The organism is Bacillus sp. PAMC28748 (assembly GCF_014250415.1).
GTDB classification, from domain to species: Bacteria; Bacillota; Bacilli; order Bacillales; family Bacillaceae; genus Bacillus; species Bacillus licheniformis.
The window spans coordinates 1,940,983-1,998,653 of the sequence record NZ_CP060192.1 but is presented as its reverse complement, the minus strand read 5'-3'; the positions used below and the strand labels follow the sequence as shown (position 1 = coordinate 1,998,653).

55 protein-coding genes, 1 pseudogene and 2 riboswitches (2 of these 58 only partly in view) are annotated in these 57,671 nt (G+C 46.4%); of the genes and pseudogenes, 9 read left to right on the top strand and 47 right to left on the bottom strand.

What is annotated here, in order from left to right; all coding sequences use genetic code 11:
* The 3 genes from H7F26_RS10165 to H7F26_RS10155 all read right to left on the bottom strand — a co-directional run.
* On the bottom strand, nucleotides 1–726 hold the 5' portion of the coding sequence (locus H7F26_RS10165; RefSeq protein ID WP_003179643.1) for an MrcB family domain-containing protein. The gene continues 390 nt to the left of window position 1, outside the view; 726 of the gene's 1,116 nt are visible here — the first part of the coding sequence; its start codon is at nucleotides 724–726; its stop codon lies beyond the left edge, outside the window.
* A gap of 146 nt (nucleotides 727–872) precedes the next feature.
* Nucleotides 873–2,255: a 23S rRNA (uracil(1939)-C(5))-methyltransferase RlmD gene (gene rlmD, locus H7F26_RS10160; RefSeq protein ID WP_017474067.1), complete on the bottom strand. Its 1,383-nt coding sequence runs from the start codon at nucleotides 2,253–2,255 to the stop codon at nucleotides 873–875.
* A gap of 48 nt (nucleotides 2,256–2,303) precedes the next feature.
* On the bottom strand, nucleotides 2,304–3,218 hold the full coding sequence (locus H7F26_RS10155; protein WP_011197624.1) for a diacylglycerol kinase: 915 nt from the start codon (nucleotides 3,216–3,218) through the stop codon (nucleotides 2,304–2,306).
* A gap of 199 nt (nucleotides 3,219–3,417) precedes the next feature.
* On the opposite strand from H7F26_RS10155, the gene H7F26_RS10150 reads away from it, so the two are divergent.
* Entirely contained in the window at nucleotides 3,418–4,371 is a 954-nt protein-coding gene (locus H7F26_RS10150) for a nucleoside hydrolase (protein WP_009329126.1), read from the top strand.
* 13 nt (nucleotides 4,372–4,384) lie between these two features.
* Nucleotides 4,385–4,927, top strand: a complete 543-nt coding sequence (locus tag H7F26_RS10145; protein WP_009329127.1) for a GNAT family N-acetyltransferase — start codon at nucleotides 4,385–4,387, stop codon at nucleotides 4,925–4,927.
* Nucleotides 4,928–5,016: 89 nt separating this feature from the next.
* On the opposite strand, the gene H7F26_RS10140 is transcribed toward H7F26_RS10145, so the two are convergent.
* Both H7F26_RS10140 and H7F26_RS10135 read right to left on the bottom strand, forming a co-directional pair.
* Nucleotides 5,017–5,217, bottom strand: coding sequence for a hypothetical protein (locus H7F26_RS10140; protein ID WP_009329128.1), 201 nt, complete (start codon nucleotides 5,215–5,217; stop codon nucleotides 5,017–5,019).
* Between the two features lie 146 nt (nucleotides 5,218–5,363).
* Complete coding sequence (locus H7F26_RS10135; protein WP_009329129.1) at nucleotides 5,364–8,522, bottom strand: efflux RND transporter permease subunit; 3,159 nt, start codon at nucleotides 8,520–8,522, stop codon at nucleotides 5,364–5,366.
* Nucleotides 8,523–8,666: 144 nt separating this feature from the next.
* On the opposite strand from H7F26_RS10135, the gene H7F26_RS10130 reads away from it, so the two are divergent.
* Complete coding sequence (locus H7F26_RS10130; RefSeq protein ID WP_011197622.1) at nucleotides 8,667–9,515, top strand: TetR/AcrR family transcriptional regulator; 849 nt, start codon at nucleotides 8,667–8,669, stop codon at nucleotides 9,513–9,515.
* Between the two features lie 124 nt (nucleotides 9,516–9,639).
* The gene (locus tag H7F26_RS10125) at nucleotides 9,640–10,722 is read left to right on the top strand and encodes a glycoside hydrolase family 26 protein (protein WP_017474254.1); all 1,083 of its coding nucleotides are present in this window, start codon (nucleotides 9,640–9,642) and stop codon (nucleotides 10,720–10,722) included.
* A gap of 74 nt (nucleotides 10,723–10,796) precedes the next feature.
* Here H7F26_RS10125 and H7F26_RS10120 read toward each other — a convergent pair whose 3' ends face one another.
* The 5 genes from H7F26_RS10120 to gatC all read right to left on the bottom strand — a co-directional run bounded on the left by H7F26_RS10120 (nucleotide 10,797) and on the right by gatC (nucleotide 14,774).
* Nucleotides 10,797–11,078 carry a hypothetical protein gene (locus H7F26_RS10120; RefSeq protein WP_003179603.1) on the bottom strand — a complete coding sequence of 94 codons (282 nt, stop codon included), beginning with the start codon at nucleotides 11,076–11,078 and terminating at the stop codon, nucleotides 10,797–10,799.
* A complete protein-coding gene (locus tag H7F26_RS10115; protein WP_003179601.1) occupies nucleotides 11,075–11,377 on the bottom strand; it encodes a DUF2089 family protein in 303 nt (100 codons plus the stop codon). Before H7F26_RS10115 ends, H7F26_RS10120 begins: the two co-directional genes overlap by 4 nt.
* 183 nt (nucleotides 11,378–11,560) lie before the next feature.
* Nucleotides 11,561–12,991: an Asp-tRNA(Asn)/Glu-tRNA(Gln) amidotransferase subunit GatB gene (gatB, locus tag H7F26_RS10110; RefSeq protein WP_003179599.1), complete on the bottom strand. Its 1,431-nt coding sequence runs from the start codon at nucleotides 12,989–12,991 to the stop codon at nucleotides 11,561–11,563.
* Nucleotides 12,992–13,004: 13 nt separating this feature from the next.
* Entirely contained in the window at nucleotides 13,005–14,462 is a 1,458-nt protein-coding gene (gene gatA / locus H7F26_RS10105; protein ID WP_003179591.1) for an Asp-tRNA(Asn)/Glu-tRNA(Gln) amidotransferase subunit GatA, read from the bottom strand.
* A 21-nt stretch (nucleotides 14,463–14,483) separates the two neighbouring features.
* Complete coding sequence (gene gatC / locus H7F26_RS10100) at nucleotides 14,484–14,774, bottom strand: Asp-tRNA(Asn)/Glu-tRNA(Gln) amidotransferase subunit GatC (RefSeq protein ID WP_003179590.1); 291 nt, start codon at nucleotides 14,772–14,774, stop codon at nucleotides 14,484–14,486.
* A gap of 441 nt (nucleotides 14,775–15,215) precedes the next feature.
* Between gatC and putP the strand changes: the two genes are divergently transcribed.
* Both putP and H7F26_RS10090 read left to right on the top strand, forming a co-directional pair.
* The gene (gene putP / locus H7F26_RS10095) at nucleotides 15,216–16,697 is read left to right on the top strand and encodes a sodium/proline symporter PutP (RefSeq protein ID WP_017474252.1); all 1,482 of its coding nucleotides are present in this window, start codon (nucleotides 15,216–15,218) and stop codon (nucleotides 16,695–16,697) included.
* 223 nt (nucleotides 16,698–16,920) lie between these two features.
* Nucleotides 16,921–17,613, top strand: coding sequence for an MgtC/SapB family protein (locus tag H7F26_RS10090; protein WP_003179588.1), 693 nt, complete (start codon nucleotides 16,921–16,923; stop codon nucleotides 17,611–17,613).
* A gap of 315 nt (nucleotides 17,614–17,928) precedes the next feature.
* On the opposite strand, the gene nagB is transcribed toward H7F26_RS10090, so the two are convergent.
* From nagB to H7F26_RS10010, 16 genes are all read right to left on the bottom strand, one after another.
* The gene (gene nagB / locus H7F26_RS10085) at nucleotides 17,929–18,657 is read right to left on the bottom strand and encodes a glucosamine-6-phosphate deaminase (protein WP_003179587.1); all 729 of its coding nucleotides are present in this window, start codon (nucleotides 18,655–18,657) and stop codon (nucleotides 17,929–17,931) included.
* Nucleotides 18,658–18,796: 139 nt separating this feature from the next.
* Entirely contained in the window at nucleotides 18,797–19,948 is a 1,152-nt protein-coding gene (locus H7F26_RS10080; protein ID WP_003179586.1) for a YhfX family PLP-dependent enzyme, read from the bottom strand.
* Nucleotides 19,948–21,174, bottom strand: a complete 1,227-nt coding sequence (locus H7F26_RS10075; protein ID WP_011197620.1) for a phosphopentomutase — start codon at nucleotides 21,172–21,174, stop codon at nucleotides 19,948–19,950. The genes H7F26_RS10080 and H7F26_RS10075 overlap by 1 nt, the downstream gene beginning before the upstream one ends.
* On the bottom strand, nucleotides 21,167–22,315 hold the full coding sequence (locus H7F26_RS10070) for an aminotransferase class V-fold PLP-dependent enzyme (protein ID WP_003179584.1): 1,149 nt from the start codon (nucleotides 22,313–22,315) through the stop codon (nucleotides 21,167–21,169). Before H7F26_RS10070 ends, H7F26_RS10075 begins: the two co-directional genes overlap by 8 nt.
* Nucleotides 22,312–23,196, bottom strand: coding sequence for a phosphotriesterase family protein (locus H7F26_RS10065; RefSeq protein WP_003179583.1), 885 nt, complete (start codon nucleotides 23,194–23,196; stop codon nucleotides 22,312–22,314). The genes H7F26_RS10070 and H7F26_RS10065 overlap by 4 nt, the downstream gene beginning before the upstream one ends.
* A gap of 26 nt (nucleotides 23,197–23,222) precedes the next feature.
* The gene (locus tag H7F26_RS10060) at nucleotides 23,223–24,524 is read right to left on the bottom strand and encodes a YhfT family protein (protein WP_003179582.1); all 1,302 of its coding nucleotides are present in this window, start codon (nucleotides 24,522–24,524) and stop codon (nucleotides 23,223–23,225) included.
* 144 nt (nucleotides 24,525–24,668) lie between these two features.
* Nucleotides 24,669–25,028 (bottom strand): DUF2620 domain-containing protein, encoded by a 360-nt coding sequence (locus tag H7F26_RS10055; protein WP_003179581.1) that lies wholly within the window; start codon nucleotides 25,026–25,028, stop codon nucleotides 24,669–24,671.
* Nucleotides 25,029–25,040: 12 nt separating this feature from the next.
* The gene (locus H7F26_RS10050; RefSeq protein WP_061565911.1) at nucleotides 25,041–25,406 is read right to left on the bottom strand and encodes a PRD domain-containing protein; all 366 of its coding nucleotides are present in this window, start codon (nucleotides 25,404–25,406) and stop codon (nucleotides 25,041–25,043) included.
* A 100-nt stretch (nucleotides 25,407–25,506) separates the two neighbouring features.
* On the bottom strand, nucleotides 25,507–26,433 hold the full coding sequence (gene yhfZ, locus H7F26_RS10045; RefSeq protein ID WP_017474250.1) for a GntR family transcriptional regulator YhfZ: 927 nt from the start codon (nucleotides 26,431–26,433) through the stop codon (nucleotides 25,507–25,509).
* Nucleotides 26,434–26,621: 188 nt separating this feature from the next.
* The gene (locus tag H7F26_RS10040) at nucleotides 26,622–27,812 is read right to left on the bottom strand and encodes a CamS family sex pheromone protein (RefSeq protein ID WP_009329137.1); all 1,191 of its coding nucleotides are present in this window, start codon (nucleotides 27,810–27,812) and stop codon (nucleotides 26,622–26,624) included.
* A 15-nt stretch (nucleotides 27,813–27,827) separates the two neighbouring features.
* A complete protein-coding gene (gene ligA / locus H7F26_RS10035; RefSeq protein ID WP_003179573.1) occupies nucleotides 27,828–29,831 on the bottom strand; it encodes an NAD-dependent DNA ligase LigA in 2,004 nt (667 codons plus the stop codon).
* Nucleotides 29,832–29,864: 33 nt separating this feature from the next.
* Entirely contained in the window at nucleotides 29,865–32,084 is a 2,220-nt protein-coding gene (pcrA, locus tag H7F26_RS10030) for a DNA helicase PcrA (protein WP_003179572.1), read from the bottom strand.
* 59 nt (nucleotides 32,085–32,143) lie between these two features.
* Nucleotides 32,144–32,830, bottom strand: a complete 687-nt coding sequence (locus H7F26_RS10025; RefSeq protein ID WP_003179570.1) for a heptaprenylglyceryl phosphate synthase — start codon at nucleotides 32,828–32,830, stop codon at nucleotides 32,144–32,146.
* 150 nt (nucleotides 32,831–32,980) lie between these two features.
* Nucleotides 32,981–33,292 carry a YerC/YecD family TrpR-related protein gene (locus tag H7F26_RS10020; protein ID WP_003179568.1) on the bottom strand — a complete coding sequence of 104 codons (312 nt, stop codon included), beginning with the start codon at nucleotides 33,290–33,292 and terminating at the stop codon, nucleotides 32,981–32,983.
* Between the two features lie 2 nt (nucleotides 33,293–33,294).
* Nucleotides 33,295–34,281, bottom strand: coding sequence for a DUF3048 domain-containing protein (locus H7F26_RS10015; protein WP_025806296.1), 987 nt, complete (start codon nucleotides 34,279–34,281; stop codon nucleotides 33,295–33,297).
* A 28-nt stretch (nucleotides 34,282–34,309) separates the two neighbouring features.
* Nucleotides 34,310–36,049: an adenine deaminase C-terminal domain-containing protein gene (locus H7F26_RS10010; RefSeq protein ID WP_016886481.1), complete on the bottom strand. Its 1,740-nt coding sequence runs from the start codon at nucleotides 36,047–36,049 to the stop codon at nucleotides 34,310–34,312.
* 125 nt (nucleotides 36,050–36,174) lie between these two features.
* Between H7F26_RS10010 and H7F26_RS10005 the strand changes: the two genes are divergently transcribed.
* A complete protein-coding gene (locus H7F26_RS10005; RefSeq protein WP_003179554.1) occupies nucleotides 36,175–36,405 on the top strand; it encodes a YgaP family membrane protein in 231 nt (76 codons plus the stop codon).
* Nucleotides 36,406–36,427: 22 nt separating this feature from the next.
* Here H7F26_RS10005 and H7F26_RS22225 read toward each other — a convergent pair.
* The 3 genes and pseudogenes from H7F26_RS22225 to H7F26_RS09990 form a co-directional block, all read right to left on the bottom strand.
* Nucleotides 36,428–36,672 (bottom strand): annotated as a pseudogene (locus H7F26_RS22225) (transposase); the annotation flags it as partial.
* A gap of 330 nt (nucleotides 36,673–37,002) precedes the next feature.
* The gene (locus H7F26_RS09995) at nucleotides 37,003–37,449 is read right to left on the bottom strand and encodes a DUF6376 family protein (protein ID WP_003179550.1); all 447 of its coding nucleotides are present in this window, start codon (nucleotides 37,447–37,449) and stop codon (nucleotides 37,003–37,005) included.
* Between the two features lie 695 nt (nucleotides 37,450–38,144).
* Nucleotides 38,145–39,368 carry a cytochrome P450 gene (locus H7F26_RS09990; RefSeq protein ID WP_003179546.1) on the bottom strand — a complete coding sequence of 408 codons (1,224 nt, stop codon included), beginning with the start codon at nucleotides 39,366–39,368 and terminating at the stop codon, nucleotides 38,145–38,147.
* 138 nt (nucleotides 39,369–39,506) lie between these two features.
* Between H7F26_RS09990 and H7F26_RS21945 the strand changes: the two genes are divergently transcribed.
* Together H7F26_RS21945 and H7F26_RS21940 are read left to right on the top strand one after the other, a co-directional pair.
* Nucleotides 39,507–39,815: a TetR/AcrR family transcriptional regulator gene (locus tag H7F26_RS21945; RefSeq protein ID WP_016886205.1), complete on the top strand. Its 309-nt coding sequence runs from the start codon at nucleotides 39,507–39,509 to the stop codon at nucleotides 39,813–39,815.
* Nucleotides 39,816–39,836: 21 nt separating this feature from the next.
* Complete coding sequence (locus H7F26_RS21940; protein WP_306453478.1) at nucleotides 39,837–40,085, top strand: TetR-like C-terminal domain-containing protein; 249 nt, start codon at nucleotides 39,837–39,839, stop codon at nucleotides 40,083–40,085.
* A gap of 49 nt (nucleotides 40,086–40,134) precedes the next feature.
* Here H7F26_RS21940 and purD read toward each other — a convergent pair whose 3' ends face one another.
* The 18 genes from purD to guaA form a co-directional block, all read right to left on the bottom strand.
* The gene (gene purD / locus H7F26_RS09980; RefSeq protein WP_003179540.1) at nucleotides 40,135–41,403 is read right to left on the bottom strand and encodes a phosphoribosylamine--glycine ligase; all 1,269 of its coding nucleotides are present in this window, start codon (nucleotides 41,401–41,403) and stop codon (nucleotides 40,135–40,137) included.
* Nucleotides 41,404–41,416: 13 nt separating this feature from the next.
* Nucleotides 41,417–42,955: a bifunctional phosphoribosylaminoimidazolecarboxamide formyltransferase/IMP cyclohydrolase gene (gene purH, locus H7F26_RS09975; protein WP_003179539.1), complete on the bottom strand. Its 1,539-nt coding sequence runs from the start codon at nucleotides 42,953–42,955 to the stop codon at nucleotides 41,417–41,419.
* Nucleotides 42,952–43,539, bottom strand: coding sequence for a phosphoribosylglycinamide formyltransferase (purN, locus tag H7F26_RS09970; RefSeq protein WP_003179538.1), 588 nt, complete (start codon nucleotides 43,537–43,539; stop codon nucleotides 42,952–42,954). The genes purH and purN overlap by 4 nt, the downstream gene beginning before the upstream one ends.
* The gene (gene purM, locus H7F26_RS09965) at nucleotides 43,536–44,576 is read right to left on the bottom strand and encodes a phosphoribosylformylglycinamidine cyclo-ligase (protein WP_011197613.1); all 1,041 of its coding nucleotides are present in this window, start codon (nucleotides 44,574–44,576) and stop codon (nucleotides 43,536–43,538) included. The genes purN and purM overlap by 4 nt, the downstream gene beginning before the upstream one ends.
* A 123-nt stretch (nucleotides 44,577–44,699) precedes the next feature.
* Entirely contained in the window at nucleotides 44,700–46,130 is a 1,431-nt protein-coding gene (gene purF / locus H7F26_RS09960) for an amidophosphoribosyltransferase (protein WP_003179536.1), read from the bottom strand.
* Nucleotides 46,106–48,334 (bottom strand): phosphoribosylformylglycinamidine synthase subunit PurL, encoded by a 2,229-nt coding sequence (purL, locus tag H7F26_RS09955; protein WP_009329142.1) that lies wholly within the window; start codon nucleotides 48,332–48,334, stop codon nucleotides 46,106–46,108. The genes purF and purL overlap by 25 nt, the downstream gene beginning before the upstream one ends.
* Nucleotides 48,318–49,001 (bottom strand): phosphoribosylformylglycinamidine synthase subunit PurQ, encoded by a 684-nt coding sequence (purQ, locus tag H7F26_RS09950; protein ID WP_003179533.1) that lies wholly within the window; start codon nucleotides 48,999–49,001, stop codon nucleotides 48,318–48,320. Before purQ ends, purL begins: the two co-directional genes overlap by 17 nt.
* Nucleotides 48,998–49,252, bottom strand: coding sequence for a phosphoribosylformylglycinamidine synthase subunit PurS (gene purS / locus H7F26_RS09945; RefSeq protein WP_073411792.1), 255 nt, complete (start codon nucleotides 49,250–49,252; stop codon nucleotides 48,998–49,000). The genes purQ and purS overlap by 4 nt, the downstream gene beginning before the upstream one ends.
* A gap of 1 nt (nucleotide 49,253) precedes the next feature.
* Complete coding sequence (gene purC / locus H7F26_RS09940; protein ID WP_044789762.1) at nucleotides 49,254–49,970, bottom strand: phosphoribosylaminoimidazolesuccinocarboxamide synthase; 717 nt, start codon at nucleotides 49,968–49,970, stop codon at nucleotides 49,254–49,256.
* A 74-nt stretch (nucleotides 49,971–50,044) separates the two neighbouring features.
* Nucleotides 50,045–51,340 carry an adenylosuccinate lyase gene (gene purB, locus H7F26_RS09935; protein WP_017474622.1) on the bottom strand — a complete coding sequence of 432 codons (1,296 nt, stop codon included), beginning with the start codon at nucleotides 51,338–51,340 and terminating at the stop codon, nucleotides 50,045–50,047.
* Complete coding sequence (gene purK, locus H7F26_RS09930; protein ID WP_069500291.1) at nucleotides 51,337–52,479, bottom strand: 5-(carboxyamino)imidazole ribonucleotide synthase; 1,143 nt, start codon at nucleotides 52,477–52,479, stop codon at nucleotides 51,337–51,339. The genes purB and purK overlap by 4 nt, the downstream gene beginning before the upstream one ends.
* Nucleotides 52,472–52,960, bottom strand: a complete 489-nt coding sequence (gene purE, locus H7F26_RS09925) for a 5-(carboxyamino)imidazole ribonucleotide mutase (RefSeq protein ID WP_017474620.1) — start codon at nucleotides 52,958–52,960, stop codon at nucleotides 52,472–52,474. Before purE ends, purK begins: the two co-directional genes overlap by 8 nt.
* Before the next feature lie 136 nt (nucleotides 52,961–53,096).
* A riboswitch (purine riboswitch) is annotated at nucleotides 53,097–53,199 on the bottom strand.
* Nucleotides 53,200–53,277: 78 nt separating this feature from the next.
* Nucleotides 53,278–53,475 carry an NETI motif-containing protein gene (locus H7F26_RS09920; RefSeq protein WP_003179527.1) on the bottom strand — a complete coding sequence of 66 codons (198 nt, stop codon included), beginning with the start codon at nucleotides 53,473–53,475 and terminating at the stop codon, nucleotides 53,278–53,280.
* Entirely contained in the window at nucleotides 53,475–54,062 is a 588-nt protein-coding gene (locus H7F26_RS09915; protein WP_392387324.1) for a DUF2179 domain-containing protein, read from the bottom strand. The genes H7F26_RS09920 and H7F26_RS09915 overlap by 1 nt, the downstream gene beginning before the upstream one ends.
* A 152-nt stretch (nucleotides 54,063–54,214) precedes the next feature.
* The gene (locus H7F26_RS09910) at nucleotides 54,215–54,403 is read right to left on the bottom strand and encodes a hypothetical protein (protein ID WP_016886475.1); all 189 of its coding nucleotides are present in this window, start codon (nucleotides 54,401–54,403) and stop codon (nucleotides 54,215–54,217) included.
* 121 nt (nucleotides 54,404–54,524) lie between these two features.
* Complete coding sequence (locus tag H7F26_RS09905) at nucleotides 54,525–55,283, bottom strand: hypothetical protein (RefSeq protein ID WP_003179521.1); 759 nt, start codon at nucleotides 55,281–55,283, stop codon at nucleotides 54,525–54,527.
* Between the two features lie 216 nt (nucleotides 55,284–55,499).
* Nucleotides 55,500–56,822, bottom strand: coding sequence for an NCS2 family permease (locus H7F26_RS09900; RefSeq protein WP_011197610.1), 1,323 nt, complete (start codon nucleotides 56,820–56,822; stop codon nucleotides 55,500–55,502).
* A gap of 132 nt (nucleotides 56,823–56,954) precedes the next feature.
* Nucleotides 56,955–57,056, bottom strand: a riboswitch (purine riboswitch).
* 389 nt (nucleotides 57,057–57,445) lie between these two features.
* Nucleotides 57,446–57,671, bottom strand: the 3' end of a protein-coding gene (gene guaA, locus H7F26_RS09895) for a glutamine-hydrolyzing GMP synthase (RefSeq protein ID WP_016886474.1). The gene runs 1,316 nt beyond the window's last position; the window shows 226 of its 1,542 coding nt (coding positions 1,317–1,542); its start codon lies beyond the right edge, outside the window; its stop codon occupies nucleotides 57,446–57,448.

Below are 57,671 nucleotides of genomic sequence, written 5' to 3'. Positions count from 1 at the left end.
ACGTTCTCTCTTTTGATTGATTTCATATCCGACATTCGAATTCTCGGATATGATGAAGGTTTGAGCCGCTATCTGATACTCCTCTTCGTTAACCCGGTCTTCTAAAAATTGGCCATCTTCCTGCAACAGAATAAAATCATTAAACTGTTCTATCGATCGATTTCCGATAAGACCTTCTACTTCTTTGTATGTAACTAATAGAGCTTGTAAATCGTTTATAATGTCTTCTGAACTCGGAAAATTGCTTACACCATAAAAACAACCACATACATGTCCTAACTCATAGCCCCTCGCAAGATCACCTTTACCCTTTAAATCGATATTTGAAAGGTTCATATTTTGAGGGATGGTATTTAGTTTTTCTCTAATAATAGAAGCTGTTTTTTGGATTTTCGCCCTACCTATCTTTGTACCATACTTTTCTTTAAAGTATGTCCATCCTTGATTCAAACTTACATAAACACCGCTTCCATCTGCACTAAATAAGTAAACAATATAGTAGCCTCTTGTCGCCGAAGTCGTTAAGTTCTTTAGAAAAATTGAAATCCAAGGAATCTCAGCCCAACGGCCTTTTCCAACCGAACCTGCTACATGATATATATTAGGATCTAAGTCAACAACTTTAAAAAGAGTATCCTTTATTTCACGACAAATAAGATCTAACAAAGGGTGCCCCTTAAACTCCTCATTTTTTGCTTGTTGATATGTTGATAAAACGCGCTTCATTTGTTCACTAATCGTTAGTTGATTCGAGATTTTCTGTTCTATTTTGATACACCTCTTTTATTCAGTAGGACTTTATGCAAGAAATGGAACCTTCATATAACATTATAAGCCTCTCCTGGGTTGGAGAGGCTTATGTTTTTAGATTTTTATTTATCTTTTTTGACGAGTACAGCCACACACTCCACATGCGCCGTATGCGGAAACATATCAACAGGCTGTACCTCACGCGTCACATACCCGCCATCCTCCAGCACCCGCAAATCGCGCGCCAGGGTTCCCGGGTTGCAAGACACATACACAACCCGCTTCGGCTTCATCTCAATAATCGTCCGCAGCAAAGCCTCATCGCAGCCTTTGCGCGGCGGGTCAACCACTAGCGTGTCAGCCGCAATGCCTTCCTCATACCACTTCGGAATCACGACCTCAGCTTCGCCAACTTCAAACTCAGCGTTCTCAATGCCATTCAACTCAGCATTCCGCTTCGCATCCTCAATCGCTTCCGGCACAATCTCAACGCCGTACACTTTCTTCGCCTGCTTCGCTAAAAACAGCGAAATCGTGCCGATGCCGCAGTAGGCGTCGATGACGGTCTCTTCGCCGTTCAATTCGGCGTATTCAAGCGCTTTGTCGTAGAGCACTTTCGTTTGCTCAGGGTTGACTTGGTAGAACGATCTGGCGGAGATGGCGAATTTGATGCCGCCGATTGTGTCGTAAATGTATTCTTCTCCCCAGATGACCGTTGTTTCGTCGCCGAAGATGACGTTTGTTTTTTTCGGGTTGATGTTTTGGACGATCGATTTGACGTGCGGGAATGCCGCGGTGATCTCTTCGACGATTTTCGCTTTGTGCGGGAAGTCGTTTGTCCTTGTGATGAAGACGACCATCATTTCGCCTGTGACGGCGCCGTATCTGACCATGATGTGTCTGAGCCAGCCTTTGTGGCGTTCTTCGTTGTACGCTTTGATGCCGTATTTGCCGCAGATCTCTTTAATCGCTTGAACGACGCGGTCGTTTTCCGATTGCTGGATCAGGCATTCGTTCATGTCGATGATCTCATGGCTGCGCTGCTGGTAGAAGCCTGCGATCAGACCGCCTTCTCTTTCGCCGACAGGGACCTGCGCTTTGTTTCGGTAGTTCCACGGGTCTTCCATGCCGAGGGTCGGGTGGACGGTGATCCGGCTTAAATCGAGCTTGCCGATTCGCTCGAGCACGTCTTTGACTTGCTTCTGCTTGTAGAGAAGCTGGCCTTCGTAATTGATGTGCTGCAGCTGGCAGCCGCCGCACTGCTTGTAGATCGGGCACGGCGCGTCCGTGCGAAAGCGGCTTTCTTCTTTCAAGTCGATGAGGCGGCCGAAGGCGAAGCCTTTTTTGACCCGGGTCACTTTAATCTGCGCCTTTTCGTCAGGCAGCGCGTTCGGCACGAAAATCGGGAAGCCGTCGACTTTGGCGACGCCGGCTCCTTCGTGTGTTAAATCTTCAAATACGACATTGTAATATTCATTTTTTTGAACGGGGGCTTTTTGTTTCATCTTTTTCACCTGCTATAAGAAAAACTTGGCCAGCTCTTTAGACCAAGTTCAATCATCCAATTTTCTCGCTTTTTCTTTTGACATGACGACGTCGATATGGCGGTAGAGGTTTTCGAATTCGCCCGGCAGTTCGCCGCCGTATTCGCCGTCAAGGTTTAGGAGCATTTTATCTTTGACCGTCACTTTGACGCGGTTCGCTTTCGTATAGATGATATGCTCGTCATTGATATGTTCGCCGCGGAGGGCAAGTCCGACAAGTCTGATGAATTCGGCGAGGTTTGCCCGCTTTAAAATGACGAGGTCAAACATGCCGTCATTCAAGCTTGAGTCGGGGGCGAGCTTCTCAAAGCCGCCGACGGAGTTCGTCAGCATGACGAGAAACAGCATCACTTCTCCTTCAAACAGCTTGCCGTCGTATTCGATTTCGACCTCGGTCGGCCGCAGTGAAGGAAGGAGCATTTCCATTCCTTTCAAATAATAGGCAAGATGGCCGAGCATCGTCTTCAATTTGCTTGGTACGTCATATGTCAGTTCTGTAAGGCGTCCGCCGCCGGCGATATTGATGAAATATTGGCCGTTGACGCGGCCGATGTCAATCGGACGGGCTTCTCCCTCTAGTATTGTGTCAACCGCCTTTAAAATATCCTCGCGCGGAATGCCGAGCGCTCTCGCAAAGTCATTCGTCGTTCCGACCGGAATGACTCCGAGCTTGGGGCGGTGTTCCAACGGCGCCAGTCCGTTGATGACTTCATTTAATGTGCCGTCTCCTCCGGCCGCAACAATTAAGTCAAATTCCCGCTCAGCGGCGTGTCTGGCGGCCTGTACGGCATCCCCTTCCCCTGTTGTCGCATGGCATGACGTTTCATAGCCTGCCTGCTCGAACTTCTGCAGAACTTGGGCAAGGTTTTTTTTGAAGATTTCTCGTCCGGAAGTCGGATTGTATATGATTCGTGCACGTTTCATGTTTTCATCATCCTATTAGAGTATCCGTATCATTTCTTTACCAACAACCTTTAATTATACTAGCTGTTGAAAAAATCGCAACAAAATGGGTATCATCATTTGTTTAATTTTAGATAAAATATCCTAATTAATGGTAAAAAAGACTTTAGGATCTAATTGATGTAAAATAATTAATATTAAGAAAAAAGGAGATGTTGCTGTGAAAAAGCCCGTTTATTTTAACCATGACGGAGGCGTCGATGATCTCGTCTCTTTATTTCTGCTATTGCAGATGGAAAATGTCAAATTGATCGGAACATCCGTCATACCGGCGGATTGCTATTTGGAGCCTGCTCTCAGTGCCAGTCGAAAAATCATTGACCGCTTCGGTTCGTACCAGGTCGAGACTGCGGCATCCGATTCGAGAGGGGTGCACCCGTTCCCGAAGGAGTGGCGCATGCACGCCTTTTATGTCGACGCTCTGCCGATTTTAAATGAAAAAGGCGAAGTCCGGACTCCGGTGTCAGACCCGCCCGCTCACCTTCATCTAATTGAATGCGTGAGGCAGAGCCCGGAACCGGTGACACTGCTGTTCACCGGCCCGCTGACAGACTTGGCGAGGGCGCTTGAGGAAGAGCCGGCGATCATAAAGCACATTGCAAAACTTGTCTGGATGGGCGGCACCTTCCTTGAGAAAGGAAATGTAGAAGAGCCTGAGCACGACGGGACGGCGGAATGGAACGCTTTTTGGGATCCTTACAGCGTGAAGACGGTATTCGAGAGCGACATTCAGATCGAAATGGTCGCGCTTGAAAGCACGAACCAGGTGCCTTTGACAAACGAAATCCGCTCACATTGGGCGAGCCTCAGAAAGCATATCGGGATCGACTTTATCGGCCAATGCTATGCGATGTGTCCGCCGCTTGTCCATAACGAAACGAATTCGACATACTACCTTTGGGATGTGCTGACGACGCTGACGCTCGGCACAGTCGATATGACACGCTCGCGCAGCATCAAGGCGGTTGTCCATACACAAAGCCCGCGCCAAGGAACGACAGAAGAGCATCCTGACGGCAGAATGGTCAAAGTCGTTGATCAAGTCGACAGGGATCAATTTTTTGCGTATTTTGAAGAGTTGATGAAAAGAGCCGACCGCATTCCATCTTTATAAAAGGAGACTTTCCATGATTAAAAAAGGGACAAACATTTACATCAGGCCGCTCACGGCTGAAGACGCCGAGGCATGCCTCGAATTGCAGAACGCAAACCGCCCGTTCTTTGAACAGTTTTCAATGGAGCGGAACGAGGAGTTTTATACAATCGAAGGACAAAAGAAGAGGCTTCAAAGATTATATGAAAATATGGAGAACGATGAAGATTATTATTTCGGCATCTTTGATCCGGCAAACGATGCGCTGATCGGAACGATCAACCTTTTCCAAGTGCTGCGCGGTTCCTTGCAAAGCGCCTTCATCGGCTATTTTTTGGATCAGAAGCACAACGGCAAAGGCTACACGACCGAAGCCGTCAAGCTGATGGTCGAGTTCGCCTTTCACGATCTCAAGCTCCATCGCATCGAAGCCGGCGTCATGCCCCGTAATATTGCCTCGATCCGGGTGCTGGAGAAGGCGGGTTTTCACAAAGAAGGCATCGCCCGGAAAAACGTCAAGATCAACGGAAAATGGGAAGATCATCAGCTGCTGGCTGTGATCAATCCGCATGATTAGCCGCTTCTTCGCCGGCTGGAGAACGCAGCATTAAAAAAGCTTGTCGATGAAGATCACTTCAACCTTTATCGACAAGTTCAAAACTTGCTTCATCTGCTTTTTGTCTCTTTTATGATGCGGAAAATCACTAAGATGATGACACCTGCACATACAATATAAAATAAAACATCAGTCACAGGATTTCTCATATTTTTTAAGAGAAAAATGACTCCTATCAACACGATCGGTATGATCCAGGTGAGCCGCTTTACGATTTTGGGGCTTGGTTCGCTGTTTCCTTTCGATTCCATTCAATGCCTCCTCATCAAGTTGCCTTTTCTAACAAAGCATAACACAGGATATTTTGTTAAACACCGACGATCGTCTCTTCAAAGAAAAAACCCCTTAGAATGGACCATTTCCTGTGTCCATTCCAAGGGGTTGATGTTATACCATCTTACTCTTCTTCCATACCCGGTTTTTTCCGGCGGAATTTCGCCAGTACTTCGTATACGATCGGTACGATCAGCAGGGTGAGGAGCGTTGAACTGATCAGACCGCCGATAACGGTGACGCCGAGCCCTTTTGAAATGACCTGGCTGCCGCCTTCAAATCCGAGCGCCAATGGAATCAGGGCGCCGATTGTGGCGATGGCCGTCATCAGGATCGGACGGAGCCTTGTAGAGCCGGCTTCCAGGAGTGCTTCTCTCGTTGAGAGCCCTTCCGCTTCCTTATGGATGACGCGGTCGATTAGGACAATCGCGTTTGTGACGACGATACCGATCAGCATCAGCATTCCGATCATTGCGTTCAAGCTGATTGTTTCTCCTGATACGTAAAGTCCCACCAAGGCGCCGATGACGGTAAACGGCAGCGAGAACAGGATCGCAAATGGCGCGAGTGCTCCGCCGAATGTAATCACAAGCACGAGGTAGACGATCGCAACCGCCGCAAGCATTGCGAGTCCGAGTTTTGTAAAGGAATCTTCGATATCAGCGGATACGCCGCCGGTATCGATTGTGACGTTGTCAGGCAGGTCGATCTTGTCGATGTTTTTCTGTACGTCGACTGATACGGCCGTGACGTTGTCTGATGTGACTTCCGCCGTGACATCGGCATAGATTTTGCCGTCCCGTTTCGAAATTGTGTCGGATGTCGTGCCTTCCTTCACTTTCGCGACATCGCCGATTTTCACTTCCTGGCCGGTCGGAGTTGTGATTTTTTTGTCTTCTAAATCTTTGACGCTTTTATATGTTTCTTCTTCTGTTTTAATCGTAACATCAAGATCTTTCCCGTCTTTTTTCACGGTTGTAAGCGGCGCCTGCGATGTTTCTTTCATGAGCGCCTGAGAAATCTGTGATGCCGTTAACCCGAGTTTGCTTAATTTCTCCTGGTCAGCGACAAATGTATATTCGTCATATGTGCTGGACAGGCCTGAGCTTACGTTTTTCAGGTCTTTTTGGTCTTTCATTATCTTTTCGATCTCTTTTACAGTGCCTTTAATCTCTTTTTCAGAATCCCCGTACACATAATACGTTAACTCATTGTTGTTGCCTGAGGAGCTGAAATCCTGAGTTTTCCATTCTCCGCGTTTGGATTGCTTCTGAATGTCTTTTAAGACGCTGTCCTTTTCTTGATCAAAATCAGGCGTGTCTTCCTCATATTTGATATAGAACAACGCGCCGTTTGAACTTCCGCCCATCAGCGGATTTCCCGCTCCTAACGTATACTGAACCGTATCGACGTGTTTGCGGTCCAATAGGATTTCTTCAGCTTTTTGCGCTTCCTTTTCCGCTTCTTTTTTCGTTTCTCCCGGTTCAGGGGTGTACGTGATCTGCACCATTTTTTCTTTTGTGGCAGGCAAGTAGCTCGCTCCGATCAGCGGCACGAGGAACAAGCTTCCGACCAGCATCAGAACCGCGATGATCGATGTGATCCATTTATGGCTGAGCGACCAATTCAACACTTTTTTGTAGAAGTTGGCCAGTACCCCAGGCTTGTGTTCTTTCGCCTTTACCGGCGCGCCTGTCAATGATTTTTTGAAGAGGGTGTGCGCAAGCATCGGCACGAGCGTGATCGCGATCAAGAGGGATGCAGCGAGCGCGAATACAATCGTTAAAGCAAACGGCATGAACAATTCGCCGATTTGACCGCCGACAAGTGCGAGCGGCAGGAATACCGCGATTGTCACGATCGTTGATGACATGATCGGCATGAACATTTCCTTCGTCGCTTCGCGCACGAGCGCTTTTCCGCGCAGCGGCTCATCTTTCAGCCTCATGCGGCGGTAAATGTTTTCGATGACGACGATCGAGTCGTCGACAACCCGTCCGATGGCGACTGTCATGGCGCCGAGCGTCATGATATTCAGCGTGATATCAAGCTGGTTCAGGACGAGCAGTGCGATTAACAATGACAATGGAATCGAAATGACCGAGATTAATGTTGATTTAATATCCCTTAGGAATAAGAGAATGATCACAACCGCAAAGATCGCTCCGAAAATCGCTTTGCTCAGCATCGTCTCGACCGACTCGGTGATCGGTTCGGCCTGATCGTATGTCGAGCTGTATTTGAAGCCTTTGTGGTCTTTTTTGAATTGTTCGAGTTCAGCTTTTACGTTGTCGGCTACCTCGACGGTATTGGCGTCGTTTGCTTTAATGACGCTGATGCCGATGCTGTCTTTGCCATTGGTTCGTGAAATGGATTCGGCTTTTTTGACATCTTTAATCGTTGCGATGTCAGACAGCTTAACCGTCGGGACTCCCGCGCTTTGCTGAGCTTGTCCGGCGCTCTGTGCCCCGGCTTGAGCCTGCGCCCCCTGGGCCGCCTGCGCACTTTGCGCTCCGGCTTGCGCGCTTGCGCCTCCGGCAGACGCCGCTGGAATTCTCATATTTTTCAAGTCTTTAATTGTGTCGATATCGCCGCTGACGACGACCGATTTTTCTTCTTTGCCGAATGTGTACAACCCAAGCGGAGTCGTCACATCAGATCCTTGAATCACTTGCTTGACTGTATCCTCGTCAAGCCCGTATTGCTTCAATTTGTCTTTTTTAAATGAAAATTCGACTTCTTCAACCTGCTGACCGGAAAGCTGAACGGAAGCTACGCCTTCAAGGCCTTCAAGCTTCGTCAGGAGGCTGTCTTCCACTTTTTTCGTCAAGCTTTGAAGATCGTCTTTATCACTGGACACGCTGAGCGCGAGAATCGGGAAGGAATTCATGCTGTAGCGCGAAATGCTCGGCTCTTTCGCATTGTCCGGCAGATCGAGATTCGCCAATGCTTCAGCGGCTTCCGTCTTCGCTTTGTCCATATCCTTTTCATAATCGTATTCAATCATCACCGATGATGCGTTTTCATACGATGTGGACGTCACAACGCTGACGCCGTCCAGATTTTGCACGGCTTGTTCAACCGGCTTTGTGACTTCATCAGCTACCTGGCTCGGAGTGGCTCCGGGATATGTCGTGCTGATGGTCAAATAAGGCATGTTCACATCAGGAATCGATTCCTGCTTCATATTTAAACCCGCATAAATGCCGGCAACCGTAACAATAATCGTCATCAGCCACACAGCGAACTTGTTCTTTAGTACAAAATTAATGATAGAATTCATTACGACCTCCATTGTGTATCATTTTCAGAATACAGATTGACTGACTGGTCATTCTATACAATAATAAACTTCAAAAGTAAACAGCGTCAACTTATATATGTTAAAATTTATTCAATTTTAAAGAAGTGTTAAAGGGGTACATTCATGACAGAAAAAGAAGAAAAAATCATTAAAGCAGGCCTGCACCTGTTCGCGAAAAACGGTTTTGCTTCCACAACGATTCAAGACATCGCCAATGAATGCAACATCTCAAAAGGCGCTTTCTACCTGCATTTCAAGTCGAAAGAAGCTCTTTTGCTCGCAATCATTAAGTATTATATCGATCGAATGATGGAAAATATGAAGATCATTCAGCAGAAGAATTTCCCTCCTAAGGAAACGTTCAAGGAGCAGATTGCTTATCAATTCAGCGAGAGCAAGGAGCACCGCGATTTTATTCTCGTGATGATCAGCGAACACAGCATACCGGAAAACAGCAAGATCGAAGAATATTTTAAAAATGTCAGCCAAAAATTCCACGAGACGTATCAAAACGCGCTGTCAGCCGCCTACGGTGACATTGTGAAGCCTTATCTGTCAGACTTGTCCGTGATCGTTCAAGGCATCGTGCAGTCTTATCAAAATTTGTTTATCTTTAATGAACTGGATATCGATTTTTACGAACTTGCGGATTTTATTATGAGAAGAATCGATGACATGATTGATGGCATGGTTCAAAACGGGGAGCAGCCGATCTTGGCCGGCCGGACGTACAGCTATTACCGGAACGCCGGCAATACGGCCGATAAACATACGATTTTGCGGGAGCTTGAAGATGCCAAACGTCAGCCGGAGCTTTCGGAAGACATTCTCATTACACTGGATGTGATCGAGGAAGAGCTGAGAAAGGATTCGCCCCGCGCACCCGTGCTCCAAGGCATGCTGACAAACTTGCAGCATCAGGACAATGTTCAGCATCTATATGGAATGATCACCCGTTTCCTTCATTCATAAAGCAGCCTTATGGCTGTTTTTTTATTCCCTTACAATAAGACGATCTGACCATGTATTTTTTGGAAGCAGCATGTATAATAAGATCGCTTAAGACAATCTATATGTTTCAGGGGGTTTTACCTTAGTGAAAAAAAACATCGTTTGTTCAATCTTCGCGCTGCTCCTTGCTTTTGCCGTTTCGCAGCCGAGCTATGCACACACCGTTTCTCCGGTGAACCCGAATGCCCAGCCGACGACGAAAGCGGTGATGAACTGGCTCGCCCACCTGCCCAATCGGACGGAAAGCCGGGTGATGTCCGGGGCGTTCGGAGGATACAGCCTCGACACATTTTCAACGGCTGAAGCCGACCGGATCAAACAGGCAACAGGACAGCTGCCGGCCATATACGGCTGCGATTATGCAAGAGGATGGCTGGAGCCGGAAAAGATCGCCGATACGATTGACTACAGCTGCTACCGTGATTTGATCGCATACTGGAAAAGCGGAGGCATTCCGCAAATCAGCATGCACCTCGCAAACCCCGCGTTTACTTCGGGTCATTATAAAACTCAGATTTCAAACAGCCAGTATGAGAGAATTTTAGATTCTTCCACTCCTGAAGGAAAGCGGCTTGAGGCGATGCTGAGCAAAATCGCGGACGGCCTCCAGGAGCTTGAAAATGAAGGCGTGCCCGTTCTATTCAGACCCCTTCACGAAATGAACGGCGAATGGTTCTGGTGGGGGCTGACGCAATATAATCAAAAAGACAGCGAAAGAATCTCCTTGTACAAACAGCTCTATGTGAAAATCTATGACTATATGACAAAAACAAGAGGCCTGGATCATCTCTTGTGGGTGTATGCGCTGGACGCCAACAGTGACTTTAAAACGGACTTTTATCCGGGCGCATCATATGTGGACATTGTCGGGCTTGACGCTTATTTTGATGACCCGTACGCCATTGATGGCTACGAAGAGCTCACATCGCTGAACAAGCCGTTTGCCTTTACAGAAGTCGGACCGCAGACGACAAACGGCGGGCTGGATTACGCGCGGTTTATCCATGCCATCAAAGAAAAATACCCGAAAACGACGTACTTCCTGGCGTGGAACGATGAGTGGAGCCCGGCTGTGAATAAGGGAGCGGACACCCTCTATCTTCATCCATGGACGCTGAATAAAGGAGAGATATGGGACGGCGATTCTTTGACGCCTGTCGTGGAATAATGAAAAAACCTTGGAGAGTCATTCTCCAAGGTTTTTTTGAAACAGCTTGTTCTGTCCTTTTGAGGCTGATCCTGTTATTTAATATCCATGGCTTTCATTATTCTCATTTCTCTTTCCCGCTTTTTTTTCAAAGCTTCTCTGCCTTTAATCCATTCTCCCAACAATAAAGCCAATCCGCCGATAAGAGGAAGAAAGAATGATGCGAAAGATTTTCCTTCATAAATGGATAATGCCACGAGAAAAACGATATAAGCTGTAGGCAGTATAGCTCCCCAAAAGGTATGATTTCTGGTCGATAAAAAATATTGAATCCCTAGTATTGTAAAGCCAATGAGTAGTATATAAATAGGATTCATTTATGAACACCCCGCTCTTTTTTGTATTTCTCAATGATTAGCTTTGCATTTTCCAGACTAATCTGATCATCGATAGCTAACTGTTTTATAAAGTTAACAAAAGTCTCATTTTCTAACTCGTCAATTAGTTGAATTTTTTGAATTAATCGATCCAATCTAACCCTGACTGTTGGATAAGATACTTGATAACTCTTTGCAATTTCTTTTAAAGATCCAGATTTCAGCATAAAGTTTTTAATAAATTCTACATCTTCTTCTTCTAAAGCTAAGATCCACTCGGGTACATCCTTTCTTTCCATAGACAGCCCCTCTTATTAACAAATTTAAAAACAAAATTCAAATAAATGATAATATATTATTAAATAAAATTCAAATAAATTTTAATATTATTGAACAGAAAGAAGTTTTTTCATTTGTATTTTCATACAAATAAAAAAGGTCCTCAACATGAGGACCTCCATTTAATTAGGCATAGTCTATTTTTATCGTTTATTGATTTCTTCAAGAAGAAGCTTGTTGACCATCGGCGGGTTCGCTTGTCCTTTTGAGGCTTTCATGATTTGGCCGACAAGGAAGCCGATCGCGCGGTCTTTTCCGTTTTTAAAGTCTTCGATTGATTGCGGATTGTTGTCGAGCGCTTCTGTGACAAGCTTTCTGAGCGTCGCTTCGTCAGAGATTTGCACAAGGCCTTTTTCTTTGACGATTTTTTCTGCGTCTCCGCCTTTTTCAATCAATTCTTTGAAGACCTTTTTCGCGATTTTCGATGAAATCGTTCCTTTTTCGATCAGCTTGACCAATCCGGCAAGGCCTTCAGGTGTGAGTTCGACATCCGCAAGCTCTTTTTGCTGGGCGTTCAAGTAAGCCGATACTTCACCCATCAGCCAGTTCGACGCCAGCTTCGCGTCTGCGCCTTTTTCAACGGCCGCTTCGAAGAAGTCGGACATTTCTTTTGTCAAAGTCAGCACTTTCGCGTCATAGGCAGGGAGGCCAAGCTCTTCGATGTAGCGCTTGCGGCGCTCGTCCGGAAGCTCAGGAATGCTGTCTTTCACGCGTTGCTTCCACTCGTCGTCTATGTAAAGCTCGACAAGATCAGGCTCAGGGAAGTAGCGGTAGTCGTCAGATCCCTCTTTGACCCTCATCAAAATCGTCGTTTTGGACGCTTCATCATAGCGGCGCGTCTCCTGCTGAATGACACCGCCTGACAAAAGAACCTGCGCCTGGCGTTTTTCTTCGTGCTCAAGGCCTTTTTGAACAAAGGCGAATGAGTTCAGGTTTTTCAGCTCTGTCTTTGTACCGAACTCCTCTTGTCCGATCGGACGGAGCGAGATGTTGGCGTCGCAGCGGAGCGACCCCTCTTCCATCTTACAATCGGACACGCCTGTATACTGAATGATTGATTTCAGTTTTTCAAGGTAGGCGTAAGCTTCTTCAGGCGTTCTGATATCGGGCTCGGAGACGATTTCAACGAGCGGTGTTCCCTGGCGGTTATAGTCGACAAGGGAGTAGCCGTCGCCTGTATGCGTCAGTTTTCCCGCATCCTCTTCCAAATGAAGGCGGGTAATGCCGATGCGCTTCGTTTTTCCGCCGACTTCGATTTCGATCCAGCCGTTTTCGCCGATCGGTTTATCAAATTGTGAAATTTGATAAGCTTTCGGGTTGTCGGGGTAGAAATAGTTTTTCCGGTCGAATTTCGTTTCTGTCGCAATTTCGCAGTTGAGCGCCATTGCGGCTTTCATCGCGAAATTGACGGCTTCTTTGTTCAACACAGGCAGTACACCTGGATAGCCTAAGTCGATAACGCTTGTCTGCGTGTTGGCCGCCGCGCCGAATGGCGTTGGAGAACTGGAGAAAATTTTCGATTTTGTTTTGAGCTCCACGTGGACTTCAAGTCCGATTACCGTTTCAAAGTTCATGTTTTTTCACCCCTTACAGTTCAGGTTTTGCTTTATGGTGGTCTGTCGCCTGTTCGAATGCGTGGGCGACGCGGTATACTGTGCTTTCGTCAAAGTGTTTGCCGATGATTTGCAGGCCGAGCGGCAAGCCGTTCGCAAATCCGCACGGTACGCTGATTCCCGGAACGCCCGCAAGGTTGACAGGAATCGTCAGGATGTCGTTGGCGTACATGGTCAGCGGATCGCTCGTTTTTTCGCCGATTTTAAATGCCGGCGTCGGCGTTGTCGGTCCGATGATGACGTCATAGTTTGCAAATACGTCTTCAAAGTCCTTTTTGATCAGCGTTCTGACTTTCTGCGCTTTTTTATAGTATGCGTCGTAATAGCCGGAGCTCAGAGCAAACGTACCGAGCATGATGCGGCGTTTGACTTCGTTTCCGAATCCTTCGGAACGCGTCTGTTTGTACAGGTCGATCAGGTTGTCGGCATTGTCCGTGCGGTAGCCGTAGCGGATGCCGTCGAAGCGCGCCAAGTTTGCCGACGCTTCAGATGAAGAAAGCAGGTAGTAAGTCGCCAGCGCGTATTTGCTGTGCGGAAGCGATACCTCTTCCCATGTCGCGCCAAGGCTTTCGAGCACTTTCAGCGCTTCAAGCACGGACTGCTTCGCTTCTTCGCTTACCCCTTCGCCGAGATATTCTTTCGGAACGGCGATTTTTAAGCCTTTAATATCGCCTGTCAGCGCAGACAGGTAGTCAGGCACGTCCACATTGGCGCTCGTTGAATCCATTTTGTCAACGCCTGAAATCGCCTGCAGAAGGTAGGCGTTGTCTTCGACAGATCTAGTGATCGGGCCGATTTGATCCAATGAAGATGCAAATGCGACAAGGCCGTATCTGGAAACGCGTCCGTATGTAGGCTTTAAGCCGACGACGCCGCAGAAAGATGCCGGCTGGCGAATCGATCCGCCCGTGTCAGATCCAAGTGAAAACGGCACTTCCCCGGCCGCAACCGCAGCCGCTGAGCCTCCGCTTGATCCGCCAGGAACAGTTTCGAGGTTCCACGGGTTTTTTGTCTTTTTAAAGCCTGAGTTCTCTGTGGAAGAGCCCATCGCGAATTCATCCATATTCAGCTTTCCGATGGTAACCGCTTCAGCTTCATGAAGACGCTCAACAACGGTTGCATCATAGATCGGATCAAAATTCTCGAGAATTTTGCTTGCGCACGTTGTCCGCAGATCTTTTGTTACGATATTGTCCTTAATGCCGATCGGCATCCCGAAAAGAAGACCGTGCTCATCCCGGGTATCAAGCGCTTCGTCCAATTCTTTGGCATATGCGCGGGCTTTTTCTTCATCAAGCTGCAAAAAGGCTTGTACCTTTCCGTCAACTTCGTGAATCCGTTTGTAAGATTCATCGACTAAATCTGATATGCTGATCTCTTTATTATGTATGAGACGTTTTAATTCAGATATTTTATGGTCAAACAGTGACATGTTTTCTCGCTCCCTCCTTTATTAGTCCAAGATTGACGGCACGCGGATGTAGCCGTCTTTATGATCAGGCGCATTTTTGACGACGTCTTCAACCGGAAGCCCTTTATCAGGTACATCTTCCCTCATGATATTCTTCATTTGCAATACGTGCGTTGTTGGTTTAACATTCTCTGTATCGACTTCGTTCAGCTCTTCTGCAAATGAAATAATGCTGTCAAGCTGTTCGGTAAACATCGCCGCTTCCTCGTCCGTAATCGCCAGTCTGGCAAGATGGGCGACATGCTTTACTTCTTCTATAGAAATACGCGACATACTAAAAACACCTCCAAGGTTATTCTCGCTTAGTCATATAATACTGATCATATCAAATTTTAGCCTTCTAAATCAACAAAACCGCGATCTTCGCCCCATTTGGCGCCTTTTATTTCATTGTACATGAAAAATTCAGTAAAACGGCACGTACTAATATTCAGAATATTTTTACTTTGTATATCATTTGTAAACGCTTTCATAATGATGCTCATCAAAACCATCACGCCCTTTTTCAATAAAATCGGATGTTTTTCACGGTTGATTGATTGGGAATAGTTTGATAGGTTAGGTAACTAAGTACGATCTAGGCAGCGCCTTAATTCCAATACTTGATCTTTTATAGAGGAGGCCCTGCAATTTTCTTCGTACCCGCAAATCAGTATTGTTGAAAATTTTAAAGAGGTGATGCCACATTATTTTTAAAGAGGAGAGATATGAAACGTGAGTGTTGAAGTATTTATTTCGTTGGGGATTTATTTTGCCGCGATGCTCTTAATCGGCTGGTACTCCTATAGAAAGACATCCAATTTGAATGACTACATGCTTGGCGGCAGAGGTCTTGGGCCTGCTGTTACGGCTTTATCGGCCGGCGCGTCTGACATGAGCGGCTGGATGCTGATGGGACTGCCCGGAGCCATGTATGTGACAGGACTTTCAAGCGCCTGGCTTGCCGTCGGTTTAACAATCGGAGCTTATGTGAACTATTTGGTGGTCGCTCCCCGGCTGCGCACATATACAGAAGTAGCAAACGATGCGATTACAATTCCGGACTTTTTCGAAAATCGGTTTAATGATACAACAAGAATCTTGCGCCTGGCATCAGCCATCGTCATCATGGTGTTTTTCACATTGTACACGTCGGCGGGTATGGTGTCCGGAGGAAGACTGTTTGAAACGGCGTTTGGCCTCGATTATAAAATCGGTCTTTTCTTAACGGCCGCAGTCGTAATTGCCTATACGCTGTTCGGAGGATTTTTGGCCGTCAGTCTGACAGACTTCGTGCAAGGTTTGATTATGTTTATCGCTTTAGTGCTCGTGCCGATCGTTGCCTTTACTCAATTAGGCGGAATTACGCCGACTTTCAATGTGATCGAAGAAATCAATCCAAGCTTGCTCGATTTCTTCAAAGGAACGACCGTCATTAGCATTATTTCATTTCTCGCCTGGGGACTAGGCTATTTCGGTCAGCCGCATATTATCGTCCGCTTTATGGCGATTTCATCCGTAAAAGAACTGAAGCCTGCGCGCCGCATCGCGATGGGCTGGATGATCATCTCCGTAATCGGCGCTCTGCTCGTCGGACTGACCGGTGTGGCGTATGTCCATGAGACGGGTACAGCGCTTAAAGATCCGGAAACGATTTTTATCGTGTTTTCAAAGGTATTAATCCATCCGCTCATCACCGGATTTTTGCTTTCCGCTTTGCTCGCGGCGATTATGAGTACGGTGTCTTCCCAGCTGCTTGTTACATCAAGCGCCATGACGGAAGATTTTTACCGGACGTTTTTCCGGCGCAAAGCTTCGGATAAGGAACTCGTTCTTGTCGGACGTCTGAGCGTTCTGCTTGTCGCCGTCATCGCGATCCTTCTGTCTCTGACACCGAATAACACGATCCTTGATCTGGTCGGCTATGCGTGGGCCGGGTTTGGTTCTGCATTCGGACCCGCCATCCTTCTCAGCTTGTACTGGAAGCGGATGAACCAGTGGGGCGCATTGGCCGGGATGATTACAGGGGCCGTGACCGTGCTGATTTGGATTCTGACCGGCCTGCAGGAGAAGACGGGTATCTATGAAATGATCCCTGGTTTCTTCCTGAGCTTGATTGTCGTTTACGCTGTCAGCATGATCACGAACAAACCGGCAAAAGAGGCAAGAGATATGTTTGAAGAAATGGAACAGACGCATGAGGAAGAACATTCTTAAATGATCAGGTTACGAAAGCCGCCGGGCGATATCCGGCGGCTTTTTTGCTCAGACGGAATTCTTTTGATGCCACGCCGGCAATATAATGATAGGAGTATAGGCTTCTTGCAGATGAATGGTTCCAGGACATCCCCCGGCACTTCAAAAACAGTTGTCCATCCAGGGCGTCTGTGAGAAAATCATATCAATCATATAAGATATTGTCGGAAAGGAGATCATGGGCATGGATTGGCATATTGAAACTGAAACGCTGTTAAAGCTTGGAATCGCAACATTAATCGGAATGGTCATCGGTCTCGAAAGGGAGCTGAAAAACAAGCCGCTCGGCTTAAAAACGTGCATCGTGATTGCGATCAGTTCCTGTGTTCTGACAATGATCAGCATTGATGCGGCATACCATTTTCCAAGGTCGAACAGAATCATGATGGACCCTTTGCGGCTTCCCGCACAAATCATATCGGGGATCGGCTTCATCGGAGCGGGCGTGATTTTACGCAAAAGCAACGACGTCATTTCCGGCCTGACCACTTCAGCGATGATCTGGGGAGCGGCCGGCCTCGGCGTCGCCATCGGAGCGGGCTTTTATAAAGAAGCGTTTGTCAGTCTGATTTTCATTTTAATCAGCGTCGAGTTTTTGCCGTGGATCGTCGGCAAAATCGGGCCCAACCGCTTGCAGGAAAAAGAAATCCGCGTCCGCATGTCCCTGAATGACAAGGATAAACTGACGGATATCTTAAAGGAAATGAAAGCGAAAAAAATCCGGATTCATTCCGTCCGGATCGATGATATGCGCGATAATGAATTTCCGATCATGGAAACGAAAATCATGGTTCATAAGAAAAGGTATGTCACCGATGTCTATTACGATATCAAAGCGATCGACGGCGTTGTCGGAGTTAAATGTGATACGCTGTAAACGCAAGCTTGATTCAAAAGAAGCAGCCGAAAAAAAGGCTGCTTTTTCTTTTATGAATCATCAATATGAACGGTCGGTTCTTGAGGATGATGGCTTCCTCTCGCCTAGAATTGATTATCCACTCTTCTCTCCTTTTCAACTGTTCGAGTAAACAATATGAGGACAATCAAAACCTGTATATGTAAGTCCTTATCAACAAGATGGAAATTTGCTATATTCAGTCGTTTTTTGGCTGATTGATGGCTAGAAGATACCTCAAAGCAATGCCTTGTGTAAATTTTCAATGTAATTAACCGATTTTGTCAGTCATTCAATTTAATGAATTTTATTTAAGGCTGCGTCATCTGCCATCACCGTCACATCTTTATGTTTCCTTAAAATTGAAGCAGGGAACTCTTGGGAGACACGGGTGCTGTTCAGCAGCCGTGCCAAGGCTTCAGATTTTTCATTTCCAGACACGAGCAGAAGGATCCGCTTACTTTCCATTATTGTTTCAATGCCCATTGTTAATGCCTTTGTCGGTACTTCGTCCAAGGAACGAAAGAACCGGGAATTTGCCTGCCGGGTTGATTGATCCAAATCAACGATATGGGTTCTGCTTTTAAAGCTTGTCCCCGGTTCATTAAAACCGATATGACCATTCAATCCCATTCCTAATATTTGTATGTCAATTGCTTTTTCAGAAACAAGTCTGTCGTAGCTGAGGCATTCTTGTTCCAAATCTTCCGCCATCCCATTGGGGATATTGATATTCCTTCGACTAATATCCAGATGTTTGAATAATTTTTCATTCATATAATAATGGTAGCTGTTTTTATTTTCTTTAGCCAATCCAACGTACTCGTCTAAATTAAAAGCAGTAACATTCCTAAATGAAATTTCCTTTTGCCGATACTTTTTTATCAGGCATTTATATAAACCAATCGGTGTCGAACCTGTTGCAAAGCCGATAACAGGATTATTTGAATTTTGAATGAGCTCAGCCATTAGATCAGCCGATTTTCCACTCATTTCTTCATAACCTGATACATGAATAATTTTCACGTTTTTCTCCTTTCCACAAAATAAAATGTCCAAGACTGACTACTGTATTAAACTGCACTGCAAAAAGGCCAAGCATTTTCGCCACACCTTTTTCAGTAAGACAATCCATTATTCAGGCACTTCTGCCGATAACGATCATTCACTCGATTACATTTCCTTTAGAATCATATACACCGATAAGTTCAGGATCTTCAGCAACGTTTTTTAAGATGGCTATATGTGCATTCGTAACAAAGACTTGTGTACGAAAAGCAAATATTGCCGTATCGCCGACTTTTGCTTCAACTGTGTTTAATGAACCGTAATAATCAATATGATCAGGCGTCATTTCAATAGCTTGAACCTTCTTAAGATGATCTTTGTTTGTTCCAACGAGCGCCGCTTTCATATGTGAACGCGGATAGAAACCGCCGCCGAAAACATAAGCATGATGATTAGATATGTGGGACACTTCGGTTACATATACCATCGCAGGCCTTTCTGCAAGTTGTTTCGTTGCATGTATGGGTGTCGTTCCAATTAAAGCATGGCCGGGTTCGCCTTGAGTTGCACCATTTTCCTTTAACAATTTCATTGTTGCACAAGATGTTGCACTTGGCATATTCATCTCAAGCTTTTTATACCCTCTTTCCATTAAAAACGATTTTACGGTTTGCATGGATGCTACATTCGGAGTAACTGCTGGAAGGCCGTCTTGGATCAATATGCAAGGAAAGCTTGTTAAACCTGCAATTTCAAGTCCTTCTAATTGTTCAATCGATTCGATATCCTTAACGATTTGCTCAAAAGTGAACCCTCCCTCTTGACCTTTATATATATAATCCTCTTTGTTTGCGATACGCAAAAAAACTTTTTGTTTTCTTCCCATTTTCTTAGCGACTCTATTAATGTTTTGAGCATTTTCAAGGCTGAAAACCGTAACATAATCAGGATGAAGCTCCAATATTGCGGGTATCATATGAATAGGTATTTGAACAAGATGTCCGACATGCCCAATTTTGATTCCATTTTGGCTGAGTGTGATTGCTTCCCACGGGTCTACAGCAACCGCTTTGCCGATTCCGCTTTCGGCTATAGCTTGTGCCACCAACGGATTACGACCAAATTGCTTTGTCATAAAAAACAGTTCAATATCCTGTTTTCTGGCTTTTTCACTTAACACTTTTGCATTTTTTTTGACGGTGTCCAAGTCTAATACATAAGTGTTAGGTGAAATGATTCCCTGCTGATGAAAACTCAATGCAGCCTCTATTAATTTTTTGTTATATTTTAATGTAGATTCCAAAAACATCAGTATGTCTCCTCTTTTCCTTTTTGCATTAAATGAAGGAATGAACTGCCGTTTTCAGTATTGCGAAGCCCTAGATAATCAGCAGAAGTTGCAGCAATGTCGGATAGCGTTTTTCTTTCCCCGATGTGAACAGGCGATAATTTTTTGTGATAAGCCAGCAAATATGTTTTTTCCCGTGTGTGTTGGTTGTGGCCGATCGTGGGATCATTCCCGTGATCTGCACTAATCATCAGCAGATCCTGATCTGTCATTTTCCGGAGAATTTCCGGCAAATATCGATCTACCATTTCAATCCGATTCGCATAACGGACGGGATTCTGTGCATGTCCGGCCAAATCGGTTTCTTGTACTGTGGCAGCAATCAAGCCTTTTTTGACGCGGTCCATCTCCTGAATAATATCCTTCATGACTTGTTCTGTATCTACACCTGGAAATCTATTTGCACCTTCACAATAAATGATGTCCTGCATTTTTCCGATAAGAGAGACTTCCATTCCCCTATTTCTCGCCAATGTCGGCAACTGATTTTCGGGAGAGATACCAAATCCTAAGTGACGAACTTGATATCCTTGCTTGTATACGTTAGATTTAGGCGAATTCACCCCTATTAATCCGTCTTCTCTTCTTTCAACCGATCTCTGCAAGTGTTCAGGTGTTACGTTTTCTCCTCCAAGAACAATCACGCGATTTACTTTAACATGATGACGGACGCATCTTCCTATTTTCAATACTTCATCAAACGGAATATAATCCAGCGGAGCGCTTACATTATAAATTTGCCCGTAATCTGTTTCGATATTATCAGCCACGACCACTAAATCGTTTACCAATAGATACGGCAAATCTGAATTCGGTATGTTAACTTTATAACCTTGATCTTCCAAAGCGAGTTTAACATGATTGAGATGTTCCGCAAAAGGAGCTAAATATGTCTTTTTAGGCTTTGTTCCCATGATTTCATTATGTCCTTCAAAACTGTCCGCTCCTTGATGCATCAGGTTTAAAACACCATAGCTGGCAATATGATCTGTTTTTTTCAATTTAGGATGGTGCAATATTTTATTAATACCCAATTTTTCGAGATTCGGAATGTTTAAAGAGGGCACCGTATCAAGTATGTGATAGAAAGTATTGGCGCCAACATCTGAAGGATGATAATCGCTTGCATCTTCCATATAACCGACACCTAAGCTGTCTAATATTATGATAATGACTCTTTTATTCATTTATATCATCGCCTTTTGAAGAATTTACGCTGAGATCTTCTGTTGCTCGATGAACGGATGTGTTTAGAATTCTTAAAATGGTCTCAGGACCGCTTCTTAATGGATTAATGCGGATCATTTTTTTTGCCAGTGATGGATCCGCAGATAAAAAAGTGCCAGACACTCTATAAAACATTGGTGCAAACTCGTATTTTGATTCAGCACCTATCGGATGGGGTGCTGCTCCCAATTCATTAGCATGATGAAGCACTTTTTCTGCAATTGGTTTAACAAACTCTACAAGTAAGACTTTTGATTGTGCATTTGCCAAATAAGCCTTTTTAACACCCTTAATGGCTCCATTATTAAGCGAGTGAACTAACTGATCATTGACACTTGCTTGTATTGCCAGCATAACCGGAGCATATATCAGACCCCTTAAAGCTTCTAAAGCTTCATAACCTTGAACTTGGCTTCCGCCTGAATAGTTTATTTTTTCTATTTTTTCTATTAAATTTTTTCTTCCTAAAATGACTCCAATACCTTCCGGACCTAATAGCTTGAACAATGAAAAGGTGGACAAATCGGCTTTGAGTTGCGCTCCAATCTTTTCTGCTTTCATCGCAGCATAGTTGTCATCCGTAATAATAACTAGATCAGAATAAATGGAACGTATTTTTTTTATCGTTTCAGCCAAATCATAATGGTCATCTATTTTTTGCCTCGTATGCTGAATCAATACACCTTTTAACTTCGGGTGTTTGAGGATGGCTTCTTTTATTTGTTCAGAATCGTGAAAATCCGCGTATATTGGCAAGATCCCCATCGACTCTAACGTTGTTTTACTTGTTGGATATATCGGTGCATCATGGACAAGGATCTCGTCACCCGGCTTTAAAAAGCTCATAAAACCAAACCTCAATGCCCCTGTTCCTGCACCACGAACTAACATTGCTTTCTCTGTGCCAAAGAAATCAGCTAGTGTCTCTTCTATTTTTTTTGTGAACCGCGGTTTATTGATTCCTTTTACAACGCCTAAATCGCCAAGTGAAAGCAATTCTTCTCCTCGAAAATGTCTTGTCATGACATCAACCAATTTAAATTGTCTATGCATGGCTTCTTCAATTGATAGGCTATCTAGAGGATAAGTATCCATGCTCATTCACTCTCCCCTTTCATAAAAGCGCGAGGATTTTTAATCAACATCTTATCAATTGATTCACCAGTTATTCCATAGGTTTGCAAGAGAGGGATAAACGTGTCTATCAAATATGAATAGCCCACCCCGCCTTTATATACAAGATGTGATTTTCTTGTGATATCCATGGACAACAGAACCTTGTCTATATACCCTTTATCCTGTATTTTTTTCAATATTTCGGCCCGAACACGATCAGGCATATAATTTTCTTTACCTATTGTATCGAATTCTACATATACACCTTCTCTCAGCATTTTCAATATATAATCGGCATCCCCAGATAAATCAACATGCCCTATCACCACTCGGTTTAAATCAACTTCATGTTTTTTAAAAAATTCTACTTGTTCATGTCCTAATGTTCCTATGGAAGTATGGGTTGATATTGGTTTTTTTGTTTGCTTATGTGCCACAACAACCGCTTCAAAAACTTTTTGTTCGGTTTCCGTCCATTTATTGTAACTTGTTCCAATTTCACCGATGACCTCGGCATTGGCATCTGTTCCTCTAATTCCTTCAACAATCTCCATAATCATTCTTTCTGCCAGCTTTTCTTTCGATTCACGAAACACATGGATCGGGTAAAAAGAATCTTGATAGAAACCAGTTGAAAAGACAATATTAATGCCTGTTTCTTTTGCAACTTTTTGGACGTATGTAATATTTCTCCCCATTCCAATATTCGTAACATCAACAATATTCCGTACGCCCTTTTCGTATAAACTTTTAAATTCTCTGACGGTTTCAGGAAATACATCCAACTTACAATCCTCATTGTTTTTTACTTTGGAAAGGTCTATCGTTGTATGTTCATGCATATAGGTCATTCCGTCTTTCAACATTCGGAAACTTCCCCTCTTTCGATGATTTAGCCAACCTGCCATAAACCGACTGCATAGAGAAGATTAGCGACAATCCCCAACAATATAACTGCAATTGGGCCGACAGCCAATTCAACAAGCGGTTTTGATGCTATTCGGTTTATTAAATAAAATCCAATAACCCAGAAGAAGCCAATGCCAGGAGCAATTTTTTCCCCTGCCATCGCACTGCCAATTAATATAGCCATTCCTAGAACATCTGACAGCGAAGTGCGGATATGCTCTCCCATCTCCCTTACACCAGGCAGTTTGTCCATGCTTTTTGATACTGCGGATAATGATATGACCTCTAAATACATGACTAAAAAGCCCAACAGAAATGCTAAAATCGGTATATCCCTGAAAATAAGACCCACTGCAAATACCAGTGTGGTACCAGCTAAACCATAAACCCCCGTTACGATTGCAGTTGAAAAAACTAAAGGGATGAAACCAATTCCACGTGCAAATGTAGCGATTGCCGCCTCTGTGTAAAGCTCTTTATTAATCAATGCTTGAGGCATTGCATCCACTGCTAAAATCAGCATAGATGATGTTAAAGAAACAAGCCCTCCCATAAGAGCTAATAACCAGCGGTTTTTCTTAATTCGATTTACACGCTCATTAAATATATTCACTAAATTTGCATTAGTAGATTCATCTCCTCCTCTAATTCTCGCTGCATAATAAATCATCATTAACATTCCTGCTAATAAAGCCATCCCTTCAGGACTGAGCGAAATTTCATATCCCGCCGCTTGAAATGTTCCAAACTTTTCGAATAAGAGAAAAGAAGCTAAAGTTACAATTGCAGTGACGGCGGCTTTTTTTAAACCGTGCTGATATCCGACCGCTACAGCTGGAAATACTGTAAATGCGATAATAATAGGCTGGCCAATAAGACTTAAAGAGTCTATAAAATTCACGGGAAACTTGCCAAATAAATCTACTACAAATTGCAATCCTAAAACGATCCCAATACTATAAACGGCACCAATAACTCCTGCAGTTGCCATGCCTATTTTGTTTTCCGGAGTCCAAATGCCAATGATGTCACAAGCCAATAAAATACTGTGTCCAATAATGATTGTTGCTCCTATGGAAAGCGGAATACCAAACCCTATGATTAATCCAAAACTTAATGCAAAGCTTGTTGCAGCAAGCTCCCCTCTTGTCATTCTCCCCTCTAGGTATTCGGGCATAATCGGACGCAAACCATCATTAAATACAGCTACCCCGCGATTGACTAGTATAGAACCTAATGCACCAACAGCCGCTATGACAAGACATTGAATCAAAGAAAGGTCCATTACATTATTCACCTCTATGATTTTTCTCACCTTCTGTACATCATGTCATCCACGCTTCTTTTATTTCGAGCATCCAAGAAAGCGCTTTCCTTAACTGAAAAAAATTTAAGCCTGTATAACAAAATATATATTGGAAAAGTTCGCTTATTTTAATAAATAAGGAATTAAAATGTTTAATATATTTTGTGATGTTGAAGCGGTGAAACCAAAAGCAATTTTGCCGCTTTCTACTTCCTTCTCGATCTCTTCCTTGTTTTTTATGGTACTTGGAGAAGCCAAGGTGACGCATTTATCTTTACCTAATAATGCAATTGCCATTGCAAGAGCACCGCCAGATCCGGTTTCACAGGCGCCAATATAATAATCTGCCTTATTGTTTTTCACAGCCATAACAGCGTCCAAATCACCTTTGACCAATACTTCTACATTATTTCCCCCAATTTCTTTAACAAGTTTTTCAATCGCTTGTTTTTTCAACTGTCCGCCTATTACAATTCTCACCATAATAAAATCCTCCTATTTATTAGATTCTATGACTTTATGAAGATGAAGATAAAAATAAACGAGCTCACCTTCTGGAAGTTCTAGACCTGCCAGTGAATGTATAAAGTCTATCACTTCTTCTATTGCACTTTTATATGGTGTTTCATACATTTCATTGATGATGGCATTTGCAGGAACTTCTTCGCTTTCTCCCTCCTGAATTCTAGTTAAAGCCATCGCCATGTGCGTCCAAAACATTTCAGAGTCTTTGATCACCTCCTTTTTCAGCTTTTCTGATAAGAAAACAAATGTGTTCAATGTTGTGTTGAAAGCATTTTTTGTAATCACTCGACTCGTTAGTAAAATAGACAACTTTTCTTCCAGCTGTATTTGATTCACGCCAGTTCCTCCAATATACTGTATTTAGTATTTTAAATTAGATTTTAAATGCTAACCCATCGCCTCATTTATTGAATGACAAGTCGGATGGGCCGGCATTTTAGTAGCGCGGTATTTTCTCTCCCTTTTCTACGCTTTTTTGGGTGTCTAATATCTGTTTCTCATTAACCAAATTCCACTTTTCTGCTATTTCTTTTTCTCTGTCTCCTTCAATAACAATAACGGCTTCTGTTGTATCCTTGGAAATTTTCTTTGCTTTCGGTGAAAAAAAATCGATTGCTTTAAACGTTTGAATCATTCTTTTGTCATCAGCATTCCAAACTGCTGCATCAATTTGTTTTGAAAGAAGCATATCAAAGAGCTGCATATAATTCACATTGACAAATTCAGCATTTTTGTTTTCAAATTCAGCCAATGTTAATTGTTTCTGATCTAGAGATTCCAAATCAACACCTACTCTTACGCCATCCTTGCCTATTTCCTCATCTGGATGAGCTAAGAAGATTTTATGGGAAGATACATAACTACTTTCCCCGAATTTTTTGAAAATTTTCAAATTTGGATATTCTGCTATGATATGATCTGCCGTCATCTTAGAAACAATTGCAAAATCACTTCTTTTTGTTCGGACTGCTTCGATTCGATTCACTCCGCCACGCATGTAGATCAAGTTAACTGTTTTTCCGGTTGATTCAAACCCTTCCACAATCCCTGTTGCCAGACCCTCATATTTTCTTGAATACGGAAGTGGCATTGAGCCGATTAATGGTGCAATACCTGCAATCTCAAGTAATAAATTGTTATCCTTACTTACCAAAAACGTTCCTAAATGCCCTCTAGCCTCCAAATGAATCGCTTTCATATCAACTAATAAATTCAGCGCACTTTGCACAGTCCCCCTGCCGATGGATAACTTATGACAGTAGTCTGAGATACGGGGAATTTTTTCACCTGCTTTGATATTCATCAATTCTTTAGCAATATTTTTAGCTGCCAAACCATTTTTAGAGTAAAATTTTTCCCACATAATTAATCTTCCTTAAAACAATATACTATATTCTGTATAATCAATTATAAGAGTTGTGTCCTAATTTTGCAATAGTATTTTATTCAGAATACGTTAAGAAAAATTTGTTGGTGCTTCATAAATGAATGATAGGTCTCCATATCCCTTTTCTGCGTAATAAAAGAAGCAGCCAAAGGGCTGCTTCTTTTTTATGAATCATAAATATGGACGGTCGGTTCTTTGTCTCCCGGCTTTTTCAGAATGACGGCTTCCTGCCCGGCTGACGAATTAATGTTGATCTCAACGTTCAGTCCGCTTTTGCCGTAGTAGTCCATCACTTCACCGGTCAAGAACTGGGTAAAGGCGATGACTTCGCTTTTGCCGTAAAACTGCATCGGGATGTTGATTTTCATGTCCTGCATTTGGTCGTCTTTATAGAGAGCCGTGCCGACAACCCCTGTGTAGTTTGGAAAATACGTATCGACTTTGTTTTTAAAGCGTTTGAAGAGCTCCGCGTCATCCGGATGCTTCTCCGAACCTTCTGTTGAAGGGAAGAACGTGTACTCTTCATTGATTTTATCCCAGCCGCCGATCTCGCTTGTCCCTGCTTTCACATCGGTTTTGGCGATAAAGTTTCCAGGGACGATCGATGACTTAGGCGCCTGCTTGTAAAGCATGATCGTCAGCGGAATATTTTTTAGATCATCCATGTTTCTGATCCGTTTCGCCACTTCTTCAGCGATTTTTTCGCCTTCCTGCCTCAGCTTTTTGTCGCTGATGGTCACTTCTTTTTGCGGGTCGCCGACATTTTCGCGGTAGTAGTGGACAGAGTTCAGCGCAAGGCCGATCACGACGCCTCCGAGCTCAATCGTATCCTTGTCTTTGCGGACGAGGTAGTCGTGCTCAAGCATATGGGCGAGGTATATCGGGCTTTCTTCGTTTTGCTTCTCTGTTGATCCGCTTCCGGAAAGGGCCGGGTTCAGTCCGAGGTTTTTGAAGTTTTTATCGTCTTTCTCCGCTTTTTTCAAGTCGTCCCCCGTTTTTTTGCGGGCGAGCCAGCTCGATACCGTATCCTCATCCAGGTATTGTCCTTCTTGAAAAAGGTAATCGTCAGTAGAAAATGAATCTTGCGCAAGGCGCATCATGCCTGTCTCAAATTCATCGATATCCAGCCGCGTATTCAGGCGTTCGGTCGTCAAGCCGCGGGCTTTCCCCGCCTTGAAAGGAAGAACCATTTTATAATAAGAATCGGAGATGTTGTATTTCGGAATGATGGCTTTTTCTTTCGACTTATCCGTTTTCTGCACCATCTCCTGCTCTTCTTCTCCCCCAAAATTCGGCGCACAGGCTGAGAGCATGAGCATACCCGCAGCAGCCGCCAAACATAATATCTTTTTCAATAGAAAACACTCCTCTTATTTCTTTAGCTCACTGATCAGTCTTGCCTCATCCCATACTTCGATGTTTAGGTCTTCAGCTTTCGCCAGTTTGCTGCCTGCCGCTTCGCCGGCAATGACGAGATCGGTTTTTTTGCTTACACTGCCTGTGATTTTTCCGCCGAGCGCTTCGATTTCCGCTTTCGCGTCATTCCGCGACATCTCGCTGAGCTTCCCGGTCAGGACGATCGTTTTCCCCGCAAAATACGAATCGCTCGCTTCAGCGGCCGCTTTTTTCGGGCCTTTATACACGGTGTTGACCCCGAGTTCTTCAAGCTCGTCCAACAGCTTCAGAATCTCTTCTTTTTCAAAATAGGTGACGAGGGCGTCCGCCATCTTGTCGCCGATTTCATCGACTTCGATCAATTCTTCTTTTGTCGCTTTTTTAAGCTTATCGAGCGTTTCAAAATGCATCGCCAGCGTCTTGGCCGCTTTGGCGCCGATGAAGCGGATGCCGAGTCCGAAGAGAAGCCGTTCCAATGAGTTCTTCTTCGATTTTTCAATCGAATTCAATAAGTTGTCGGTCGACTTTTCCCCCATCCGCTCGAGATTGATCAGCTGCTCGCGCGTCAGCTTATACAGATCGGCGACATTATGGACGAGGTCTTCGCGGAACAGCTGGGTGATGACGCGCTCGCCGAGACCATCTATATTCATCGCATTCCGGGAAACAAAATGGATCAGGCCTTCCCTGATCTGAGCCGGACATTCCGGATTAATGCAGCGAAGCGCGACTTCTCCTTCGATTCTGACAAGCTCGCTTCCGCATTCCGGGCATTCCTTCGGCATGTTGAATTCTTTTTCTTTGCCCGTCCGCTGTTCGACGAGGACGTTGACGACCTCCGGAATGATGTCTCCCGCCTTTTTGACGACGACTTTGTCCAGCAGTCTGATATCCTTCTCTTTAATTAAATCTTCGTTGTGGAGAGAAGCTCTTTGGACGGTCGTTCCCGCCACTTTTACAGGTTCGAGAATCGCAGTCGGGGTCACTGCGCCCGTCCGGCCGACGCTTAATTCAATGTCCAAAAGCGTCGTAACAACCTCTTCGGCAGGAAACTTGTAGGCGATCGCCCAGCGCGGGCTTTTCGCCGTAAAGCCGAGCTCTTCCTGCTGGTCAAGGGAATCGACTTTAATGACGATCCCGTCGATTTCATACGGGAGGTCGGCGCGTTTTGTCTTGAGCTCTTCGACAATCTCAATGACTTCTTCGATCGTGCTGCATTTTTTTCTTTCATGATTGGTTTTGAAGCCGAGTTCGTCGAGGAAATCGAGTCCCTGGCTTTGCGTTTCAACGCCCATTTCATCAAGCTCCGCTATACTGTAGACGAAGATATCGAGATTTCGTTTCGCGGCAATTTTCGGATCGAGCTGCCTTAATGAACCGGCAGCGGCGTTCCGCGGGTTGGCGAACGGCTCTTCATCACGTTCGATCCGCGCTTTGTTCAGCAGTTCAAAGGAGCGCTTCGGCATAAAAGCTTCGCCGCGCACTTCAATAGAAAGATCGCGTTTCATTCTGAGGGGAATGTTTCTGATGGTTTTCAAATTTTCCGTAATATCCTCGCCCGTCGTACCGTCGCCTCTCGTCGCACCTCTGACAAATACGCCGTTTTCATAGCGCAGTGAAACAGCAAGACCGTCTATTTTAAACTCGACGTTGTATTCAACGTCTCCGACCGCCTGGCGGACGCGGCGGTCAAAGTCGCGCAGATCTTCTTCATTAAACGCGTTGCCGAGGCTCAGCATCGGCGTTTTGTGCTGCACTTTTTGAAAGGCGTCCAAAACGGCTCCGCCGACGCGCTGAGAAGGAGAGTCCGGCGTTTTCAGGTCGGGATGCTCTTCTTCAAGAGCAATCAGCTCTTTCATCAGCTTGTCATATTCGGAATCAGGCACGCTTGGATCGTCAAGGGTGTGATATTCGTAGTTGTATTTGTTAATCAATGCATGCAGTTGTTCCACACGGCGTTTAGCTGCTTCTTTTTCCATTGGTTTCGTCCTTTCATTTCAGGTCTTTTGCCATTATTGCTTTTCAATTGGCGCAAAGGCCGCGAGAAGACGCTTCACTCCGGTCGGGCTCGGAAAGGCGATGTCAAGCTCTGTCGATTCGCCGGATCCCTTGACGCTGACAACGGTTCCGACGCCCCATTTTTTATGGGAGGCTTTGTCGCCGACTGCCCAATTGACGCCGTCGCCGCCGGTTTTGCTGTACGATGCAGCCGGACGGGTAACGGGGCCTCTCCGCTCGGGCTTTCTTCCAAACGGCGTTTTCAGATCTTTTTTCTTCTCGTTTAGATTGTCCAATAATTCCTCCGGTATTTCCGCAATGAACCTTGATTCCGGGTTCATATTCGTTCTTCCGAACAACGTCCGCATCCGCGCGTTCGTTAAATAAAGTTCTTCCTCAGCCCTCGTGATGCCGACGTACGCGAGTCTCCGCTCTTCTTCCATCTCCGCTTCCTCCATCAGGGAGCGGCTGTGCGGGAACACTCCTTCTTCAAGCCCCATCAGGAACACGACCGGGAATTCGAGTCCTTTTGCAGCATGAAGCGTCATTAAGATGACCGCGTCTTGATTTCCGGTCTCTTCTTCCTTCTGATCAAGCTGATCGATATCGGCGATGAGCGCCAAATCGGTCAAAAAAGCGACGAGCGATTTGTCTTCGCTTTGCTGCTCAAAGTTTTTCGTTACGGAGAGAAATTCGTCGATATTCTCAAGGCGGCTCTGCGCCTCCAAGGATTTTTCCGCTTTCAGCATTTCGCGGTATTCGGTTTTTTCAAGGATTTCTTCCGTAAGCTCTGTGACGGATAAGTATTCCTGCATATTCGTCAGGTTTTCGATCGTCTGTCTGAACTCATCAAGCGCGTTGGCCGCTCTAGCACTGAGGCCGATAAAGTCAACCTGGCCGAGCGCTTCAAATAAAGACATACCGTTCATGTCGGCATAGGCCGCGATTTTATCGACTGAAGTCGCACCGACGCCGCGCTTCGGGACGTTCACGATCCGCGCAAAGCTGATATCGTCGTCAGGGTTTGCGACGAGGCGCAAATACGCGAGGATGTCCTTGATTTCTTTTCTGTCATAGAACTTCGTGCCGCCGACGATGTTGTAGTTGATGTTCGCCTTCATCAGCGTTTCCTCAATGACCCGCGACTGGGCGTTCGTCCGGTACAAAATCGCGATATCTGAGAAGGATCGTTTTCCAGAGCCGACGAGCTCCCTGATTTTGCCCGCGACAAATTGGCCTTCGCCAAATTCGTTGTCGCCTCTGAAGTAGGAGATTTTCGCCCCTTCGTCATTTTCGGTCCAGAGGTTTTTCGGCTTTCTGTTTGAGTTGTTCTGAATCACTTCATTGGCCGCGTTCAATATCCGCTTTGTCGATCTGTAGTTTTGTTCGAGCAGAATGACGCTCGCATTCGGATAGTCTTTTTCAAACGACAGGATGTTGGCGATATCCGCTCCGCGCCATCTGTAGATCGACTGGTCGGAGTCCCCGACAACGCAGATGTTTTGGAAGCGCTGCGCCATTTTTTTGACGAGCAAATACTGCGCCCTGTTCGTATCCTGATACTCATCGACATGAATGTATTGGAATTTCCGCTGGTAGTATTCAAGCACTTCCGGCACCCGGTCAAACAGGACAATCGTCGTCATAATCAAATCGTCAAAATCGAGCGACTGGTTTTTCCGCAGTTTCTTCTGATAATCTTTGTAGACATCGCTGACGACTTGTTCAAAAAAACCGCCGGCTGTTTTCTCGTATTCTTCCGGGGCGATCAACTCGTTTTTCGCACTGCTGATCGATCCTAGTATGCTTCTCGGATCGAATTTTTTCGGATCGATGTTTCTTTCTTTCAGGATTCCTTTAATGACGGAAAGCTGGTCAGACGTATCAAGAATCGAGAAATTCCGGTTGATGCCGATTCTGTCGATGTCTCTCCGCAAAATTCTGACGCACATGCTGTGGAACGTCGAAATCCAGATGTCATCCGCTCCCGGTCCGAGAATGCTTTCCACACGTTCTTTCATTTCTCTGGCCGCTTTGTTCGTAAATGTAATCGCCAGTATGTTCCACGGGGCAACGCGCTTCTCCGCCATTAAATACGCAATGCGGTGCGTCAATACCCGCGTCTTTCCGCTTCCTGCTCCTGCCATGATCAAAAGCGGACCGTCCGTCGTTTTGACCGCTTCCTGCTGCATCTTGTTCAATCCGCTTAATAATTGGTCGCTAATGTAATTCAATTCCGTTCACCGCCTATTCAAACATATGTTCTATTATAAACCAATCCGGTTCGTTGTGCTCATCCTTTTACGGCCTGTACCGTTTTCAGCGCTTCTTCGAAGTTCTCATAAATCGCGTTTCCGACTACGATCACATCGGCGTGTTCAGCCATTTTAACCGCCGTCTCCGCATCTTTGATGCCGCCGCCGTAAAACAGCGTCGTTTCCTGAAGCACGGCTTTCGTTTCCTTAACGGTCTCTGAATCACCCAGCATGCCGCTGTATTCAAGATAAAAGACCGGAAGGCGGAAAAGATGTTCAGCTACGCGGGCGTACGCTTTAATATCCTCAATGTCAAGCTCGGTATCTGCGTTCGTCAAAGCGGCAGCCTTGCAGTCCTGATTCAAAATACAGTACCCTTCAACAACAATCTCTTCCGGCGACATCAGCTCGCCGTATTCTTTCATCGCCTTTTTATGTAAGCCGGCAATCCAGTCTGTATCCCTGCTGTTGAGCACAGTCGGAATAAAATAGAGGTCAAACCCCGGGACGATCGCATCGATCGTCGATACTTCAAGAACGCACGGCACTAAAAAGCGGCGCACCTTTGACATCAGCCGAAGGACGTCATCTTCTGTGACATGGTCGCTTCCGCCGATCAAAACCGCGTCTGTTCCGGATTCGCACAGCTGTTCAAGCTGATCATCCGTAATATCTTTATTCGGATCGAGTTTAAAGACGTGCTTCCACTCGGTAATATCGTACATGAAAAAGCTCCTCCATTCGCGTTCTTACCATTTAAATATTATAACAAATTCAGCCCCTTTCGAAAAACGGATAACAAATAAACGATAAACGGGCAGAAGCACAAAAAAACCGCCGGTGCTCAGTGCCCTGAGCCAGGCGGTTTCATGACATCATGAAGATGATTCAGATTGATTTGCTTTGACGCGGTCCAGCGCCATGATATAAGCGTCATTTCCGTAGTTCAGGCAGCGCTTTACCCTGGAAATGGTCGCGGTGCTCGCTCCGGTTTCCGTCTCAATTTTATGATACGTGTTGCCGTCGCGCAGCATTCTGGCTACTTCGAGCCGCTGAGCCAATGATTGAATTTCATTTATTGTGCATAAATCATCGAAAAAACGATAGCATTCTTCGAGATCTTTTAGTGATAGTATGGATTGAAAAAGCTGGTCCAGCTCTCTCCCGCGCAATTTATCGATCTGCATCTTTACACACCTTCTCCTTTGCTAATAGAAACCTTGCTGAGATCGGGAACGATATTGATCCACGTTTTTCCCGGCACGAACGGAACGGTTTTGCCGTCAGCCGTCGGTATGATCCGGCCGTTTTCGTTCTTCCAGCTGATCCGATGGACTTCCCCGTTTTGCAGAAGGAGTCCTTTTCCGCCTGAACGAAGGTCAATATCCCTTCTCCCGTACGCATCTTTCATATGATGTTCGGCTTCCGCTATTAGAATGTTTTGAAGAACAACCGGTTCTTCTGTTTCAAGGTCTGTTGTCAAAACGCCGTCTGACTTTCTCACATAGCCTTCAACCTTTTTATCATAACCATATTCGACACGGTTTGTAACGGATTTTGTTCCATAGTCTAACCGTATAGAATAAAGCGCATCCGAAGGTTTATCAGGGCTTGCTTTAAAAGTGAGCGGTTCTGTGCGGGTTTCGATGGCATATCCTTTGTCATCTGCTGCTTGCTTTACGTTTTTGTATGATGTGTACGAATTATGCGGCGCTTCCCGAAAATCGGCTCTCCAAAACAGGGTCCCGTCGTGATCCATTCCATTGATATGATCGGCGTCGCCGTTCAACAGGCGGTCTTTTGCCCCCGGACTCCAGCCGTGATGCACAAGGATGCTGTCAAAACCGAGAGCCAAATCAATGAAATACTCCCGGGCGCTGCGGACTGGGCCAACCGCTTCAGGCATATCGCTTTGATAGATCGCCAACAATCGTGTGATCGGTCCTTCACTGAGAGCTTCAATGACAATGTCAGCCTTGCTTAATCCCGACTGCGGCCTTGCTTTTGAATGATTGTTCACCACAACGGCAATGGGCCGCTGCCGAATATCTCCGTCCGCCTTCAACCCTGTCAGCGGATGAATGTTCTTTTCCTTTTCCTGCTGTTCCTGCGACTGGCACGATGCAAGCAGTAAAAGCGAAGCAAAACAAAGCAGTACTCTTACATATCGATTCACCATAGATTAGCTCCCGCTCTTTTATATTTTAACGCATTATCGATGGAAAGAGTACAGTTTTTTTCATCACATCAAAGATCCCTTTCGGCGTCACCCTGATATAAGGCAGATGGGTGCTTTGCAAAAAGAGCAGGGTGTAGATCGGGTCGTCGAACGTATAGCCTCTTTCAAACAGAAGCTCTTTTAACGCTTTTTCCCTTTCAAGCACCTTTTCATACGTCTCAATTGATGCGCCGCCGCTTAAATGAAGAGGAATTTCGTGCAGAATTTTTCCGTTTTCCGCTAATACGATACCTCCTCCGATTTCTTTCATCCGTTTGAAGGCCAAAAGCATGTCTTCCTTGTTTTTGCCGATCGCGATAATGTCTCCCGTTGTCGAATAGGAGCTGACGAAACCTTGGATGCGGGTTGCAAAGCCTTTCAGCATCGTATTGACACGCCACTTTCCGTATTTGTCGAACAGCGAGAGATAGCTTTCATCATGATCAAAAGAAAGCTGGTTCACAGAGTTGTCAATCTCAATCGTATAAGGCTCCATAATGACGGAATTCCTCATTTTCAAGCCGAGCGGCATGGAAAACTGCAAATCATCCATCGTTAGATCATATGAAAGGTTCAGAGGGACAAGACCCCCTTTTTGCCAATCCGGAACTGAAAACGCATTCATATTTATGCCGCCTGATTTGATCAGCCGACCTTTTGCCAAAACCGTCTCCGGATTCGGTTCATCAGGGCTATTCAAAATGTTGAGCGTCGCGTATCTGCCCGGTGCAACCACCCCAAGGATGTCCTCCATATGGTAATACTTCGCGATATTAAACGAAGCCATATTATAGGCGTCGATCAGCGGCACGCCCTCTTCGATGGCGATTTCAATCAGCTTGTTTGTCATGCCTTCTTTATAATAGTTCGGCGTTGCGCCGTCCGTTGTATAAAACATATGGTCATAATGGTGAAAGCCTTCTTCGTGCAGCTCGCGCAAAATTTTTCGCAAATCAGGGCGGATGGAAGACTGCCTCAAGCCGACGTGGTAACCAAGTTCAAGCCGCTTCAGCACTTCCTTTCCAGTCATGGCTTCATGATCGGCGTCAGCGCCGAAAAGCTTCATCTTCGTCAGCGTTTTTTCCGATGCCCCCGGAAAATGGCCCTCGATCCGCTTTCTCCTTCTTTTCGTGCACTGCATGCAATGAAGGATCAGATCATCGCCGTCCAAAAGGCGCGGCCAGCCTGTCATTTCTCCTCCCTGGATGACATCCGGGTGTTCTCCCCAATGTTTTCGGTAATCGATCGATAAGATTTGATCTTCATTCAACACTTCGGTCTGCAAGTCATACCTTGACCACCAATAGTAGTGGACAGGCTGTTTTTTCAGTTCCTCCAGTATAGAAAACGCTTTCTTTTTTCCGCAATGTAAAAGCAGAAACAAGTTGTCATTTACGAATGTGGTCGTTCCAAACTGTGACACATATTCGGCCAAAGTTTGGGGATTATAAATTTGAAAAGGATGTACATGCGGCTCAATATACCCGGGTACAATGTATTTTCCTTCACAATCTATTGTAGTTTTAACAGCCGTCTTCGGCAAGTCACGGCCGACATAAACGATTCTGTCATGATGAATCCATACGTTTGCTGGAATCCATTGCTTTACATACGGGTTCAGTACAGATGCATTTCGTAAAAGGAGCGTTGGCTGCAGCCTTGAACTTACAACATCAACTTGCGATCTGATGTGCTTGTTTTTCCAAATTAAGGTGCGTTCGGACATTCACATACTCTCCTTTACATGTAATGATCCTATGTTAACACATTTACTATCGTCACGCATTACCAATCCGTTACAATTTTTTGAAAAAACACTTTATTTAATTATTTAAATAGGAGGAATAAAGTATGAAGCAAAACATCGGACTGTTTGACGCCGTTTTTCGCATTGCCTGCGGACTGACGATCCTGTCGGCGGCAGCGGCAAAGTTTACGAGAAAACCGTGGTGCAGAATGACGCTTTTCTGCATGTTTATGGGGGCGATGAAGGCCGCTTCCGGCATTTTACGATTTTGTCCCATGACATATGTTTGCCAAACGTATATGAAGCAACAGGGAGAGACTGGCGAACAATCATAAAAAGCACCTTTTATAGGTGCTTTCAGACCGTTGACAAAATAGGTCGGATTTCTAAGATCCGACCTATTTTTGTCCAGTTTATTTTGTTTTTTCGATGAAAAGGCTGGCGATTAGGGCCTTTCCACGTCCAATTCGCCAGTTTTTTAGATTCATGGCAGCGAAAACAAGCATCGCCTGCATGGACAATTTTTTCTTTCCCCGCAGGGTTGTCCAGCGCAGGCCACGCTTGTGTTTTAAATCCGCAAAAACCCGTTCGATGGTTTCGCGCATGGAGCGATGCCCAAACACGTATTGAATCAGAACCATTTTGATCAATACAACGGGATCAATGCTTGGACGTGCTTTTGAAGAATAAAGAGGGGCAACTTTTTCATAAATAAATGAAAAATCCATGGCTTCTTCCATCTTCCTGACCAGTTGATCTTCAGGGACAAGTTCACTTAAGGCAACGACTTCAAGCTGTTTACGCTGATCTTTTGAGTGCTTGGGCAACATAATCTAGATTCCACTCACATTTTTTTAAAAAAGCTTGTCGATGAAGCCACTTTTTATGACTTTGTCGACAAGCCGAAACATCCCAAACCGGGATGCTTTTTTCTATTCGGTCAATTTTTCAATCTGGCCCATCACATCGCTGATCTGCTGAGCGCTTTGCACCAATTCTGACTGCTCCAGCTTCTCGACTGTTAATTTTCCTTCCTCAACACTTTTCAAAACATCCTCAGCGCTTTTTTGCAGTGTTTCATTATGCTTCTCGATGGTGTTATGAACCTCGGCTGCGGCATCAGGAGGGGTTAATTCATTAAAATCGGCTGCAGCCTGCTGGATAGACTCAAGCTGAGTTTCCAACTTTTCTTTTGCACCCGTGTCGTTTACAGCCTGTTCAGCCAAGGAAGGCGCCTCCTCCGCAAATGTCTTCACTTTTTGGATATAGCCGGCCGCTTCATTTGTATAGTTCAATCCGTCATTCACCTGATCAAGCATTCCGCATCCGCCCGCACCTAAAAGGCCCATTCCGGCAAGAACTATAAGAATTCTTTTCATTGTTTGCCTCCTTATCGTTTCTTTTTCATTTTTTCTTTCAAAATCGGAATTAATTTTTCTTTCGCCAAAGGCAGACCTTTCTTCACCAATTCACGCTTCAGCCATTTCCCGAGCTTAGACACGGTCAGTCTCCTTTCCCTTTTGATAAAAATGAAAAAACTCCACCGATTTGGTGAAGTGGATAAACAAAAAGACCTTCACCAAATCAGATTTGGCAAAGGTCTCGCTAACAATTAGATTGCCAGTAAAGCCGAGGATCTAGGACATCCCGTAATGACGACTTTACTGTGACAGCTACTCCCCTTTGGAGTATTCATTTTTATTACTTTCATTTTAAAGCACGAGGCTTATCCAGTCAAATTCCTGCTGACCTGCTTATGCAATGAAAGAAATGCCCTGTCCGTAAAAAAACACCTTCTTGGGAAAGAAGGTGGCAGATTGTTGACGAAATCCTAAAACGGTTTAAAGTTTTAGGATTTCGTCACCTTTTCAGCGTGATTGAAAACCTTGCAGTCTAGGAAGGCCGAGCATCGGAGCGGACTTTCACAGGAGGTGATGACGGCGGCGTTCAGGCAGGACGCCTGGGCGGTTAGCCGCCGATCCTTCCTCTATTCGTGAGCACCGACTTAGCAGGCCTGACAACGAATGCGAGGGTTTGTCGACACGCTGAAAGCACCTTTTCGGTGCTTTTCTAATTAGTTAGGCGCCGTTTCCCCTGCTGACTTCACCCGCAGACGGAAATGTTTCAAGCCGTACATGCTGCTGTCGGCCATCGGCACGACCGCAAGCTTTTCCATCGAGGCATACTGCTTTAAGAGCGCCTCAATGGCGATCGCCGCTTCCAGCCTTGCGAGCGGGGCGCCCAAACAAAAGTGGATGCCGTGCCCAAATCCGATATGCGGGTTCGGATGGCGGTGAATATCAAATTCGTGCGCCCTCTCAAATTTCGTTTCATCACGGTTGGCAGAAGCAAGGAAAGCGATCACACCTTCTCCTTTTTTCAAGCTTACTCCTCTGATCTCGGTATCCTGTTTAACGAAGCGCACAATCATCGGCGCTGGCGCCCGGAAACGGACGGCTTCCTCGACTGCCTGCGGAATCAGTTCAGGATGCCTGGCGAGCTCGTCATACACGCCCGGTGTTTCGAGATTGCTGTAGACCGCATTTGAAACTAAATTCGTCGTCGTTTCATTCCCCGCCATCAAGAGCAGATTGCAAAATGGAACCAATTCATCAGGGGACAGCTTGTCCCCTTCTTGTTCGGCTTTGATCAAAAGCGAAATCAGGTCATTGCCGAGGTTTTGTCTTTTCTCTTCAATCATCTTTTCAAAGAATGCGGTCAGCTCTTCTTCGCCTTGGTCCCTGATGTTTTTCCACTCGTTCACATCTTCCGGCCGATCGCTCTTCGGCAGGCTGACCAACAGGTCGGACCATTCTTTGAAATGATGCTTATACACCGAAGGAACGCCGAGCAATTCCGAAATGACGATTACGGGCAACGGATATGAAAAATCCTGTACAAGGTCGATCTCTTCCCTGCCGCGGACATCAGCGAGCAATTCATTCGTCAGTTCGCGAATGCGCGGCTCCCACTCCTTCATGACGCGCGGTGTAAAAGCCTTGTTGACGATCGATCTGATTCTCGTGTGTTTCGGCGGATCCATGCTGATCATCGTTTTCGCAAACGTATTGCCAGTTCCAAGCTGAGGGAATTGATTTGAAAAAAAGTCTTTGTCGCTGATCACTCTTTTGACATCGTCATAGCGGAACACACTCCACACTTTGCTGTCTTCATCATAGTGAATCGGTGATTCGGTGCGCATTTTTTTATACCACGGAAACGGATCATACGGGTCTTGTCTGTTCTTTCCGTTAATCAGCGCTTTCTGAATGGGGTTCTGCTGTTTTGTTTGACTCAATCGCTTTCACTCCTTCGGTTGCTTGTCAGCTGATTCATGAAGTTCAATATGTTAGTTTTAAATTAATAGATTCCATCTGGCCATTCAACCAACAAATGGAAAAGAAGTGTCGAAAAAGTGATTGAGGAGGCGGCTGAATTGGCTGACAGCTACCGCGGGGACAAGCGGATCACAAAATCGAAAACAAACTTAAAAAAAGCCTTGTTTGAACTGCTTGCTGAAAAAGAATGGGGAAAAATCTCTGTGCAGGATATTACGCAACGGGCAAACTTGAATCGAACGACATTTTATCAGCATTATCAAGATAAATACGATTTGCTTCATCAACATATGAGGGATATGTTTGAGGCGATGAAAGAGGATATTTTTTCGCCGCTTGATATAGATAGCAGCGGGAAAAAGCCAGAAGCATACTGGTATGTGCTGCGCTTTTATCATCATTTGTAACAGAACAGCGGCGATTTTGCGATTATCATCAACAGAAGATATGAGCTGAACATTAAGGAGCTGCTCAATGATTTTTGGAATGACAGCTTTTTGACGGGAATCAAAAAAACGGCAGCTGCTGATACTGACCGCTCAGTGCCTCTCGACATTCAGCGGCGGTTTGTGATTTCCGCCTTCGCGGGCACAGCCGCATGGTGGCTTGAAAACGGCATGCCTTATCCGCCCGAATTGATGGCTGAATCGATGATCAAGATCATCCAAAAAAATTGAGCTCAAAAAAAGAGACAAAACGGGTGCTCCCGCTCTGTCTCTTCACCTATTATTTCTGTGCTGCCTTGAGCGCACGCGAGCCGATGTCCATCCGGTAAAACAGCCCCGGTTTTCTTACTCGATCCACCGCTTGATAGGCTGCTTCCCTTGCCGCATCAAACGTCTCTGCAAACGCGGTGACATTGGCGACGCGGCCGCCGTTCGTCACAAACTGATCGCCGCTTTTTTTCGTGCCTGCGTGAAAGACGACGGTCTGCTCCATGTCAGGCTCAAGCGTGCCGATCGGCGCGCCTTTTTCATAGCTTTCCGGATAGCCGTCAGATGCAAGAACAACGGTGACTGCCGCCGTATCCTTCCACTTCAGCTCCACTTCTCTGTCTGCGAGGAGATCAACCAAGACCTGGACAAGGTCTGATTCAAGACGCGGCAGGACGACCTGGGTTTCGGGATCCCCGAATCTCGCGTTGAATTCGATCACTTTTGTTCCTTTTTCGGTCAGCATTAACCCGGCATACAAGACTCCCGTAAACGAACGGCCTTCTTTAACCATCGCTTCGGCCGCCGGCTCCAAAATCGTTTTAACGGCGTCTTCGACGACCGCATCCGAAATCTGCGGCACCGGAGAATACGCGCCCATTCCCCCTGTATTCGGGCCCTTGTCTCCGTCAAATGCCCGCTTGTGATCCTGTGCAATCACCATCGGATACACTTTCTCACCTTTGACAAAAGCCATCAGCGAAAATTCTTCACCGCTCAAAAATTCCTCGATGACGACAGATGCGCTTGCTTCGCCGAACTTTTCATCTTCTAAAAAGTCATGCAGACACTGAACCGCTTCTTCGGCTGTCATCGCGACTGTGACGCCTTTTCCGGCGGCAAGCCCGTCGGCTTTAATAACGATTGGAGCGCCTTTTTCCTCAACATACGCCTTTGCGTTTTCAAAAGATGTAAACGTTTCGTATTCTGCTGTCGGAATCTGGTATTTTTTCATAAGATCCTTGGCAAACTGCTTGCTTCCTTCAATCACAGCTGCATTTTTCGACGGTCCAAACACCGGAAGGCCCGCTTCTTCAAATGCATCAACAAGCCCTTCGATTAAAGGGACCTCAGGACCGACGATCGTCAGTCCGATATTGTTTTCCTTTGCGAAAGCGAGAAGCCCTTCGTGATTGCCTTCGTCAAGATCAACGAGTACGGCGGTCCCGGCCATTCCGTCATTGCCGGGCGCCGCATATACAGTGCCGACAAGAGGGCTTTGCGCCGCTTTCCAGGCGAGCGTGTGCTCCCTGCCGCCTCTGCCGATAATCAATACGTTCACGCTGGTCACTCCCTTAATGTTTGAAATGGCGGATTCCGGTGAACACCATCGCGATCCCGTATTCATCCGCTTTTTTAATTGAATCTTCATCACGAACCGAGCCGCCCGGCTGAATGATTGCCGTCACACCGGCTTTAGCCGCTTCTTCGACCGTATCAGGCATCGGAAAGAAGGCATCTGATCCGAGCGCGCTTCCTTTTGCTTTCTCCCCGGCTTGCTCAATTGCGATTTTCGCCGAGCCGACGCGGTTCATTTGCCCGGCGCCGACGCCGATCGTCATATCGTCCTTTGCCAGGACAATCGCATTCGATTTGACGTGCTTCACGACTTTCCAAGCAAGCTTCAGGTCAGCCCATTCCTGTTCGGTCGGCTCCCTTTTCGTCGGAATCGTAATGTCAGCGTCGTCAAAGCCGTGCATATCCAGATCCTGAATCAAGAGCCCGCCTTGAACAGATGTCAGCTGTTTTTCGTTTTTCACAGGCTGATTGACATCGAGGGTCAAGAGGCGAAGGTTTTTCTTGGATGTTAAAATATCAAGCGCTTCTTGGCTGAATGCCGGCGCGATAATGATTTCCAAAAAGATTTTGTGAAGCGTTTCAGCAGTCGCTTTGTCCACTTCGCGGTTCAGGGCGATGATGCCGCCGAAAATCGATGTTTCGTCAGCGGCGTATGCTTTGTTAAACGCCTCTTCGATCGTGTTGCCCGTCCCGACGCCGCAAGGGTTCATATGCTTGACGGCAACCGCAGCCGGCTCGGTGAACTCGCGGACAATTTGAAGTGCCGCATCCGCGTCTTTGATGTTGTTGTAGGAAAGCTCTTTTCCGTGCAGCTGTTCAGCTGAAGCGATCGACCCTTTGACAGGGAGCGCGCTTTGATAAAAGACTGCTTCCTGATGCGGATTTTCGCCGTAGCGGAGCGATTGTTTTTTCTCAAAAGTGACGGTGAACTGTTCAGGCTCTTTTTCACCGGTTACATTTGTTAAATAGTCAGCGATCAACGCGTCATATGCTGCCGTGTGGCGGAACACCTTCGCCGCAAGCTCGCGTTTTTTCTCAAGAGAGACGCTGCCGTTTTCTTTCAAGTCGTTCAGCACAGGGCTGTAATCGCGGGGATCGACGATGACCGCCACGTCCTGGTGGTTTTTCGCTGCAGCGCGAAGCATGCCGGGGCCGCCGATGTCGATATTCTCAATCGCTTCTTCGAATGTGACATCTTCTTTAGAAACCGTTTCTTTAAAAGGATATAAATTGACAACGACAAGGTCGATCGGCTGGATACCCTGCTCATTCAGCTGCGCCATGTGCTTTTCGTTGCCGCGTACGGCAAGAAGCCCGCCGTGAATATTCGGATGAAGGGTTTTCAGACGGCCGTCCATGATTTCGGGAAAGCCCGTCACTTCAGAAATGCCGATGACGTCAACGCCGTTTTCCTGAAGAAGTTTGCTTGTGCCCCCTGTTGAAATCACTTCAACGCCAAGCTCTGTCAATTCTTTTACAAAAGGGACAATGTTCGTTTTATCAGATACGCTGATTAATGCGCGTTTGATCGTCATTCCTTTTCACCTCTGCCATTTAGTTCAAGAAGCTCTTTGATTACTTCGGGATAAAGTTCATGCTCCAATTTGTGTATCTTTTCTTCAAGAGACGCGAGTGTTTCGCTTTTTTCAAGCTCAACGGCGCGCTGGGCGATAATCGGACCGGTGTCCATGCCTTCGTCAACGTAGTGAACCGTGATGCCTGCCACTTTCACGCCTGCTCTGTACGCTTGTCCGACCGCGTCGATGCCGGGAAACGCCGGCAGGAGCGACGGATGGATGTTGATGATTTTATTCCGGTAAGCCGAAAGAAGCGTATCGCCGATCAGCCTCATATACCCCGCCAGCACAATCCATTCCGCTCCGTGAAGGCGGAGCTGTTCAACGATCACTTGTTCAAATGCAGCTTTATTGTCGAACGATTTCGGCTGGAAGGCGAACGACGGGATTCCGGCTTTTTCCGCCCTTTCAAGCACTTTCGCATCGGGCTTGTCACAGACGACGAGGACAATTTCGGCATCCCAGTTCTCTTCTCTCATTCTTCTTTCGATTGCTTCAAAATTCGTTCCACTTCCTGATGCAAATACCGCGAATTTTTTCATGAAAGACCGGCACCGCCAAACACAACGCCGCTTCCGGCTTTCACTCTGCCGATGAGATAGGCTTTTTCACCGTTGTTTTCGAGCGTTTGGATCACGTCTGTCATATCCTCTTCTTTCACCGCAAGAACAAAGCCGATTCCCATATTGAAAACATTAAACATTTCCTCGGATTTCAGGCCGCCTTTCTCCTGAATGAACGGGAAGATAGGAGGAACGGGCCAGGAGCCGATGTCGATTTCAACGCCGAGGCCATCGGGCATCATGCGCGGCAGGTTTTCGATAAAACCGCCGCCGGTCACGTGCGCCATGCCGGCGATTTTGCCTGATTTCACCGCTTCAAGGACAGGCTTGACATAGATTTTCGTCGGCTCTAAAAGCTCTTCGCCAAGAGGCCGTTCAAAAGGTGCATACGTCTCATCAAGGTTCAGACCGGCATCTTCAAGAAGAACTTTCCGAACGAGAGAGAAGCCGTTGCTGTGAAGGCCGCTTGAAGAAAGTCCGATTAAAAGGTGCCCTTCGCTGATATTTTCGCCCGTGACGATGCCATCTTTTTCGGCAGCTCCGACCGAGAACCCGGCGATATCGTATTCATCCTCTGTATAAAGCCCCGGCATTTCCGCCGTTTCTCCGCCGACAAGCGCTGATCCCGACTGTACGCAGCCTTCTGCGACGCCTTTTACGATCTCTTCAATTTTGACGGGATCGGCTTTTCCGACCGCAAGGTAATCGAGGAAGAAAAGCGGCTCCGCTCCTTGAGCGAGCACATCGTTGACACACATCGCGACGGCATCGATGCCGATCGTGTCATGCTTGTCCATCGCAAAAGCGAGCTTCAGTTTTGTGCCGACACCGTCCGTTCCCGAAATGAGAACCGGCTGTTTGTACGGCAGTTCCGACAGGTCAAACATGCCGCCAAACCCGCCAAGTCCGCCCATTGCGCCGATTCGCTTCGTTCTTTCCACATGTTTTTTCATTCGTTTTACGGCTTCATATCCGGCTTCAATATCAACCCCGGCGTTTTTATAGCTTTCAGACAACACAATCACTCCTTATTCCGCGCTTGTCCATTCGTGATATTCAAAATCAAAAGAGCAGCCGCATTGCCTCTGCTGCCCTTTATTCATTTCAGCAGGCCAGGCGCTTCAATCGCGCCGGCCGGTTTATTTTGTCAAAACGATTTCTTTCACGTGAGGAAGAACAGTATCCTGATAAATTTCGGTCGGATATTTTCCTGTAAAACAGGCCATGCACTGGCCGCAGTTTTCACCTTCATACTGTCTTCCGATCCCGGAAAGGAGTCCTTCAATGCTCAAGAATGACAATGTATCGGCGCCGATTTCCTGACGGATTTCTTCCACTGAATGAGAGGACGCGATCAGTTCTTCGTGCGTCGATGTGTCAATTCCGTAAAAGCACGGATGGGCAATAGGCGGGGAACTGATTCTGACGTGCACTTCCGTCGCTCCGGCTTCGCGCAGCATCGTCACAATCCTGCGGCTCGTCGTGCCCCTCACGATTGAATCGTCCACCATGACGACGCGCTTTCCTTCAACGACCCCGCGGACGGCTGACAGCTTCATTCTCACGCCCTGCTCCCTGAGCGACTGTGACGGCTGAATGAACGTTCTGCCGACATAGCGGTTTTTGATCAATCCGAGTTCGTAAGGAATTCCCGTCGCTTCGGCATAGCCGATCGCCGCTGAAATGCTTGAGTCAGGAACGCCTGTCACCACATCTGCTTCAATGCCTGATTCCTCGGCGAGCTTTTTGCCGAGATTCTTTCTCGCGCTGTGGACGTTAATGCCGTTAATATTGCTGTCAGGTCTTGAGAAATAAATGTACTCCATGCTGCAGATCGAACGGTTGATGTTGATGGAGAACCGCTCTGACTTCATGCCTTCATCATTGATGATCAGCATCTCGCCCGGTTCTACATCGCGCAGATATGTCGCGCCGACCACATCAAATGCGCACGTTTCAGAAGCGACGACGTACGCGTCGCCAAGCATTGCGACAGATAGCGGTCTGAGTCCGTTCGGATCAAGCGCCACGATCATTTCCTTTTCCGTCATGATCAGGAAAGCATAAGCGCCTTTCAGCATAGAAAGAGCGTTTTTGATTTGATCTTTCAGCTCGAAGTGGCCGCTTCTTTTAATTAAATGGGCGAGCACTTCCGTATCTGAAGACGTTTGAAAAATGCTGCCCTGGTTTTCAAGCTGCTGTTTTAGCTGAGTGGCGTTCACTAAGTTTCCATTGTGCGCAAGCGCAAGGCTGCCGTTGTTTTGCGAATGGAAAAGGAACGGCTGGACGTTTTCGAAGCCGCCGCCGCCCGCCGTTGCATAGCGGACGTGGCCGATCGCTCCCTTTCCTTTCACCTTTTTGAGCTCACCGTTTTGAAAAACTTCGGTAATCAGCCCCTGGCCTTTGTGGGCGGACATTTTTTCGCCGTCTGTTGCGACGATGCCGGCGCCCTCCTGGCCTCTGTGCTGAAGGCTGTGAAGGCCGTAGTACGTAATTTGCGGTGCTTCTTCATGCCCCCAAATCCCAAATACGCCGCATTCTTCATTTAAGCCTTTGATTTCAGCAAGCATGGGATAGCTCCTTTCCATGCGCTTTCGAGCTCTTCTGTCTGCGCATGAATCCATTGTTGTCCTTCCTGGCTTTGAACAGCCAGCACGCTGTCTGACGTTACTTCACCGATTAGATCGGCGTCTTTGACAAGCTTTTCGAACGCTTCTTGATGGTCTTTTTTCACAGAGACGATAAACCGTGATTGTGTTTCGCTGAATAACAATGCAGGTTCGCCTGCAAGCGTCACATGGGCGCCGAGCCTTTGAGAAGATATAACGCTTTCCGCCAGCGCCACGCCGATGCCGCCTTCTGAGACGTCATGCGCCGATTGAACGAGTCCGGAGCGGATCGCTTTCAGAAGAGCTTTTTGACGCGATTGTTCGACTTCCAGGTCAATCGCAGGCGCTTTGCCGTAAATCTTTCCTTCGGTCAGTTTTTGCAGCTCGCTTCCGGCGAACTCAGGGAATGTTTCGCCGATGACATAAATCAAATCGCCCGCTGCTTTAAAGTGCTGTGTCGTAATATGCTCCGTATCTTCGATCAGTCCGACCATTCCGATGACAGGCGTCGGGTAGATCGCGCTTCCGTTTGATTCGTTGTAGAGAGAGACGTTTCCGCCGATGACCGGTGTGCTGAGCACGTTGCACGCCTCGCTGATCCCGTCTGCCGCTTTTTCGATCTGCCAGAAGATCTCCGGCTTTTCCGGATTTCCAAAGTTGAGGTTATCCGTAACGGCAAGCGGTTCTGCTCCGGAGCAGACGATATTGCGGGCCGCTTCTGCGACGGCGATTTTCCCGCCTGTTTCCGGATCAAGGTACAAGTAGCGGGCATTGCAGTCCGTTGTCATGGCGAGCGCTTTTTTCGTGCCGCGAATCCTGAGGACGGCTGCATCAGAGCCCGGTGCGACAACCGTGTTCGTCCTGACCATGTAGTCATATTGGTCATAAACCCATTCTTTGCTCGCAATGGTCGGCTGCTTTAGCAGCTCGAGAAGCGTTTCTTTCGCATCTTCGACTTTTGGTGCAGGGACGTCTGTTTCAAGGAACTCTTTGTAATAAGCCGGTACTTTTGACGGCTTATGGTAAACAGGCGCTTCCTCTGCAAGAGCATCGACCGGAAGCTCGGCAACCATTTCTCCGTTATGGAAAAGGCGCAGCATCTTGTCATCAGTCACATGGCCGACAGCAACGGCTTCAAGATCGTACTTGTCAAAAATATCGATGATTTCCTGTTCGCGGCCGCGTTCGATAACCAAAAGCATGCGCTCCTGGGATTCCGAAAGCATCATTTCGTACGGCGTCATGCCTGTTTCGCGCTGCGGAATCAAGTCAAGGTTCATCTCGATCCCAGACCCGGCTTTGGATGCCATTTCCGCGCTTGAACTTGTCAGGCCTGCCGCACCCATGTCCTGAATACCGACCAAAGCGTCAGATTTGATGACTTCCAGACACGCTTCAAGAAGCAGCTTCTCCATGAACGGATCGCCGACTTGAACGGCCGAGCGCTTTTCTTCTGATTGGTCAGACATTTCCTCTGAGGCGAACGTTGCGCCGTGGATGCCGTCGCGCCCCGTTTTCGCGCCGACGTACATGACGGTATTGCCGACGCCTTTCGCCTGCCCTTTTTTAATATCTTCATGGTTGATTAAACCGACACACATCGCGTTGACAAGCGGATTGCCTTCATAGCAGCCGTCAAACTGAACTTCCCCGCCAACGGTCGGAATGCCGATGCAGTTTCCGTATCCGGCAATGCCCGCGACTACTTCTTCAAACAAGTACTTCACACGCGGTGAAGTGAGTTCGCCAAACCGGAGAGAGTTCAAAACAGCGATGGGACGCGCGCCCATTGAAAAGACGTCGCGGATGATGCCGCCCACACCCGTTGCAGCTCCCTGATAAGGCTCAATCGCTGACGGATGGTTGTGCGATTCGATTTTGAAGACAACCGCCTGATTGTCGCCGATATCGACGATTCCTGCGCCTTCCCCCGGTCCTTGCAGGACGCGTTCGCCTTTTGTCGGGAACTTTTTCAGGATCGGCTTGGAATTTTTGTAGCTGCAGTGCTCTGACCACATGACTGAAAAAATCCCGATTTCCGTATAGTTTGGAAGCCTTCCGAGAATCGATTCAATCATGGCAAACTCGTCATCGCTGACACCCATTTGCTGATAAAGTTTCTCTTCCTTAATTTGTTCTTGACTTGGTTCAAGCAGTAGCGACATGAGTTTCCCTCCAATTTTTCACGATAGATTGAAACAGTTTAAGACCGTCGGCGCTTCCGAGCAGAGAATCGACTGCGCGTTCTGGGTGAGGCATCATGCCTAATACATTGCCTTTTTCATTGACGACGCCTGCAATATCGGCGACGCTTCCGTTGATATCCGTTCCGTATGTGAAAGCGATTTGATTGTTTTCTTGTAATCCGGCAAGCGTTTCTTCATCACAGTAGAAGTTTCCTTCGCCGTGAGCGACTGGAATCGTGATGGATTCGCCTTTGCCGTAGGAAGATGTAAAAAGCGTTTCATTGTTTTGGACGATCAGTTCAACCGGACGGCAGATAAATTTCAAATCTTTGTTGCGTCTCATTGCGCCCGGCAAAAGACCGAGCTCCTGCAAAATTTGAAATCCATTGCAGACGCCGAGCACAGGCTTCCCTTCTTCAGCCGCTTTTTTGACGGCCGGCATAATGTTTGCGAAGCGGGCGATCGCGCCGCATCTTAAATAATCGCCGTATGAGAATCCTCCCGGAATGAGGACGCCGTCATATTCATCAAGACTTGTTTCTGTATGCCAGACGTATTCAGCTTCTTCGCCAAGCTCATCCTTGATCGCGTGGAACATATCGATATCGCAGTTTGAGCCCGGCAGCACAATCACCGCAAATTTCACTGTGCGACAACCTCCTCGACTTCGTATCTGTAATCTTCAATCACCGTGTTAGCCAAAAGTTTTTCGCACATTTCTTTAACAAGAGCGTCAAGGTCGCGGTCCGATTTTTCGATTGTGAGCTCCATGTATTTGCCGATGCGGACGTCCTGAACTTCTTTGTAGGACATGCTGTGCAAAGCATGCTGAACGGCGCTCCCCTGAGGATCTAAAACACTCTCTTTTAAGCTGACATACACTTTCACTTTGTACATATTACATGCCTCCAAGTCTTTTGAATATTTCTTCGTATGCATCCGTCAATCCGCCCAGGTTTCTTCTGAACACATCTTTATCAAGCTTTTCATTCGTTTCTTTATCCCACAGCCGGCACGTATCCGGGGAAATCTCATCGGCCAGCAGGACCTCGCCGTCTTTATCGAGCCCGAACTCAAGCTTGAAATCTATCAATCTGACATCGCAAGCCGCGAAAATCGTCTCCAGCTCTTCATTTACCTGCCTCGTAATCGATTTGATTTTCTCCACCTGTTCAGGCTCAGCCGCTTTTAAAATCCGGATATGGTCTTCTGTGATCAGCGGGTCGCCGAGCGCGTCATCCTTGTAGTAAAACTCGATAATCGGCTGCCCCAGCTCCGTGCCTTCCGGAATGCCGAGCCTTTTGGACATGCTTCCGGCTACGACATTGCGAACGACGACTTCAAGCGGGATGATCGTCACTTTTTTAATGAGCTGCTCCGTTTCAGAAATTCGTTCAACAAAGTGGTTGTTGATTCCCTTCTCGTGAAGCCTTGTGAAAATCAGGCTGGAAATTTCGTTATTTAAACGGCCTTTTCCGTCAATCTCGGCTTTTTTTTCTCCGTTAAAAGCCGTCGCTGAGTTTTTGTATTCGACAAACAAAGTGTTGTCATCATCCGTCCGGTAAATCTTTTTCGCTTTTCCTTCGTATAAAAGTTCATTTTTCACAATATTCACAGAAGGCCTCCTAACCCGAATGTTGGAAATATTTAAGCACTTAGACCCCCGCCTGTAAAAGCGGGCGGTCTATTCTATGCCAAGCCTAAACGTTCAAAAATGTAGTCGACATTTTTCAAGTGGTAATTGTAATCAAAGCAGTCGTTAATTTGTTCCGGAGACAGTCGGGACGTAATTTTTTCCTCAGCCTCGACAAGCTGGCGGAACGGCACTTGTTTCTCCCATGCTTCCATTGCTTTCGGCTGAACGGTGTCATACGCTTCTTCGCGCGCCATGCCGGTATCAATGAGAGCGAGAAGGACGCGCTGGGAGTAGATCAATCCGAGTGTGCGGTCCATGTTGCGCTTCATGTTTTCAGGGAACACGGTCAAGTTTTTCACAATGTTGCCGAAGCGGTTCAGCATGTAATTCAGCGCGATCGTCGCATCAGGCAGAATGATGCGCTCTGCTGATGAATGCGAAATGTCGCGTTCATGCCAAAGCGGTACATTTTCATAAGCGGTCAGCATGTAGCCGCGGATGACGCGCGCCATTCCCGTCATGTTTTCCGAACCGATCGGGTTGCGTTTATGCGGCATGGCAGATGAACCTTTTTGGCCTTTTGCGAAAAATTCTTCGACCTCGCGTGTTTCGCTTTTTTGGAGGCCGCGGATCTCAACGGCGAATTTCTCGATGCTTGTCGCAACAAGCGCCAGCGCAGCCATGTAATCGGCGTGGCGGTCGCGCTGCAGCGTCTGTGTTGAAATCGGCGCAGGTTTTAAGCCAAGCTTGTCACATACGTACTGCTCGACGAATGGATCGATGTTCGCGTACGTTCCGACGGCGCCTGAGATTTTGCCGACTTCGATGCCTTCTTTCGCTTGCTTGAAGCGTTCCAGGTTGCGCTTCATCTCTTCATACCAAAGGGCGAGTTTCAAACCGAATGTCGTCGGTTCTGCATGTACGCCGTGTGTGCGCCCCATCATCACCGTATATTTATGTTCCTTCGCTTTTTCTTTCAAGATGTCAACAAATCTCTCAATGTCCTTGAGCAAAATATCGTTCGCCTGTTTTAATAGATAGGAAAGAGCGGTATCGACCACATCTGTTGATGTCAGCCCGTAGTGCACCCACTTTTTCTCTTCGCCAAGCGTTTCGGACACGGCGCGGGTAAATGCGACGACATCGTGACGCGTGTCCTGCTCGATTTCGAAGATGCGGTTGATGTCAAATGACGCTTTTTCCCGCAAAACCTTCACATCTTCTTTCGGAATGACGCCGAGTTCAGCCCAAGCTTCACAAGCCAGTATTTCAACTTCAAGCCATGCTTGGAATCTGTTTTCATCCGTCCAAATCGCAGCCATTTCCGGTCTTGAATAACGTTCGATCATTGTTTTCGTCCTCCATCTCTTTCAGTCCACTTTTCTGTCATCTTCCCGATCCATTCATCGTCGGGTGTTCTTAAAAATGTGATGTGCCCCATTTTGCGGCCCGGTTTGACTTCATGCTTTCCGTATATATAAAGCTTCGCTTCTTTTAAAAGTTCGGGGTCTTCTTCAGCCATGTACACTTCGTCTCCGAGAAGGTTCACCATCATTCCTTCCTTCAGAAGGTCCGTTTTGCCGAGCGGCAGCCCGCAGACAGCCCGGATATGCTGTTCAAACTGGCTCGTTTCGCAAAGATCAAGGGTGTAATGGCCGGAATTATGCGGCCGCGGCGCCAGCTCATTGACGAGAAGCACGCCGTCTTCCTTCAGGAAAAGCTCAACGGCCAGCGTTCCGACAAGCTGAAGTTTTTCGGCAAGCCTGAGGGCAAGTGCTGCCGCTTGTTCCTGAATCGCCTCATCGGCTCGCGCCGGGACGATGCTCTGGAATAAAATATTTTGTTTATGAATGTTTTCTGCCGCCGGAAAGACGGTTGTCTCTCCGTGAACCGATCTTGTCACGATCACGGACAATTCCATTTTGAAAGGAACCCAGCTTTCCAAAATACATGTGCCGTGCTGTAAAAGAGCTGCGGCTTCCCCGATTTGTGCATGTCCCTTCAGGACGTACTGCCCTTTTCCGTCATACCCGCCGCGGCAAGTTTTCAGCACCGCCGGAAGACCGAGCTCCGCTACGGACGCTTCCAGTTCCGCCCGGTCGTGAATGATCCGGTACGGCGCGACTTTGCAGCCCGCTGATGCAATCGCTTTTTTCTCGGTCTCCCTGTTTTGCGTAAGGAGCAACAGCTCGCTCCCCTGCGGAAGGTATGCGTGCTCCTTCAGCCAGTTCAGCGCATCATAATCGATGTTCTCGAATTCGTAAGTGATCACGTCGCTCGCTTCGGCAAGCTTCCGTATCGCTTCCCTGTCATTATAGGCAGCCGTAATCTCAAGGTCGGCGACCTGGCCGCACGGTGATGAAGGAACAGGGTCAACCACCGCGATTTTATAGCCCATTTGTTTAGCCGCGACCGCCATCATTTTGCCAAGCTGTCCGCCTCCGATAATGCCGATTGTCGCGCCCGGAAAAATCGTTTGTTTATACAAGCTGATCACTGCTTTCCAATACGGTTTGTCTGATGCTTTCCCTTCGTTCGTCCAATCTTCCGGCAAACTTTTCGTCAAAAGCTGACAAAATCTGCGCCGCAAGCAGTCCGGCGTTGACCGCTCCCGCTTTGCCGATGGCAACGGTCGCAACGGGTACTCCGCCCGGCATTTGAACGATTGAAAGCAGCGAATCGAGGCCGTTCAGCGCTTTTGACTGAACCGGCACACCGATGACGGGCAGCGTCGTTTTGGCTGCGACCATTCCCGGCAGGTGGGCGGCTCCGCCCGCTCCGGCAATGATGACTTTCAAGCCTCTTTCCCGCGCCGTTTCGGCATATTCAAACATTAAATCAGGCGTCCGATGTGCGGAAACGACCTTTTTTTCGAACGGAATTCCCAGTTCATCGAGTATGCCGCAGGCATGTTTCATCGTTTCCCAGTCAGATGTGCTTCCCATGATAACACCAAGAAGAGGCTGCATATCTTTTTGTCCCACCTTTAGCTGTTATTCTTCGCAAATAAAAAGCCCGGCATGTATTGCATTTGTAGGAAGCAACACAAACCGGGCATGGCGCGTGTATCGTCAGTTAGTCCGCTTCTCGCGATCTCCATGTCAGTTTATTGTCCACTTTCCTGCATAGTCCGATGATTTACGGTCATCGGGTAGAGACTTATGGGCCATATTCCCAAGATTATATGAGGATGTGTTTTCATGTCATGTTTATCTTAACAACGGACTGTGATAATGTCAACGACATTATCGAACGATAGTATATTTTGTTGGTCTAATGTTCGGGTTTAGAGCAATTTCCCTTCGAATATAATTTTTCTTCCGCACGGAACAACCTGAATCGTTCCATTTTCCTTTGTTTCTTTGAAGACCGGCTCCTCCATTCGGCGCACCGGTGTATAGCCTTCTTCCTGCATCTTCGTCAACACGGTTTCGATCGTTTCGCCTTCCGTTACTTCAAAGCGCTTTTTTTTCGGCTTTGTCATTATTCTTTAATTCTCCTTTTCTTTACGGCTTTAACCCAGAATCCGCCGTGTATCGTCTTCGGTTCGTAGGAAATGATAAATGCTTTTGAATCGATTGATTTAATCGTTTCGTACAGTTGCAGTTCGTATTTTCTCGGCGTCAAAACCTGCATCGCCGTTCTGTCTCCCTCAAGTCCGCCGACGACCCAATGGGTGACCCCGTAGCCTTTTTCCCTGAGCTGTTTCGGCAGATCCAAATCGAGCTCTTTCGTAATGGCGTTAACGGTAATATAGCCCAAAGCGAGCTTTTCTTCAATTTTCGTGCCGACGATGATGCCGATTCCAAATCCAACCGCATAAGCGATCACGTTTTGGATTTGATTTAAATTATCTAAAACAAGACCCAGCCCGACGACGTAAACAAGCATTTCGATTGTCCCGATAAAAGCGGCGAGATACCGCTGGCCTTTTAGAGTCAGTATCATGCGAAGGGTTAAAAACGTTACATATATAATATTGATAACCAGAATAATTCCAACCATGATCACACCGTTCAATAGTGCTGAGTGAAGCAATTGAAATCCCTCCTTTAGATGCAAAGCAATCATATTCTACTAGAGAAATTCTCCATACACAATCCTGTAATGGCCCTGCTTCACCACAAAATTTTTCGACATTGCTCACTTCCATCAGTTTACCCTTTTTCTGCCGGTTTCAAAGCATTTAAACGCCATTAAAAAAGACGTTCAAATGAACGTCCTTAGAGCTGGTGTTTATGATCCCGCTGACGAACTTCATCTAATTTGTGCAGCTTCCGGTGTTCCTTTTCCAAATCGCTCAGCGTGTATGACGAGAGGTCTTTCAAATTGTCCAGCCGTCCTGATTTTGCGAGCTGCCTGATTAAATACTCCTTTTTTTGCTTTACAGCTTTTCGAAGAAAGTTAGCCATCGATCACTCCCCCATCCGTTCGTATGATTGGTTACAATATAATACATATTATTCTTATGAGTCAACTCAGAATTAATGTTAAGAAAAAACCGGTTCTTCTTAAAGAACCGGCTGTATCTCCTTATACAGGGATAAGCGAGGACAGCAAGTATCCGCCCACCAGCTTCCAAGTTGCCCCAACGAATACCAATTCAAGCAAAAAGACGGTAAACACGCAGTACATCAGGTCAAACCGCGGTTTTTCGCTTTTTTCATAAATCGATTGAATCAATGTAAAAGTGCCGAAGGTCAATCCCATAAAGATGACGATCGAGAGAATCACCGTCGCGGCCGTGAAGTTGATAATCGCGAAAATCATCCACAGAGCGGCGGGGACGATAAACGGAACCAGTAAAGAGCCGTACTTTGCCGTGATATCGAAAAATGAAGCTTTATACCTGAGCATAAAATTCGATACAGCCCAGCTCGCTGCCGCCATCCAAAACATGAAAGCCATGCAGTAGATAAACACAACCAAAAACACTTCCATAAACGGCACCGACACGCCGAACCCGAGAATTCTCCCCCGGCCCGCAAGCAGCTGATAAAAGTTGCCGAGCGAAAAGAAAACAGCTAAAAGCGTCATTGAAATAACGGAATACTTAAAATAAGACCGGTCATAATCAAGTGCAGTGCGCACCGGGGACTTTAAAATATCGAGCACAAAGCTGAAATAACGGAACAAAGCGGCAATCACACTCTCCATCACCGATTTGACTTTTGCTGCAGACGGATTCGTCTCCTTGCTCTTCTTCGCTTTTTTCCGGGAATTCCTCGACATCCTCGAAGCAGGTTCTTGTTCTATATCATCTTCGTTTCGTTTGTGATGTTCTTCAATCATATAAGCAACTCCTCTTCTATTCAAAAGCTTTACATAAATGAAAAGCACTTTTATAAATTACATAAGCTGTGTGAAACAGTCAAGACAAACCTCTTTTTATCATAGATGCAGCAGCCCTTATATATGACGAAAAACGAAGGCGGAAGGTTCCGATTTTGATGAATTGGAAATAAAAAAAGGCGCTCGTTCAAATGAACAAGCGCTTTTTCCTACAGCCTATTTCAAGAAAATGAAATAAAGAATAAATACGACAGCCAGTCCGTACATAATCGGATGGATCTCTTTTGCTTTGCCTTTAAAAATCATCGTGATCGGGTAGAAAATAAATCCGATCGCGATTCCGGTGGCGATGCTATATGTCAGCGGCATCGCGATCATCGTGAAGAATGCGGGCACCGCAATCTCAAATTTGGTCCAGTCGATTTTGTTGAGATTCGCCACCATCAGCACGCCGACGATGATTAAAGCAGGCGCCGTCACTTGTGAAGTGATAACGCTGAGTACGGGCGAGAAGAACAGCGACAGCAAGAACAAAACGCCGGTTACAATCGCCGCAAAACCGCTTCTCGCTCCGGCCGCTACCCCGGCGCTTGACTCAACATAAGCGGTCGTTGTCGATGTACCAAGGATCGCTCCGGCCACAGTTGCGGAAGAATCGGCAAGCAAAGCTCTTCCCGCGCGCGGCAGTTTGTTATCCTTCATCAAACCGGCTTGTGATGCAACACCCACCAAAGTACCGGCCGTATCAAAAAAGTCGACGAATAAAAACGTTAAAATGACGACAAGCATTTGCACCGTAAAGATATCATGAAGGTGGATAAAGGCTTGTCCAAATGTTGGCGCAAGACTAGGAACGGCACCGACGATTTTGTCAGGAACGTCAATCTGTCCGAAAATCATGCCGACAATCGCCGTGATCAGCATCCCGAAGAAAATGCCGCCGTTGACGCGCAATACCATTAAAATGACAGTGATGATCAGTCCGAAAACAGTCAAAAGAACGGGACCTGAATGAATATTCCCAAACGACACAATCGTATCCGGGTTGGATACGACGATTTTGGAGCCCTGCAAACCGACGAAAGCGATAAACAGGCCAATCCCCGCACCGACAGCCATTTTCAGCTCATAAGGAATCGAATTGATAATTTTTTCCCTTAAACCGGATAGCGAAAGAACGATAAAAATAAGTCCGGAAACCATAACGCCTGAAAGAGCCGTCTGCCAAGGAATCTGCATATTCAGGATGACTGAGAATGCAAAGAATGCGTTAAGCCCCATTCCGGGCGCCAGAGCGATCGGATACTTCGCGAGCAGCCCCATGATAAAACAACCGACGGCTGCTGCAACCGCAGTTGCCGTAAAGACCGCGCTTTGATCCATTCTCAATGCATCCGGGAAATTTTCCACCGACGCCAGAGAAAGGGTAAGCGGGTTGACGATCAAAATATATGCCATGGACAAAAATGTGGTGAGTCCGCCGATCATTTCTCTCCGATAATTTGTGCCCAATTCTTCAAACTGAAAGTAACGCTTCAAAATGGTATACTCCTCTCGTTTGTCTGTCGCTTTTATTGTTTCATAAACCTTTGCTTTTAAACAAAAAACGCCCCAACTGGCGGGACGCTTGACTACGGCATATTTCATACTGAAAAAATGATTTTTCACGGATAAAATATTGTATACAAGCGTAGTCAAGCTATTTACGGTAGCTTGGTAGAAACTTATGGGCCATATCCCCATGATTATACGACAAGTCTTTTTTAAATTACTATACTATTGTAGCAATATCTAACGTTGAACACAATACAAAAAAACGAACATTCATGATTTTAATGTTCGCTTCGTTCGTTGTTTTTCCAAATTCTGATCGTGGTCTGAAGGGGCTCAATCCACGGTTTTCTTTCAATTCAAATAAAACACGCTCTTTTTTTAGCGTGATATTCTGTTTCCGCGTCATATCCTCCGACAAGACCGCGCTTCGAACACCGTTTGAACTGTATCGTAGACTTTAATGCCTTGTTCGGTTGTCACTCTGTGATCGGAAGATTCATGGCACAGCGGCTGCGGCGATGAAAACGGAAGATATAAGCGTTATATCATCCAATCTACTGCTCCACCAATAAAAAATGCCCCAGCTTCATGCGGCTGAGGCATTTTTCTTATTCCCACTCGATTGTTGCAGGCGGCTTGCTCGTAATATCGTAAACCACGCGGTTAATGTGCTTCACTTCATTGACGATCCGTGTCGAGATTTTCTCAAGGACATCCCAAGGAATTTTCGCCCAGTCTGATGTCATGCCGTCAATCGATGTCACGGCGCGAATGCCGATCGTATAGTCATAAGTTCTTGCGTCTCCCATGACGCCGACGCTGCGGATATCAGGA

Bases quoted from the DNA above. Each gene is read 5' to 3' on its own strand.
- rlmD (WP_017474067.1), bottom strand. From the start codon at position 2,255: ATGAAACAAAAAGCCCCCGTTCAAAAAAATGAATATTACAATGTCGTA.
- H7F26_RS10155 (WP_011197624.1), bottom strand. From the start codon at position 3,218: ATGAAACGTGCACGAATCATATACAATCCGACTTCCGGACGAGAAATC.
- H7F26_RS10145 (WP_009329127.1), top strand. From the start codon at position 4,385: ATGATTAAAAAAGGGACAAACATTTACATCAGGCCGCTCACGGCTGAA.
- H7F26_RS10140 (WP_009329128.1), bottom strand. From the start codon at position 5,217: ATGGAATCGAAAGGAAACAGCGAACCAAGCCCCAAAATCGTAAAGCGG.
- H7F26_RS10135 (WP_009329129.1), bottom strand. From the start codon at position 8,522: ATGAATTCTATCATTAATTTTGTACTAAAGAACAAGTTCGCTGTGTGG.
- H7F26_RS10130 (WP_011197622.1), top strand. From the start codon at position 8,667: ATGACAGAAAAAGAAGAAAAAATCATTAAAGCAGGCCTGCACCTGTTC.
- H7F26_RS10120 (WP_003179603.1), bottom strand. From the start codon at position 11,078: ATGAATCCTATTTATATACTACTCATTGGCTTTACAATACTAGGGATT.
- H7F26_RS10115 (WP_003179601.1), bottom strand. From the start codon at position 11,377: ATGGAAAGAAAGGATGTACCCGAGTGGATCTTAGCTTTAGAAGAAGAA.
- gatB (WP_003179599.1), bottom strand. From the start codon at position 12,991: ATGAACTTTGAAACGGTAATCGGACTTGAAGTCCACGTGGAGCTCAAA.
- gatA (WP_003179591.1), bottom strand. From the start codon at position 14,462: ATGTCACTGTTTGACCATAAAATATCTGAATTAAAACGTCTCATACAT.
- gatC (WP_003179590.1), bottom strand. From the start codon at position 14,774: ATGTCGCGTATTTCTATAGAAGAAGTAAAGCATGTCGCCCATCTTGCC.
- H7F26_RS10090 (WP_003179588.1), top strand. From the start codon at position 16,921: ATGGATTGGCATATTGAAACTGAAACGCTGTTAAAGCTTGGAATCGCA.
- H7F26_RS10080 (WP_003179586.1), bottom strand. From the start codon at position 19,948: ATGTTTTTGGAATCTACATTAAAATATAACAAAAAATTAATAGAGGCT.
- H7F26_RS10075 (WP_011197620.1), bottom strand. From the start codon at position 21,174: ATGAATAAAAGAGTCATTATCATAATATTAGACAGCTTAGGTGTCGGT.
- H7F26_RS10070 (WP_003179584.1), bottom strand. From the start codon at position 22,315: ATGAGCATGGATACTTATCCTCTAGATAGCCTATCAATTGAAGAAGCC.
- H7F26_RS10065 (WP_003179583.1), bottom strand. From the start codon at position 23,196: ATGTTGAAAGACGGAATGACCTATATGCATGAACATACAACGATAGAC.
- H7F26_RS10060 (WP_003179582.1), bottom strand. From the start codon at position 24,524: ATGGACCTTTCTTTGATTCAATGTCTTGTCATAGCGGCTGTTGGTGCA.
- H7F26_RS10055 (WP_003179581.1), bottom strand. From the start codon at position 25,028: ATGGTGAGAATTGTAATAGGCGGACAGTTGAAAAAACAAGCGATTGAA.
- yhfZ (WP_017474250.1), bottom strand. From the start codon at position 26,433: ATGTGGGAAAAATTTTACTCTAAAAATGGTTTGGCAGCTAAAAATATT.
- ligA (WP_003179573.1), bottom strand. From the start codon at position 29,831: ATGGAAAAAGAAGCAGCTAAACGCCGTGTGGAACAACTGCATGCATTG.
- H7F26_RS10025 (WP_003179570.1), bottom strand. From the start codon at position 32,830: ATGTACGATATTACCGAGTGGAAGCACGTCTTTAAACTCGATCCGAAT.
- H7F26_RS10020 (WP_003179568.1), bottom strand. From the start codon at position 33,292: ATGCAGATCGATAAATTGCGCGGGAGAGAGCTGGACCAGCTTTTTCAA.
- H7F26_RS10010 (WP_016886481.1), bottom strand. From the start codon at position 36,049: ATGTCCGAACGCACCTTAATTTGGAAAAACAAGCACATCAGATCGCAA.
- H7F26_RS10005 (WP_003179554.1), top strand. From the start codon at position 36,175: ATGAAGCAAAACATCGGACTGTTTGACGCCGTTTTTCGCATTGCCTGC.
- H7F26_RS09995 (WP_003179550.1), bottom strand. From the start codon at position 37,449: ATGAAAAGAATTCTTATAGTTCTTGCCGGAATGGGCCTTTTAGGTGCG.
- purH (WP_003179539.1), bottom strand. From the start codon at position 42,955: ATGACGATCAAACGCGCATTAATCAGCGTATCTGATAAAACGAACATT.
- purN (WP_003179538.1), bottom strand. From the start codon at position 43,539: ATGAAAAAATTCGCGGTATTTGCATCAGGAAGTGGAACGAATTTTGAA.
- purF (WP_003179536.1), bottom strand. From the start codon at position 46,130: ATGCTTGCTGAAATCAAAGGCTTAAATGAAGAATGCGGCGTATTTGGG.
- purL (WP_009329142.1), bottom strand. From the start codon at position 48,334: ATGTCGCTACTGCTTGAACCAAGTCAAGAACAAATTAAGGAAGAGAAA.
- purS (WP_073411792.1), bottom strand. From the start codon at position 49,252: ATGTACAAAGTGAAAGTGTATGTCAGCTTAAAAGAGAGTGTTTTAGAT.
- purB (WP_017474622.1), bottom strand. From the start codon at position 51,340: ATGATCGAACGTTATTCAAGACCGGAAATGGCTGCGATTTGGACGGAT.
- purE (WP_017474620.1), bottom strand. From the start codon at position 52,960: ATGCAGCCTCTTCTTGGTGTTATCATGGGAAGCACATCTGACTGGGAA.
- H7F26_RS09920 (WP_003179527.1), bottom strand. From the start codon at position 53,475: ATGACAAAGCCGAAAAAAAAGCGCTTTGAAGTAACGGAAGGCGAAACG.
- H7F26_RS09915 (WP_392387324.1), bottom strand. From the start codon at position 54,062: ATGATTGCTTTGCATCTAAAGGAGGGATTTCAATTGCTTCACTCAGCA.
- H7F26_RS09910 (WP_016886475.1), bottom strand. From the start codon at position 54,403: ATGGCTAACTTTCTTCGAAAAGCTGTAAAGCAAAAAAAGGAGTATTTA.
- H7F26_RS09905 (WP_003179521.1), bottom strand. From the start codon at position 55,283: ATGATTGAAGAACATCACAAACGAAACGAAGATGATATAGAACAAGAA.